The organism is Acetobacter senegalensis (assembly GCF_001499615.1).
GTDB classification, from domain to species: domain Bacteria; phylum Pseudomonadota; class Alphaproteobacteria; order Acetobacterales; family Acetobacteraceae; genus Acetobacter; species Acetobacter senegalensis.
The window spans coordinates 1,810,001-1,867,553 of sequence record NZ_LN606600.1 but is presented as its reverse complement, the minus strand read 5'-3'; the positions used below and the strand labels follow the sequence as shown (position 1 = coordinate 1,867,553).

48 protein-coding genes, 1 tRNA gene, 2 rRNA genes and 1 pseudogene (1 of these 52 only partly in view) are annotated in these 57,553 nt (G+C 55.2%); 25 read left to right on the top strand and 27 right to left on the bottom strand.

What is annotated here, in order from left to right; genetic code table 11:
- The first annotated feature begins 217 nt into the window (after nt 1–217).
- The 4 genes and pseudogenes from ASN_RS08455 to ASN_RS20460 all read left to right on the top strand — a co-directional run.
- Nucleotides 218–643: a Fur family transcriptional regulator gene (locus ASN_RS08455; RefSeq protein ID WP_152834744.1), complete on the top strand. Its 426-nt coding sequence runs from the start codon at nt 218–220 to the stop codon at nt 641–643.
- Nucleotides 640–1,491 carry a GNAT family N-acetyltransferase gene (locus tag ASN_RS08450; protein WP_006557870.1) on the top strand — a complete coding sequence of 284 codons (852 nt, stop codon included), beginning with the start codon at nt 640–642 and terminating at the stop codon, nt 1,489–1,491. The genes ASN_RS08455 and ASN_RS08450 overlap by 4 nt, the downstream gene beginning before the upstream one ends.
- A gap of 65 nt (nt 1,492–1,556) precedes the next feature.
- Nucleotides 1,557–3,197, top strand: coding sequence for an apolipoprotein N-acyltransferase (gene lnt / locus ASN_RS08445; RefSeq protein WP_058987895.1), 1,641 nt, complete (start codon nt 1,557–1,559; stop codon nt 3,195–3,197).
- A 34-nt stretch (nt 3,198–3,231) separates the two neighbouring features.
- Nucleotides 3,232–3,450 (top strand): annotated as a pseudogene (locus tag ASN_RS20460) (helix-turn-helix domain-containing protein); the annotation flags it as partial.
- Nucleotides 3,451–3,832: 382 nt separating this feature from the next.
- Here the strand turns inward: ASN_RS20460 and ASN_RS08435 are convergent.
- Nucleotides 3,833–4,612: a DUF2076 domain-containing protein gene (locus tag ASN_RS08435; RefSeq protein ID WP_058987893.1), complete on the bottom strand. Its 780-nt coding sequence runs from the start codon at nt 4,610–4,612 to the stop codon at nt 3,833–3,835.
- Nucleotides 4,613–4,789: 177 nt separating this feature from the next.
- On the opposite strand from ASN_RS08435, the gene ASN_RS08430 reads away from it, so the two are divergent.
- The 3 genes from ASN_RS08430 (at nt 4,790) to ASN_RS08420 (ending at nt 8,944) form a co-directional block, all read left to right on the top strand.
- Nucleotides 4,790–5,755, top strand: coding sequence for a glycine--tRNA ligase subunit alpha (locus ASN_RS08430; RefSeq protein ID WP_392388294.1), 966 nt, complete (start codon nt 4,790–4,792; stop codon nt 5,753–5,755).
- Nucleotides 5,756–5,759: 4 nt separating this feature from the next.
- Nucleotides 5,760–7,820 (top strand): glycine--tRNA ligase subunit beta, encoded by a 2,061-nt coding sequence (glyS, locus tag ASN_RS08425; protein ID WP_058987892.1) that lies wholly within the window; start codon nt 5,760–5,762, stop codon nt 7,818–7,820.
- A 161-nt stretch (nt 7,821–7,981) separates the two neighbouring features.
- Nucleotides 7,982–8,944 (top strand): DMT family transporter, encoded by a 963-nt coding sequence (locus tag ASN_RS08420; RefSeq protein ID WP_058987891.1) that lies wholly within the window; start codon nt 7,982–7,984, stop codon nt 8,942–8,944.
- Nucleotides 8,945–9,123: 179 nt separating this feature from the next.
- On the opposite strand, the gene ASN_RS18685 is transcribed toward ASN_RS08420, so the two are convergent.
- The 9 genes from ASN_RS18685 to ASN_RS08380 form a co-directional block, all read right to left on the bottom strand.
- A complete protein-coding gene (locus ASN_RS18685) occupies nt 9,124–9,288 on the bottom strand; it encodes a DUF1328 domain-containing protein (protein WP_006557861.1) in 165 nt (54 codons plus the stop codon).
- A gap of 133 nt (nt 9,289–9,421) precedes the next feature.
- Nucleotides 9,422–10,174: a hypothetical protein gene (locus tag ASN_RS08415; RefSeq protein ID WP_058989240.1), complete on the bottom strand. Its 753-nt coding sequence runs from the start codon at nt 10,172–10,174 to the stop codon at nt 9,422–9,424.
- Between the two features lie 118 nt (nt 10,175–10,292).
- Nucleotides 10,293–11,870 carry a bifunctional phosphoribosylaminoimidazolecarboxamide formyltransferase/IMP cyclohydrolase gene (gene purH, locus ASN_RS08410; protein ID WP_058987890.1) on the bottom strand — a complete coding sequence of 526 codons (1,578 nt, stop codon included), beginning with the start codon at nt 11,868–11,870 and terminating at the stop codon, nt 10,293–10,295.
- A gap of 94 nt (nt 11,871–11,964) precedes the next feature.
- Complete coding sequence (gene trmB / locus ASN_RS08405) at nt 11,965–12,678, bottom strand: tRNA (guanine(46)-N(7))-methyltransferase TrmB (RefSeq protein ID WP_058987889.1); 714 nt, start codon at nt 12,676–12,678, stop codon at nt 11,965–11,967.
- A gap of 22 nt (nt 12,679–12,700) precedes the next feature.
- On the bottom strand, nt 12,701–13,888 hold the full coding sequence (gene metK / locus ASN_RS08400; protein ID WP_039903637.1) for a methionine adenosyltransferase: 1,188 nt from the start codon (nt 13,886–13,888) through the stop codon (nt 12,701–12,703).
- A 305-nt stretch (nt 13,889–14,193) separates the two neighbouring features.
- Nucleotides 14,194–14,988: a 4-hydroxy-tetrahydrodipicolinate reductase gene (gene dapB, locus ASN_RS08395; protein WP_006557856.1), complete on the bottom strand. Its 795-nt coding sequence runs from the start codon at nt 14,986–14,988 to the stop codon at nt 14,194–14,196.
- 26 nt (nt 14,989–15,014) lie between these two features.
- Complete coding sequence (gene dnaJ / locus ASN_RS08390; protein WP_006557855.1) at nt 15,015–16,154, bottom strand: molecular chaperone DnaJ; 1,140 nt, start codon at nt 16,152–16,154, stop codon at nt 15,015–15,017.
- A gap of 151 nt (nt 16,155–16,305) precedes the next feature.
- Nucleotides 16,306–18,219 (bottom strand): molecular chaperone DnaK, encoded by a 1,914-nt coding sequence (gene dnaK, locus ASN_RS08385; protein ID WP_006557854.1) that lies wholly within the window; start codon nt 18,217–18,219, stop codon nt 16,306–16,308.
- Nucleotides 18,220–18,415: 196 nt separating this feature from the next.
- Nucleotides 18,416–19,018 (bottom strand): nucleotide exchange factor GrpE, encoded by a 603-nt coding sequence (locus tag ASN_RS08380; RefSeq protein WP_006557853.1) that lies wholly within the window; start codon nt 19,016–19,018, stop codon nt 18,416–18,418.
- A 190-nt stretch (nt 19,019–19,208) separates the two neighbouring features.
- On the opposite strand from ASN_RS08380, the gene ASN_RS08375 reads away from it, so the two are divergent.
- Together ASN_RS08375 and ASN_RS08370 are read left to right on the top strand one after the other, a co-directional pair.
- Complete coding sequence (locus ASN_RS08375) at nt 19,209–19,922, top strand: response regulator transcription factor (protein WP_006557852.1); 714 nt, start codon at nt 19,209–19,211, stop codon at nt 19,920–19,922.
- 27 nt (nt 19,923–19,949) lie between these two features.
- Nucleotides 19,950–21,725: an ATP-binding protein gene (locus tag ASN_RS08370; protein ID WP_006557851.1), complete on the top strand. Its 1,776-nt coding sequence runs from the start codon at nt 19,950–19,952 to the stop codon at nt 21,723–21,725.
- A 133-nt stretch (nt 21,726–21,858) separates the two neighbouring features.
- Here the strand turns inward: ASN_RS08370 and ASN_RS19620 are convergent, their stop codons facing one another.
- Nucleotides 21,859–22,233, bottom strand: coding sequence for a RidA family protein (locus tag ASN_RS19620; protein WP_157765154.1), 375 nt, complete (start codon nt 22,231–22,233; stop codon nt 21,859–21,861).
- A 302-nt stretch (nt 22,234–22,535) separates the two neighbouring features.
- On the opposite strand from ASN_RS19620, the gene rapZ reads away from it, so the two are divergent.
- Entirely contained in the window at nt 22,536–23,516 is a 981-nt protein-coding gene (rapZ, locus tag ASN_RS08360) for an RNase adapter RapZ (RefSeq protein ID WP_006557848.1), read from the top strand.
- Nucleotides 23,517–23,706: 190 nt separating this feature from the next.
- A complete protein-coding gene (locus tag ASN_RS08355; protein WP_058987887.1) occupies nt 23,707–25,014 on the top strand; it encodes a mechanosensitive ion channel family protein in 1,308 nt (435 codons plus the stop codon).
- 107 nt (nt 25,015–25,121) lie between these two features.
- Here the strand turns inward: ASN_RS08355 and ASN_RS08350 are convergent, their stop codons facing one another.
- Nucleotides 25,122–26,147 (bottom strand): sulfate ABC transporter substrate-binding protein, encoded by a 1,026-nt coding sequence (locus ASN_RS08350; RefSeq protein WP_006557846.1) that lies wholly within the window; start codon nt 26,145–26,147, stop codon nt 25,122–25,124.
- 417 nt (nt 26,148–26,564) lie between these two features.
- Between ASN_RS08350 and ASN_RS08345 the strand changes: the two genes are divergently transcribed.
- Both ASN_RS08345 and ASN_RS08340 read left to right on the top strand, forming a co-directional pair.
- The gene (locus tag ASN_RS08345) at nt 26,565–28,226 is read left to right on the top strand and encodes an alginate export family protein (protein ID WP_081473526.1); all 1,662 of its coding nucleotides are present in this window, start codon (nt 26,565–26,567) and stop codon (nt 28,224–28,226) included.
- 1,301 nt (nt 28,227–29,527) lie between these two features.
- Nucleotides 29,528–31,801 carry a TonB-dependent receptor gene (locus tag ASN_RS08340; protein WP_407922306.1) on the top strand — a complete coding sequence of 758 codons (2,274 nt, stop codon included), beginning with the start codon at nt 29,528–29,530 and terminating at the stop codon, nt 31,799–31,801.
- A 60-nt stretch (nt 31,802–31,861) separates the two neighbouring features.
- Here ASN_RS08340 and ASN_RS08335 read toward each other — a convergent pair whose 3' ends face one another.
- Complete coding sequence (locus tag ASN_RS08335) at nt 31,862–32,395, bottom strand: hypothetical protein (protein WP_157765153.1); 534 nt, start codon at nt 32,393–32,395, stop codon at nt 31,862–31,864.
- Nucleotides 32,396–32,700: 305 nt separating this feature from the next.
- On the opposite strand from ASN_RS08335, the gene ASN_RS08330 reads away from it, so the two are divergent.
- The gene (locus ASN_RS08330; RefSeq protein WP_058987884.1) at nt 32,701–33,006 is read left to right on the top strand and encodes a SelT/SelW/SelH family protein; all 306 of its coding nucleotides are present in this window, start codon (nt 32,701–32,703) and stop codon (nt 33,004–33,006) included.
- Between the two features lie 254 nt (nt 33,007–33,260).
- Here the strand turns inward: ASN_RS08330 and ASN_RS08325 are convergent, their stop codons facing one another.
- From ASN_RS08325 to ASN_RS08305, 5 genes are read right to left on the bottom strand one after another with little or no spacing between them, the layout of a single operon-like run.
- Nucleotides 33,261–33,575, bottom strand: coding sequence for an antibiotic biosynthesis monooxygenase family protein (locus ASN_RS08325; RefSeq protein WP_058987883.1), 315 nt, complete (start codon nt 33,573–33,575; stop codon nt 33,261–33,263).
- Nucleotides 33,576–33,587: 12 nt separating this feature from the next.
- Nucleotides 33,588–34,406, bottom strand: coding sequence for a heme ABC transporter ATP-binding protein (locus ASN_RS08320; protein ID WP_058987882.1), 819 nt, complete (start codon nt 34,404–34,406; stop codon nt 33,588–33,590).
- Entirely contained in the window at nt 34,403–35,413 is a 1,011-nt protein-coding gene (locus tag ASN_RS08315) for a FecCD family ABC transporter permease (RefSeq protein WP_058987881.1), read from the bottom strand. Before ASN_RS08315 ends, ASN_RS08320 begins: the two co-directional genes overlap by 4 nt.
- Before the next feature lie 12 nt (nt 35,414–35,425).
- Nucleotides 35,426–36,379 carry a heme/hemin ABC transporter substrate-binding protein gene (locus ASN_RS08310; RefSeq protein ID WP_231948445.1) on the bottom strand — a complete coding sequence of 318 codons (954 nt, stop codon included), beginning with the start codon at nt 36,377–36,379 and terminating at the stop codon, nt 35,426–35,428.
- A 46-nt stretch (nt 36,380–36,425) separates the two neighbouring features.
- Nucleotides 36,426–37,010 carry a biliverdin-producing heme oxygenase gene (locus tag ASN_RS08305; RefSeq protein ID WP_058987879.1) on the bottom strand — a complete coding sequence of 195 codons (585 nt, stop codon included), beginning with the start codon at nt 37,008–37,010 and terminating at the stop codon, nt 36,426–36,428.
- Between the two features lie 191 nt (nt 37,011–37,201).
- Between ASN_RS08305 and ASN_RS08300 the strand changes: the two genes are divergently transcribed.
- Together ASN_RS08300 and ASN_RS08295 are read left to right on the top strand one after the other, a co-directional pair.
- Nucleotides 37,202–39,508, top strand: coding sequence for a TonB-dependent hemoglobin/transferrin/lactoferrin family receptor (locus tag ASN_RS08300; protein WP_231948443.1), 2,307 nt, complete (start codon nt 37,202–37,204; stop codon nt 39,506–39,508).
- Between the two features lie 794 nt (nt 39,509–40,302).
- Nucleotides 40,303–42,339 carry an FUSC family protein gene (locus tag ASN_RS08295; protein WP_058987878.1) on the top strand — a complete coding sequence of 679 codons (2,037 nt, stop codon included), beginning with the start codon at nt 40,303–40,305 and terminating at the stop codon, nt 42,337–42,339.
- A 254-nt stretch (nt 42,340–42,593) separates the two neighbouring features.
- Here ASN_RS08295 and ASN_RS08290 read toward each other — a convergent pair whose 3' ends face one another.
- Complete coding sequence (locus ASN_RS08290) at nt 42,594–42,797, bottom strand: hypothetical protein (RefSeq protein WP_006558805.1); 204 nt, start codon at nt 42,795–42,797, stop codon at nt 42,594–42,596.
- A gap of 507 nt (nt 42,798–43,304) precedes the next feature.
- Between ASN_RS08290 and ASN_RS08285 the strand changes: the two genes are divergently transcribed.
- Nucleotides 43,305–43,985 carry an RBBP9/YdeN family alpha/beta hydrolase gene (locus tag ASN_RS08285; protein ID WP_231948442.1) on the top strand — a complete coding sequence of 227 codons (681 nt, stop codon included), beginning with the start codon at nt 43,305–43,307 and terminating at the stop codon, nt 43,983–43,985.
- A 71-nt stretch (nt 43,986–44,056) separates the two neighbouring features.
- Nucleotides 44,057–44,836 carry a tetratricopeptide repeat protein gene (locus ASN_RS08280; protein WP_058987877.1) on the top strand — a complete coding sequence of 260 codons (780 nt, stop codon included), beginning with the start codon at nt 44,057–44,059 and terminating at the stop codon, nt 44,834–44,836.
- Between the two features lie 178 nt (nt 44,837–45,014).
- Here ASN_RS08280 and ASN_RS08275 read toward each other — a convergent pair whose 3' ends face one another.
- Nucleotides 45,015–45,701, bottom strand: coding sequence for a Fe2+-dependent dioxygenase (locus ASN_RS08275; RefSeq protein ID WP_058989236.1), 687 nt, complete (start codon nt 45,699–45,701; stop codon nt 45,015–45,017).
- Nucleotides 45,702–46,010: 309 nt separating this feature from the next.
- Here ASN_RS08275 and bfr point away from each other — a divergent pair, with 309 nt between their 5' ends.
- Nucleotides 46,011–46,499: a bacterioferritin gene (gene bfr / locus ASN_RS08270; RefSeq protein WP_061470637.1), complete on the top strand. Its 489-nt coding sequence runs from the start codon at nt 46,011–46,013 to the stop codon at nt 46,497–46,499.
- Nucleotides 46,500–46,554: 55 nt separating this feature from the next.
- Here the strand turns inward: bfr and ASN_RS08265 are convergent, their stop codons facing one another.
- The gene (locus tag ASN_RS08265) at nt 46,555–46,914 is read right to left on the bottom strand and encodes an ArsC family reductase (protein WP_058987876.1); all 360 of its coding nucleotides are present in this window, start codon (nt 46,912–46,914) and stop codon (nt 46,555–46,557) included.
- Between the two features lie 209 nt (nt 46,915–47,123).
- On the opposite strand from ASN_RS08265, the gene ASN_RS18680 reads away from it, so the two are divergent.
- The 6 genes from ASN_RS18680 to ASN_RS08240 all read left to right on the top strand — a co-directional run bounded on the left by ASN_RS18680 (nt 47,124) and on the right by ASN_RS08240 (nt 52,857).
- Complete coding sequence (locus tag ASN_RS18680) at nt 47,124–47,435, top strand: YtcA family lipoprotein (protein WP_081473570.1); 312 nt, start codon at nt 47,124–47,126, stop codon at nt 47,433–47,435.
- A gap of 3 nt (nt 47,436–47,438) precedes the next feature.
- Nucleotides 47,439–48,488, top strand: coding sequence for a multidrug transporter subunit MdtN (gene mdtN / locus ASN_RS08255; protein WP_058987874.1), 1,050 nt, complete (start codon nt 47,439–47,441; stop codon nt 48,486–48,488).
- Nucleotides 48,469–50,145 carry an FUSC family protein gene (locus ASN_RS08250; protein ID WP_082666625.1) on the top strand — a complete coding sequence of 559 codons (1,677 nt, stop codon included), beginning with the start codon at nt 48,469–48,471 and terminating at the stop codon, nt 50,143–50,145. The genes mdtN and ASN_RS08250 overlap by 20 nt, the downstream gene beginning before the upstream one ends.
- Nucleotides 50,115–50,246 (top strand): hypothetical protein, encoded by a 132-nt coding sequence (locus ASN_RS20425; RefSeq protein WP_269148871.1) that lies wholly within the window; start codon nt 50,115–50,117, stop codon nt 50,244–50,246. The genes ASN_RS08250 and ASN_RS20425 overlap by 31 nt, the downstream gene beginning before the upstream one ends.
- The gene (locus ASN_RS08245) at nt 50,243–51,862 is read left to right on the top strand and encodes a TolC family protein (RefSeq protein ID WP_058987873.1); all 1,620 of its coding nucleotides are present in this window, start codon (nt 50,243–50,245) and stop codon (nt 51,860–51,862) included. Before ASN_RS20425 ends, ASN_RS08245 begins: the two co-directional genes overlap by 4 nt.
- A 392-nt stretch (nt 51,863–52,254) precedes the next feature.
- A complete protein-coding gene (locus ASN_RS08240) occupies nt 52,255–52,857 on the top strand; it encodes a glutathione S-transferase family protein (RefSeq protein ID WP_058987872.1) in 603 nt (200 codons plus the stop codon).
- On the opposite strand, the gene ASN_RS08235 is transcribed toward ASN_RS08240, so the two are convergent.
- The 6 genes from ASN_RS08235 to ASN_RS08210 all read right to left on the bottom strand — a co-directional run.
- Nucleotides 52,858–53,439, bottom strand: a complete 582-nt coding sequence (locus ASN_RS08235) for a DNA-3-methyladenine glycosylase I (RefSeq protein WP_058987871.1) — start codon at nt 53,437–53,439, stop codon at nt 52,858–52,860.
- Nucleotides 53,440–53,497: 58 nt separating this feature from the next.
- Entirely contained in the window at nt 53,498–53,698 is a 201-nt protein-coding gene (locus ASN_RS08230) for a hypothetical protein (protein ID WP_058987870.1), read from the bottom strand.
- A 215-nt stretch (nt 53,699–53,913) separates the two neighbouring features.
- Entirely contained in the window at nt 53,914–54,987 is a 1,074-nt protein-coding gene (locus ASN_RS08225; RefSeq protein ID WP_058989235.1) for a PepSY-associated TM helix domain-containing protein, read from the bottom strand.
- 468 nt (nt 54,988–55,455) lie between these two features.
- Nucleotides 55,456–55,532, bottom strand: a tRNA-Met gene (locus ASN_RS08220).
- Between the two features lie 29 nt (nt 55,533–55,561).
- Nucleotides 55,562–55,677: ribosomal RNA gene (gene rrf / locus ASN_RS08215) — 5S ribosomal RNA — on the bottom strand.
- 111 nt (nt 55,678–55,788) lie between these two features.
- A 23S ribosomal RNA gene (locus tag ASN_RS08210) occupies nt 55,789–57,553 on the bottom strand (it continues 976 nt past the right edge of the window).

Sequence of the window (57,553 nt, the reverse complement as noted above, 5' to 3'; positions counted from 1 at the left end):
TGAAACTCCTCAGGCCCACAGCAGGGGCGGGAAACTTTCTTCCTGACCGCAGCATAGAAAACCTGTAGGTCTGTGTAAAATTGGACAAACCCCTTCCATTTCGGCTACCTGATACAAGAATGAATGCAGGTGGTAATAAGCAGGATTTGCGCCCTTGAAGTCTCAGTCGGCAGAAGAATCGCGAATCGCGCAGCTCTGTGTGGAACATGGCCTGAAAATGACTGGGCAGCGTCGCGTTATTGCGCGCGTTCTGTCAGACGCAGATGATCATCCAGATGTGGAAGAACTCTATCGCCGGGCCTCGGCGCTGGATTCCCGTATCTCCGTTGCCACCGTCTATCGTACGGTCCGGCTACTGGAAGAAAAAGGGATTCTGGAGCGCCGGGATTTTGGCGGAGGTCGCGCCCGTTATGAAGCAACGGAAGGCGGTCGCCACCATTATCACCTTATTGACGTTGATAACGGCAAGGTGATCGAGTTTGAAGACCCTGAGCATGAGGAACTGATGCGCCGGGTTGCGGAACGGCTTGGATTCGATTTTGTATCCATGCGGCTTGAGCTGTTTGGCAAAAAGCGCCCACAGCCCGTCAAGGAAACCAAAGCTCCGGCCCGCGCCCGCAAGAAGAAGGAAGCAGGCTCATGAGTGCGGCCCAGCAGCCTCCGGCCGGTTCCCTCTCCACCCTTGATCTGGAACGCAATGGCTTTCCGGAACTGCGAGGGGGAAATCTGAGTGTGCGCATTGCCGCCACGGAAGCGGAACGCGATGCCGCGCAGGCCCTTCGCTACCGTGTGTTTTATGAGGAAATGGGGGCCCATCCCAGCCCGGAAACCCTCCGCCTGAAGCGCGATATTGATGAGTTTGACGAGGTTGCAGACCATCTGCTGGTGATTGATAACGCCATTGCCTCGGATGCCCGCGGCGTGGTGGGCACGTACCGCCTTGTGCAGAGCGATGCCGCCGCCAAAATCGGCCATTTCTACTCTTCCAGCGAATATGACATTTCCGCCCTGACGGAATTTCCGGGGCGTCTGCTGGAAGTTGGTCGGTCCTGCGTGGATAAAAACTACCGCGGTCGGGCCGCCATGCAGTTGTTATGGCGGGGTATTGCCTCCTACATCTTCCTGCACCGGATTGATGTGTTGTTTGGCTGCGCAAGCCTGCCTGGCACCAACCCGGATGATCTGGCGGATGAACTGACCTATCTTTATCATAATCATCTTGCGCCCCCGGCCTTGCGCGTAAAGGCCCTGCCGGAACGCAAGGTGGAGATGCTGCGGGTTGATCCGCACGCTCTTGATTACCGGAAATGTCTGGCGCGCCTGCCTCCTCTTATCAAAGGCTATCTCCGCCTTGGGGGCTATGTGGGGGATGGCGCGGTGATTGACCCACAGTTCAACACAACCGATGTTGCTGTTCTGGTGAAAAGTGAACTGATGGCTGATAAATACTATCGCCATTACGAACGCCGCCTGCGTGATGCACTGGACTGAGAGAGCCCCGCCTCTCTCTTGTCTCCATTTTTTGAGTTCTCTGCCAGCATGGGCCTGATCCTGTTGTGAAACGCCCTGCTTTTTTCCGCGCCTCTTCTTCTGAAAAGCGCCGTTCTGCTCTACGCCGGGCGGCACTCATGCTTGGCATCGGGGCTTTGACGGCCCTTGCCCTGCCCCCCGTCCATTTTCTGCCCATCCTGCTTTTTACCTTCCCCATGCTGGGGCGGGTAATCAATCGCGCCACCACGTGGAAAGAAGCCGCATGGGCTGGTGGGCTGTTCGGGTTCGGGCTCTACACCGCCAGCCTTTATTGGCTGGTCAATGCCGTCATGATCCGTGCGGAAGAATTCTGGTGGTTTGTGCCGTTTCCGTCCCTTGGCTGCGCCCTCATCCTCGCCCCCATGACAGCAGCCCCAGCGGCACTGAGCCTACTGGCGCGCCCCGGCCCTCGGCGCATGGTCTTTTTTGCAGGTGCATGGACCCTGTTCGATATGGGCCGCGTGTTTCTGTTCAGCGGATTTCCGTGGAATCCGCTTGGCAGCGCTCTGGCCATACCCGGACGCGTGGGAGATGTGCTGATCCAGCCTGCCGCGTGGATTGGTGTTGATGGCCTCACGCTCCTTCTGGTGCTTGGAGCCTTGTTCTGTGGCGAAGCCTTGCAGGATGCGTGGCGCGCCCGGCAGGGGAAACAGTGCGTGCTGTTGCCTACCCCCACATCCCGCTGGCGCGTTCTGGCACTTGCCGCCTTGATTGTGGGGGGAGGACTCAGCGCAAGCCTGTTCCGACTCCATGCCGTCCACCCATCCGGAGAGAATGGACCCATTGCCGTGATTGTGCAGGGCAATGTGCCGGAAACGGAAAAAGTGGGCCACCAGAACCCACGCGATATTTTTCTGCGCTACCTCAGGCTGACAGCCAGCGGCGTATTACAGGCCCAGAAGCTGAAGCAGACGACACCCGCCCTTGCCTCCAGCCCAATCGTCTTTCTCTGGCCGGAAACATCATTTCCCGGTTATGATCTGTTGCAGGATAGTCCCCGCGCCCGTCAGCTTATCATGGCATGGGGGGCTGGCGCAGAAGCCGGAATTATTGGCGCGCTGAGGCTGGATACAGACAACCGCTACCGTAACTCCGTAATGGCCCTTGCGCCGGATGGCGGCATTGAAGCTGTTTATGACAAAGCACGGCTGGTTCCTTTTGGGGAATATCAGCCTCCGTTCATCCCGCTTCAGATTGTACCGCAGGGCGGAATGGCGGCTGGCCCCGGCCCGCAAACATGGCATCTGCCCAACGTGCCGGGTGTTGGGCCATTGATTTGTTATGAGGTCATTTTCTCAGGTGCGGTCGTGGATGAGAAAGACCGCCCCCGTTGGCTGGCCAATGTGACCAATGATGGGTGGTTTGGAAACAGCGCGGGGCCACGCCAACACCTTTCCTCGGTCAGACTACGGGCTGTAGAAGAAGGTTTACCCGTGGCGCGCGCTGCAAATACAGGTATATCTATTGCCTATGATGGATATGGGCACGAACTGAAACGTATAAATTGGGGAAAAGCTGACATTTTAATTGTGGCTTTACCGCCCGCCTTAAAAAAGACGTTTTTTGCTCAATTTGGCAGAATTCTGCCGCTTATTTTGTGCCTTATCTGTATGTTCTCTGCTTTGATTACTTACCAAAAAGACACAAAAAGCACATTGAAGCGTTAATTATTCCTTTATAATGTCTTAGTATAGGATTTATATGTCGGTCTCTTCATCCGTGAGAGGCACCGTGACACACACTCCATCTCCAGAGGAACCGGTCAGTTCGTCCAGTTCTCCACGCGCTACATCCATGGATACGCATATTGGCAAACGTATCCGCCTCCGTCGCATGCTTCTGGGCTTGTCTCAGGAAAAGCTGGGCGAAGCCGTTGGCATTACATTTCAGCAAATCCAGAAATATGAGCACGGTACCAATCGCGTTGGGGCCTCTCGCCTTTATCAAATTGCCGCCGCACTGGATGTGCCTGTCAGTTTCTTCTTTGATGATCAGGAAAAACCGTCCTTCCCCCAGCGGGCAGAAACGCATTCCTCCCATTATTTCGGGCTGGCGGAAAGAAAAACGCTATTTGAAGGAGCAGCCCCCAGCCGTCCTCTTCCCGGTTTTGCCCAGGACGACATGCCCTTGCTTGCCCGCAAGGAAACACTTGAACTGATCCGCGCTTACTACAGCATTCCAGACGCCACGGTACGCAAACACATGCTGGACCTCATCCGCTCCATGGGGCCGCCAAGGACAAGAAAGAAACAGATCCGTCCTGACACAAAAAAGGGCGGAAGATCCGCCCCTTTCCGGTTGGTCAGAAGTTATCGTCGCCCCAGCCGCCGCCAAAATCTCCGCCGTCGCCGCCCGCATCCTGGCCGCCCCAGTCCGCATTGTTTCCGGCATCAAAATTCGGATCAGCCGTGGTGCCCTGCCCGGCAAACGGATCAGCGGCGTCTCCATAATTATTGATAATGGTTTCGTTCTGCGGCGCGCCCGCACCCCAACCACCATCGCCCATTCCGGCCCCTGCACCGTGATGATCACTGAACAGGCTGGTTAGCGCATTGGCCGCCAGCATCCCGCCGGCAACGCCCGTGGCCGTTGTCAGCGCGGACCCAAGGAACCCGCTGCCCCCGCGCTGGAACATGCCTGGCTGCATGCCATACGGCATCTGTTGATACTGCGGCGGCGGCACGGCACCCGGATTCCCCCCCCAACCGGGAGGAGCCTGCTGCGGCTGGGCCTGCTGAGGACGCTGGCCTCCACCAAAAAGCCCCCCCAGAAAACCACTTGAAGCAGGTTTCTGCTGCTGGGCCTGCTGCAGTTGCTGTTGTGCCTGCTGAAGCTGGAACTGAAGCTGCTGGATACGGTTCTGCGCCTCTACCAGCGCGGCTTCCTGCACAACCGCCATCTGCGTGATCCGATAGCGGGCTTCCGGATATTTCTGGAATTCCTGTGCAATGAAGTTATCTGCTTCCGGGTCGATCGGCGGCAGGTTGGGCCGGGTGCTGGGCACGCTGCCAAAGCCACCCTGTGGCGCACCGCTCACCCGTGCGACAAATTTCGAGATAAGGTCGCGTTCTTCGTTGTTCATCACATACCTTCCTGCCTGACTGCGGGCTGTTTCCATACGAACATAACATTACGCATGCTGCCACGTCACTCTGTTCAAGATGTGGCGCGCGGGCAGGAGCGTTGCAAGAGGGCTGCGGCACGAGTTCACCAGGTTCTCTTCCTGTATGCCGCGCACATCTGTATGGTGTGGCGCATCATGCGCCCGGCTGGTTTACGGCTGGGCGTTTATCTGACTGTACCACGTCATCAAGCCACACTACGGAGTTTCATCCTGACCATGGACCCGGCGTCTCCCAGCCCTACTGAGCGGCCTCTTTCCTTTCAGGATCTGATCCTGACCCTCCATCAGTTCTGGTCCAGGCAGGGATGCGCCATTCTCCAGCCTTATGATCAGGAAATTGGAGCGGGAACGCTCTCCCCGCACACCACATTACGCGCCTTGGGTAGCACACCGTGGAAGGCCGCATATGTACAGCCGTGCCGCCGTCCGTCTGATGGCCGCTATGGGCAGAACCCCAATCGGCTCCAGCATTATTATCAGTATCAGGTTCTACTCAAACCCACGCCGGAAGAGAGCCAGAAACTGCTGCTGGACAGCTACCGCGCCATCGGGATCGACCCTGACAAGCATGATATCCGCTTTGTGGAAGATGATTGGGAAAACCCGACCATCGGCGCATGGGGGCTGGGTTGGGAAGTATGGTGTGATGGGATGGAAGTCACCCAGTTCACGTATTTCCAACAGGTTGGCGGTATTCCCGTTGTGCTCCCTTCCACGGAACTCACCTACGGGTTGGAACGCCTGGCCATGTATGTGCAGGGTGTGGAAAATGTATACGACCTTGATTACAACGGTGCGGGCCTGACTTATGGCGATGTCTTTCTGCGCGCGGAGCAGGATTACTCACGCCACAATTTTGAACTGGCCGATACAGATCTTCTGTTCCGCCATTTTGCTGATGCCGAAAAAGAAAGTGCTGCACTGGCCGAAGCCGGTGTAGCCCAGCCTGCCTATGACCAGTGCCTGAAGGCCAGCCACCTGTTCAACCTGCTGGATGCGCGCGGCGTGATCAGCGTGAGCGAACGTGCGTCCTATATCGGGCGTGTGCGTACACTGGCGAAACTCTGCTGCGAGACCTGGCTGGCTGGCGAGGACAAATAAGATCATGCCTGAACTGCTGATAGAACTGTTTTCTGAAGAAATTCCTGCCCGCATGCAGCAGCAGGCTGGCGAAACGCTGGTTCGGCTGCTGACTGAAGCCCTGGCCCCCCTCAAGCCTGAAGGCCTGAAAGCCTATACCGGGCCACGCCGCATTGCCGCATCCTGCACGCTGGATGCCATGGTGCCGGGCCGCACCCTCTCCGAACGCGGCCCGCGTGAAGGCGCGCCGGACAAGGCGCTGGACGGCTTCACCCGCAAGCATGGTGTCTCCCGCGAGGCCCTGACCCTGCAAAATGGCTTCTGGGTGCTGGAACGCGAGGAACCTGCCCTGAGTGCGCAGGACCATCTGGTTGCAACCTTGCCTGATCTGTTACGGCGTTTTCCATGGCCGAAATCCATGCGATGGGGAGCAGGCAGCAGCTTTACGTGGGTGCGTCCGCTGCGCCGTATCCTGTGCCTGCTGGATGGAAACGTGATTCCTTTCACCTTGGCGCACGGCGATGATAACGGCCACAACCTACAGGCAGGAGACCAGACAGAAGGCCATCGTTTTCTGGCTCCGGGGGCCGTAGCCGTTAGTGGAACAGCCAACTGGCAGGAAACACTGCGTAGCCGGTTTGTCATGGTCAACGCTGCTGAAAGACGCACGGTTATCAGCAAAGGGCTGGCCGAACTGGCCGGAAGCGAAGGCCTTTCCGTTGTGCCTGATGCCGGACTGGTGGATGAAGTGGCCGGACTGGTGGAATGGCCGGTGCCCTTCCTGGGCCGGATTGATGAACAGTTCATGGATCTGCCTGCGGAAGTGATGCAGGTTTCCATGCGCGTGAACCAGCGTTATTTCGCTCTGCGCAACAGTGATGGCACAGCCGCCCCCCGCTTTGCCTTTGTGGCCAATATTGTGCCAACGGATGGCGGCGCGCTTGTTGTGGCAGGAAACGAACGTGTGCTTCGTGCCCGCTTTGCCGATGCCCGCCATTTCTGGGATCTGGACCGCAAGCAGACCCTTCACTCTCGTCTGGTCGCGCTCGATAACATCACGTTCCATGCCAAACTGGGCACGCAGGGGGAACGCACACAACGCATGGTGCGGCTGGCCGGGCTGATAGCGCCCATGGTCGGTGCCTCCAAAGAAGACTGTGAACGTGCAGCGCTGCTGAGCAAAACGGATCTGACAACCGGCATGGTTGGCGAGTTTCCCGAACTGCAAGGCGTGATGGGTGGCTATTACGCCCGTCATGATGGTGAAACACAGGCTGTTTCAACCGCCATCAGTGAACAGTACATGCCGCGCGGCCCCGGAGACACCGTGCCCACAGCGCCGGTTTCCGTTGTACTGGGTCTGGCCGATCGGTTTGATATGCTGACGGCATTTTTCGCGGCTGGTGAAAAACCGTCCGGCTCTGGCGACCCGTTTGGCCTGCGCCGTGCGGCATTGGGCATTATCCGCCTGATCCGTGAAAACACCCTGCGGCTGGATCTGGTTAAGCTCTTTACGCTGGCAGCAGAAGCGCTGCCCGAAGCCTTGCAGAACGCACCTGACCTGGGCTTGTTGCCTCAGTTCATTGCTGAACGGCTGCGCGTGCAACTGCGGTCAGAAGGCGCACGGTATGATTGTCTGGCCGCCATCTCGGTCGGCAATACGGACACAGATATCGTGCGGCTGCTCGCCCGTGCCCAGGCATTGCAGGACATGCTGGAAACGGAGGATGGCAAGAATCTGCTGGCGGCCACCCGTCGCGCCGCCAACATTCTGCGCATTGAAGACAAAAAGGATGGCCCGCACGAAAAAACGCCGGATGCCAGCCTGTACACCCAAACCGAAGAGCGCGATCTGGCCAGCGCACTGGATCACGTCGAACCGGCTGTGGAAAAGGCGTTTGCAGAAGAACGCTTTACCGATGCGATGAAGGAGGCCGCAACACTCCGCGCGCCACTGGACAAGTTCTTTGAGGCCGTGACGGTCAACGCGCCTGAGCCTGAACTACGCCTTAACCGACTGCATCTTCTGGCCCGAGTGGTCCGCATGATGCGCCTGATTGCCGATTTTACCCAGATTGAAGGGTAGTCTTCTTCCCCCGTTGGCACCTGCTGCCAACGGGGGTTTTTCTTGTGACGCCTAACAACAAAGAAAAAGTCACTCGGCTCTCCTGCTCTCCCTGCCCTCAGCCCGCTTTTTCTTTCCTTCTGCCTGATTGACGCTATCTGATTGAGGAAAGTTCTCTTTTCATGACCTCATCCAGAACATTGCTGGCCGGATTGGCCAATGGCGTAATGGCAGGTGCCCTGTGGGGCATTGTTTTTCTTGTCCCTCGGCTCCTGCAGGATTTCAGTCCGCTCCAGATGGCAGCGGGACGCTATATCCTGTACGGTATCCTTTCCTGTGTGATGCTCGCCCCTCGCTGGAAAATGGTCAGCCAGCAGGTCAATCAGGAAGAATGGCGCGCGTTGTTCTGGCTCAGCCTGCTGGGCAATCTTATTTACTACGTGTTTCTGGCCGCCGCCGTCCCGCTGATTGGCGGCCCGGCCACGTCCCTGATTATCGGGTTTTTGCCCATTACTGTGCTACTTTGCGCCTCACGCGATCAGGACAGCATGCCACTCAGGCATGTTGGGGCACCTGTTCTGCTCAGCGTTTTGGGCATTGTGTTGATTGTCTGCGGATCATGGCTTCACACGTCAGCGTCCAGTTCTTCCCCTATGCCTTCCTCGATGTGGGACTATGTGCTGGGTATTCTCTGTGCGGTGGGAGCTCTGGCCGCCTGGACGGCGTATTCTGTCATGAACAGCCGATGGCTTCGGCGGCGGCCCCACATCAGTGGGCATGACTGGTCATTATTGACGGGCGTTATCACTGGGGCACAGGCAATGGCACTCGGCCTTCCTGCTTTTTTCTACCCTGGGTCTGCAGGGTATCCACCCCACGCAGGCATGGACTGGCTCCGCTTCTGGACCATATGCGGTGGTGTGGCGATTTTCTCATCCATCATTGGTAACGGATTCTGGAACAGGGCAGCCCGCCTTCTCCCGCTCTCCCTGAGTGGGCAGATGATCGTGTTCGAAACCCTGTTCGCCCTGCTCTATAGTTTTCTGTGGGAACACCGTTGGCCCACCGGCACCGAAACCTTCGCCATGATCTTTTTGGTTACCGGGGTATTGTGGTGCATGGCCGCACATAGAAAACAGGCCTGAACCTGCCGGAGCTTTATGCCCCCGCAGCCCATCCTGCATCAAAAGCGGTAACCATTGGGTGAAGCAGCCGCATCTGCCCGCTTTCTGCACGTCCTGTATTCGGTCTCAGGCCATAAAAAAAGTGTGGGGCAAAGAGCCACCACACTTTTGTCTCGTCCTATCCGTTCGTGAAAATGCCGTTATGGAGAGCGACCAAAGAAGAAGCTGATCACCAGCAGAACCACAAAGACAAACACCAGAATTTTGGCAATTCCAGCAAAGCTGGACGCCGCGCCGCCAAACCCGAAAACGGAAGCGATCAGCGCCAAAATCAGAAAAACAAGAACCCATCTCAAAATCGCCATCGCGTCTCTCCTCAAGAAAACCGTTGCCCCTGTTCAGAGAAAGCTTCGGCATGCTTATGCTTCTAAGGTTACAACGCGCTAACGGCCTGAAAGTTCTTCAAAAAAGAAACGATAGCAAACTGAAGAGACGGTCTCAGTGCTCTTCTGACCCAGGAATGATATCATACCCTGCACTCCCTGGTGCCGGGCCGGGGGGCGGACCATTGCCAACAGCAATGCCTGTCAACTGGTTGGCAGAAGGCCCGATCTCACGCGCATCAATTGCCGTGCCGAGTTCCCCGCTGCTGCCGGTGCCTACCGCATAAAGGGGCTGACCCGGCTTGAGCCACGCTGCAACACGGCTCGCTTCACGTGCAGAAAGATAGACAACGGAGTGATCTTTCAACACCGCCCCCGTTACCTGCCCATCCAGATTATAGAGGGAGAGCCAGACCTCGCCATGCAGAACAATATCCGGCCCTGCAATCATCTCGGTCGATTGCTGCGGCATGGAGATGAAATTATCCTGCATGCCACGGCCACGCGGGCTGGTAATGCCAAAAGCCCGAATAAGCGGAAGAGTACGCGCCTTCAGCCCGCGGATGGAAACCGTATCGCCCGGTTTTACCAATCCAGCCAGTGTATGCCCCTGCTCCGGCGAGACGAGAACCTGCGTTCCATCTTCCAGCACCAGCCCTGTCACACTGCCATGAGGAGAGGGCAGAAACTGCACCACCTTGCCACTGAACTGCGGCAGACCGGACAGATCATACACACCAACAGCCTGTTGCTCCGTAACGGTCTGATGCGCGGCATATTGTGAGGAAGAGGCATGGTGTGCGGCCGGTGCGGCCACCGCAATGGAAGAAGCCAGCAGCGATGCTGGAAAAGAAAGCAAAAGGCGCATGGGGTCAACCAATGAAACCATCTCCGCCCGGCATCTGAGCGACACCAGACAGAGATATGTGAAACTTTACGCCATTGTTCGACAGGAAAGCCGTTCCGGCAAGAGCCGGAAAAGCGTGTCAGTGGCGGAAATGACGCATACCAGTGAAGACCATGGCAATTCCGGCGGCATCCGCCGCAGCAATCACCTCATCATCCCGAATGGAACCACCAGGCTGAATAACAGCCGTGGCCCCTGCCGCAACAATGGTTTCAAGGCCATCAGCAAACGGGAAAAAGGCATCAGACGCCGCAACTGAACCTTGGGTCAGCGGCGCATCCAAGCCAGCGGCCTTGGCGGCCTCCCCGCTTTTGGACGCCGCAATGCGGGCGGAATCCACGCGGCTCATCTGCCCTGCGCCAATGCCCACAGTTGCGTTGTTTTTGGCGTAGACAATGGCGTTGGACTTCACGTGCTTGGCCACACGGAAGGCAAATTCCAGATCTGCCATTTCCTGTGCGGACGGCGCGCGTTTGGTCACCACACGCAGGGAATCTGGTGTAATGCGGCCGTTATCGCGCGTCTGGGCCAGGAACCCACCCGCCACGGAACGCACAACCACCCCTGCTGCTGCCGGATCAGGCAGAGCGCCCGTTAGCAGCAGACGCAGGTTTTTCTTGCGGGCCAGAACCTCTTTAGCGGCCTCTTCGGCATCCGGGGCAACAATCACTTCGGTAAAGATACCGGCAATCTGTTCCGCCGTTGCGGCATCCAGTGTGCGGTTCAGCGCTACAATTCCCCCAAAGGCGGAAACTGGATCACAGCGCAGGGCACTCTGCCACGCTTCCGTCAGGGAAGAGCCGATAGCCACCCCACACGGGTTGGCATGCTTCACAATGACAACGGCAGGTTTGTCAAATTCCGCCACGGCTTCAAACGCGGCATCCGTATCATTGATGTTGTTGTAGGAAAGCGCCTTGCCCTGCACCTGCACGGCGGTCGCCACGCCGGGGCGCGTACTGCCATCACGGTAGAAAGCAGCCTGCTGGTGTGGGTTTTCACCATAACGCAGCACTTCTGCACGCTGGCCAGCCAGTGTGAAGCGTTCGGGCAGAACCTCATTCGCCTGCTTGGCAAACCACGCAGCAATAGCGGCATCATAGGCCGCAGTCCGCGCATAGGCAGCGCCCGCATAAGCGCGCCGTTGATCCAGCGTGCTGCCACCCTTGTTAAGGGCGTCAATCAGGTCGGCGTACTGGGCCGTATCCGTCAGCACCACAACATGATCATGGTTCTTGGCTGCCGCACGGATCAGGGCCGGGCCGCCAATATCAATATTTTCGATGCAGTCTTCAGCCCCTGCGCCAGAGGCAACCGTCTTTTCAAACGGGTAAAGATTGACCGCCACCAGATCAATCGGGGCAATGCCGTGTTCTTCCATCTGCGCCACATGGGCAGGCAGATCACGCCGGCCAAGAATGCCGCCATGGATCTGGGGCACCAGCGTTTTGACGCGCCCATCCAGAATTTCCGGAAAACCCGTGTGGTCAGAAACTTCCGTAACCGGAAGGCCAGCCTCCCGCAGGGCCTTGGCGGAACCCCCTGTGGAGAGAATTTCCGCCCCGTGCGCCACAAGAGCGCGCCCAAGGTCAAGAAGTCCCGTTTTATCGGAAACAGAAATCAGAGCGCGGCGCACAGGCTGCGGGGACTGGCTCATAAGCGGAGACCTTTCGCACGGCTAAAAGCTGTAAAGCGGCTGCTTACCCAACCTGCCGTGCCAGAGCAACCGTATGCTGAGGCAGGTCAGGCACTCAGCGGCGGGTAAATGTCCAGTAAAGCGGTTGCCGGCCTACGGCGATGGCTTTTGCCTCATACCGCGTAGGGAACCAGCCTTCCGGCCGTTCAGTGGCAGGTGGGGGCGCTTCAAAATAAGGCTGCGCCGCCATCACCTCTTCCACCCATGCCTGATAGGTTGGGTCATCACTGGCAACCCGCCACACAGCACCGGGTTTGAGCACGCGGGCAACCAGTTCAACATTCTGGGGGTGCACAAAACGGCGTTTGGCGTGCCGTGCCTTGGGCCATGGGTCCGGAAACATCAGGAACAGCCGGTCCAGCGAAGCTTCCGGCATGGCCTTCAGCAGTATGCGGGCATCATCATCCCACAAACGCAGCATGTCCGGAATGGGCGCGGTTGCTTCCTGCCCAACCGGCACAAGGCGGGTCAGGAGCGAGCAAAGCCCGTTATCAAAAACTTCTGAGGCAATATAGCCAATATCAGGATGTTCGGTGTGTTGGGCGTAGGAGTGTTCTCCTCCCCCAAAGCCGACTTCAAACCAGATCTGCCGGGGCGGCTTGCCAAAACCGGCAGCCGGTGTGGCTGCCTTATCAAGCGGGAAGCGGAGCCGGGGCAACGCTTCCTCCAGCAGACGTTCCTGACGCGGGCGAAGCGGATGGCCGCGCTGCCGTCCATAGAGTCGCTCAGGGGGCGGCTTTACATCAGGCGCGCGGGCATCGTCCGTCATAGGTAGCGTCAGGCTTTTCTTCTTAGCGGTTCAGTGCGCTGCGCAGGGCGTCAACCAGATCCGTGCGTTCCCACGTGAAGTTATCACGCGCATCATCCGGCTTGCGGCCAAAATGACCATAAGCAGATGTTTCAGCATAAATCGGACGGTTCAGGCGCAGATGCTTCCGGATACCGCGCGGAGACAGATCCATCACATCACGCAGAATCTTGCCCAGACGGGCTTCATCCACATCCTTGCCGGTTTCATCCAGATCCACATAAACGGACAGCGGATGAGACACGCCAATAGCGTAGGAAAGCTGAATGGTGCAACGATCAGCCAAGCCAGCAGCCACAACGTTCTTGGCCAGATAGCGGCAGGCATACGCGGCAGAGCGGTCAACCTTCGTGGGGTCCTTGCCGGAGAATGCGCCGCCGCCGTGCGGGGCTGCCCCACCGTAGGTATCCACAATGATCTTACGACCGGTCAGACCACAGTCACCGTCCGGGCCGCCAATCACGAAAACACCGGTCGGGTTAACGTAGAATTCGTTATCTTCCGGCATCCAGCCTTCCGGCAGAATACCACGCACCACACCGCCCAGACGATCGCGCAGTTCTTTCTGATCAATACCCGCATCATGCTGGGTGGAGATCACCACGGACGTTGCCTTGACGGGGCGACCATTGGAATAATGAAGCGTAACCTGGCTTTTTGCATCCGGCTGCAGGCCCGCAACGCGTGCATCGCCAGCGCGGCGCAGATCACGGATTTCGTGCAGAATGCGGTGCGCATAATACAGCGGAGCCGGCATCAGGGTGTCGGTTTCGTTGGACGCATAACCGAACATAATGCCCTGGTCGCCTGCGCCTTCGTCCTTCTCACCGGCACTGTCAACGCCGACAGCAATGTCAGCGGACTGTGCATGCAGGTAATTGGCAGCATCAGCCGTACGCCAGGAGAAACCTTCCTGATCGTAACCAATGTCCTTTACCGCATCACGCGCGGCCTGAATCAGGCCTTCTGAGGTAACGGAAGCCGGGCCACGCACTTCACCGGCCAGAATGATCCGATTGGTGGTAACCAAGGTTTCACAGGCCACGCGAGCTTCAGGGTCTGCTGCAAGATAGGCATCGAGAACAGTATCGCTGATCCGGTCCGCAACCTTATCGGGATGACCTTCGGAAACAGATTCCGAAGTGAACAGGAAATCGCCGTCTTTACGCATGATGGTGCCGTCTGCCCCACGCACTGTGAAATAGGAATTGTGATATCACCCTTGAGGAAAGGGGACGAAACCGTGTGGCGGAATAGTGACCAATGGTCAAGTGTATTGCCGCCATGCGTAGAAAATGTCCGTAGCTCCCGTGCGGGTGGATTAGCGGATAACCGCCAGTTTCATGAGCATTTACAACTGCAAAGCCATTTTTTCCGTTATGAAAAAAACGGCTAACTATTTTTATTTACAGCAAAACTTCGTAAATCATACACCCCGGCAACGGGCCGGGGCGCGTTTCAAAAAGGCCGCCTTTTTTAAAGAGGCGGAAGCCCCAGAACATCTTCCATACCAAAATATCCCGGCGCATGGCCTTCCACCCAGAGAGCCGCCCTTACCGCTCCGGTCGCAAAAATACGCCGGTCAAACGCCCGATGCGAGAGTGTGATCTGCTCATCCGCCGAGGTAAACAGAACATCATGCTCCCCGACAATCTGCCCACCGCGCAGAGCAGCAAACCCGATAGCGCCGGTTTTGCGCGGACCGGTATGCCCGTCTCGCCCGCTTTCCTTCACATCAACCAGAGCCACACCACGCCCTTGGGCCACAGCTTCCCCAATTGCCAGAGCCGTGCCTGATGGAGCGTCCACTTTCTGCCGATGGTGCATTTCCAGCACTTCAACATCATAGGACTCAGCCGGTAATGCACGGCCCATCATCTGCGCCAGACGCTGCACCAACGTCACGCCTGGCGAAAAATTGGCCGCATGCACAATAGCGATGGTCTGCGCGGCCTTGTAGACGGCAGCACTCTGTTCAGCAGAAAGACCCGTGGTGCCCAGTACCCACGCCGTACCATGCTGGGCCAAAGCCTGAGCATGAGGCACGACTGTCTCTGCATGAGTGAAATCAATCACCACATCGCTGATTGCTGCCAGAGATGCCATGTCCGAAAAAACAGGGACATTTTCCGGCAAGCCGACAACACCACCCGGCTTGCGGGCCGTACCCCCTGCCAGAATGGCCCCGGCTGCTTGCACTTCTTCTACCAGCAACTGGCCCACACGCCCTGAAATACCGGCAATCCCGACCCGAAGGGATTTTTCTGTCATGCAGGCTGTTCCTTTAGTGTCAAAATTCAGCTTTTGTTTTCAAAAAAATCACGCACGCGGGCAAAAAAGCCGGAGTGTTCCGGGCTGCCCTTCACGTTTTCACCGGCTTCTTTCTCAAACTCCTCCAGCAATTCGCGCTGGCGCTTGTTCAGATGCTGCGGTGTTTCAACAGTGACCTGAATATACATATCCCCCCGCGCACTGGAACGCAGGACAGAGAATCCTTTGCCACGTAGGCGGAAATGTTCGCCCGTCTGGGTGCCTGCGGGAATTTTTACCTTTGCCCGGCCGCCATCAATAACGGGAACTTCAATTTCCGTGCCCAGAGCAGCCTGGCCCATGCGCAACGGTACACGGCAATAAACATTCGCACCATCACGCTGGAAGATGGAATGTTCCGAGACAGACACATGCACATACAGATCACCAGGCGGCACGCCCTGCCCGGCTTCGCCCTCGCCAGAGATGCGGATACGGGTGCCATCCTCCACGCCAGCGGGAATCTGCACGCCAATTGTGCGCTCTTTTTCCACCGTGCCTGCACCATGGCAGGCCTTGCAGGGGTCTTTCACACTTTTGCCGGTGCCGTGGCAGGTGGGGCACGGCCGTTCCACTACAAAGAAGCCCTGCTGGGCGCGAACTTTTCCCGCACCATGGCAGCTTGGGCAAACCGTCACACCTGCCGCACCATCGTTGGACCCAGTGCCATGGCAGGACTCACAGGCCACACGGGTAATGACCCGCACATCTTTTTTCACGCCGGAAAACGCTTCTTCCAGCGTGATCTCAACATGGGTCTGGATATCACTGCCGGTACGGGCACGGCCACCGCGACGGCCACCCATCATGTCCCCGAACATCTGTTCGAAGATATCGCCCAGACCACCGCCACCAAAACCGCTGAAATCAAACCCGCCGGGGCCACCGCCACCGCCGCCTTCAAAGGCAGCATGGCCAAACCGGTCATACGCAGCGCGTTTCTGCTCGTCTTTCAGAACATCATAGGCTTGGTTGACGTCCTTGAACTTGGCCTCGGCCTCTTCATCACCAGGATTCCGATCCGGGTGATATTTCATGGCCATCTTACGATAGGCTTTCTTGATTTCGTCAGCCGATGCTGTGCGGGAGACCTCAAGAAGTTCGTAGTAATCAACCTGGGTGGCCATGAAAATCCTCTTACGGAGTTCTGCCTCTTACTGAGCGCAGCATGTGTCAGATATGACAAAGGCGTCCGCCTTCCAGGAAGCACGGACGCCAGAGAAAAAACGGTCATGGCAGGGGAAAGTCACCCCCGCCACCCGTGGTAGTCGCGCCCGATCAGGCTTTTTTGTCGTTTACGTCCTCAAAGTCCGCATCGACAATTTTTTCCTCATTCGGGTTGGCGCCAGCCGCACCGGCACCGCCCGGAGCAGCACCTTCGCCAGCCTGACCAGCCTTATACACAGCCTCACCAATCTTCATGGCAGCCTGTGTCAGACGATCGCTTGCGCTCTTGATGGCTTCGGCATCGCTGCCTTCCAGAGCCGTCTTGACCGCAGCAATAGCGCCTTCAGCTTCTGTCTTATCAGCAGCAGGAACCTTGTCACCCGCTTCAGACAGAGACTTTTCAACCTGATGCACAAGGCTTTCAGCGTTGTTACGCACTTCAACCTGTTCACGCTTGGCCTTGTCTGCTGCCGCATTGGCTTCAGCATCCTTGACCATCTGTTCGATATCGCCTTCAGACAGACCACCAGATGCCTGGATCTTGATCTGCTGTTCCTTGCCGGTTGCCTTATCCTTGGCGGACACGGACACGATACCGTTGGCGTCGATGTCGAACGTCACTTCAATCTGCGGCACACCACGCGGAGCCGGGGCAATACCCGTCAGGTCAAAGTTGCCAAGCAGCTTGTTATCAGCCGCCATTTCACGTTCGCCCTGATAGACCTTGATGGTCACCGCGTTCTGGTTGTCTTCCGCGGTGGAGAAGGTCTGGCTCTTCTTGGTCGGGATGGTGGTGTTGCGGTCGATCAGGCGGGTAAACACGCCACCCAGGGTTTCAATACCCAGAGACAGCGGGGTTACGTCCAGCAGCAGAACGTCTTTAACATCACCTTTCAGCACCGCACCCTGAATGGCTGCACCAATGGCCACCACTTCGTCCGGGTTCACGTTACGGGCCGGATCCTTGCCGAAGAAGCTTTTAACAGCCTCAATCACCTTCGGCATACGGGTCATGCCGCCAACCAGAATGACTTCATCTACTTCAGAAGCAGAGACGCCAGCGTCTTTCAGAGCAGCCTTACAGGGTTCAAGCGTGCGCTGGATCAGATCATCAACAAGGCTTTCCAGCTTGGCGCGGGTCAGCTTCAGCACCAGATGCTTCGGCCCAGAAGCGTCTGCGGTGATGAACGGCAGGTTGATTTCCGTTTCCTTGGAGGAAGACAGTTCGATCTTCGCTTTTTCAGCAGCTTCTTTCAGACGCTGCAGAGCCAGCTTGTCAGCGCGCAGGTCAATGCCCTGTTCGCGTTTGAACTCATCCGCCAGATACCCGATGATGCGGTTATCAAAGTCTTCACCACCCAGGAACGTATCCCCGTTGGTGGATTTCACTTCGATCACGCCGTCAGAAATTTCCAGAACGGAAACGTCGAACGTGCCGCCACCAAGGTCATAAACCGCAACCGTGCCGCCGCTCTTCTTTTCCAGCCCGTAAGCAAGAGCCGCTGCTGTGGGTTCGTTGATGATACGCAGCACTTCAAGACCGGCGATACGGCCGGCGTCTTTCGTTGCCTGACGCTGGGCATCGTTAAAGTAAGCAGGAACGGTAATAACGGCCTGCGTCACTTTTTCACCAAGGTAAGCCTCGGCGGTTTCCTTCATTTTGCCGAGCACGAACGCGGAAATCTGGGAAGGGGCATATTTCGTGCCGCGCGCTTCCACCCATGCATCACCATTGTCACCCTTGACGATGGTGTAAGGCACCATTTCCTTGTCTTTCTGAACGGTCGGATCATCAAATCGACGACCAATCAGACGCTTCACGGCATAGAATGTGTTTGCCGGGTTTGTGACAGCCTGACGTTTCGCAGCCTGTCCAACCAGCATTTCACCACCTTCGGTGAAAGCAACCATGGACGGCGTTGTGCGTGCGCCTTCGCTGTTTTCAATAACCTTGTTTTCGTTCCCTTCGCGCACGGCCACGCAGGAGTTGGTCGTACCAAGGTCAATACCAATAACTTTGCTCATTCATACTCTCCTTCAGCGACCTAGCCTGGCCCGAAGCACCGGACTGGGTCCTTAGTCTCTCACCTGATTTTCCTTTGCCGGAAAACAGGTTGCGAGTGTTAAGCCTGATGTATGGTGCGGCCTGCGCTCTTTCAAGTAGAAGCAAGCCGTTGGCAAACAAAATTTTTACCACCCATACCCTTGCCAGAAACCCGGCTTATTCCGGTGCTTTGGCCACTACTACCATGGCAGGCTTGAGAAGACGCCCGTGCAGCGTCCATGTCGGCGTCCATGCCTGCATTACAGTGCCCGGTGCATGCTCTGCACTCGGCTGTTCCGCCATGGCCTGATGCAGATTGGCGTCAAACGTCTTGCCTTGCGCGTCTTCACACTTGATGCCGTGACGCTCAAGAATGGAGATGAAGGACCGTTCAGTGCTTTCAATGCCTTCACGCATCTTGGTCAGAACACTGTCTTCCCCTTCCTGATGCGCAGGCAGACTGGCCAGCGCACGGCGCAGGTTTTCAGCCGCTTCCACCACATCCCGCGCAAATTTCTGCACGGCATATTGCCGGGCGTCTTCCACATCCCGCTTGGCACGGGTGCGCAGGTTCTGGTTATCGGCCTCGGCCCGCAGCCATTTCTCCTTGAACTCGGCAGCTTCCTGCTCAAGCTCCTGAAGACGGCCCTCGGCAGCAGAGGACGGCTCGGCATGGGTCTCCGCTTCAGGTGCAACCGCTTCCTGAGGCTGGGAGATCTGGTCGGTTTCAGCCGGCTCTGCCGGCGTGCCGACCCGGTTGGGATCTGTATCGTGGGTCATGCACCAAGAAGTAAGCAACCCGTCCGGAACCGACAAGACCTGCACGGCACCGCGATGATGATTTTACAACGCATGCAAGCCGTGCTCAAAAAACGCGGCAACATGAAAGACTCTGCCCCCATGGCGCAAACAGGGCGAACCCCGTATGCTCATGGGCTGGCGTTGAAGGCGATGAAGGAACACGCACACAATGGTAGAGCGTACCAAGCAGACGATTGCGCTGGTTGATGACGACCGCAACATCCTGACCTCGGTACAAATGACGCTCGAAGCCGAAGGCTTTCACGTCCGCACCTATACTGATGGCGAATCGGCCCTGCAGGGCATGACGGCTTATCCTGTTGATCTGGCCGTGCTGGATATCAAGATGCCCCGCATGGATGGCATGGAACTGTTGCAGCGCCTGCGGGCCCGGTCCAATCTGCCGGTCATCTTCCTCTCCTCCAAGGATGAGGAAGTGGATCAGCTTATGGGGCTGCGCCTTGGCGCTGATGACTACATCACCAAGCCCTTTTCCCAACGCCTGCTGCTGGAACGCATCCGCGCCCTGCTGCGCCGGAACGAAGTAAGCCGTGCGGAAGCCAACGGCACGCCAGTTGGCGGTGCACTGGTTCGCGGCCCGCTCTCTCTGGATGAACTGCGCCACAAATGCACGTGGAACGGGCAGGATGTCCCGCTGACGGTTACGGAGTTCCTGCTGGTAAAAACGCTGGCCCAGCGCCCCGGGCTGGTGAAGTCGCGCGATCAGTTGATTGATGCCGCCTATGGGGACACGGTTTATGTGGATGACCGCACAATCGACAGTCACATCAAGCGTGTCCGCAAGAAATTCCGGCAGGTTGATGACAATTTCAACCAGATTGAGACTCTCTACGGCATTGGCTACCGATACCGGGAAGACTGAGGCCCGCTGGTGACACAACGGACACGCATGTCTGTTTCTTCCTCGCTCTCCAGACTGAAAAGTCTGAAGCTGCCGGGGCAGGGCAACAAGCAGGGTGGCATTGAGGCCACCGCCGCGTATGAGGCCTCCAAAACACGGCTGGTCTCTCCGCTCATGCGGCGCATCATGCTGGTCAATATTCTGCCGCTCGCGCTGCTGGCAGTCACCATGCTGTTTCTCAATCAGTTCCGAAACAGCCTGCTGACCACGGAAGTTGCAGGATTGCGGGAGCAGGCGCGCATCTATGCCGGAGCCCTTGGGGAAAGTGCTGTGCGCAATACGCGCGCGCGCAGCACTGGATCGGATGGTGAATTTTCACTGGAATCCTCACAGGCCCGCCGCCTGTTGCTGCGCCTGACCGAGCCCAGCCCCAGCGCACATGCCCGTCTTTTTGGCCCGGATGGGCAGTTGGTGGCGGATAATCTGGCTGATCAGCCGGATCATCCCCCCCACTCCTTTCCGTTCCGTCATGGCTATCGCCCTCCGCCGCCAGGTGGCGTGAATGACCCAAGCGGGCCGCCCCCCTTTGGCCCCAGCTTTTTTGAACGCCTGCTGACATGGGTGTGGCGCAGTAACGAAACCAATATTGTCAGGCTCGACACAAACGAGGCCGACATCCCAGCAGACCCGGCCCGTCCGCCAGAAGCCAACGGTCCCAATTTTCGCCCGCCGCCAGAAGCCCCACCTTACATCCGCCGCACGGCCAATGGCCGCCTGATCATCACCGTGGCGGAGCCCGTTATTCGTGATGGCCATACGGTCGGGATTATCCAGCTTACCCGCGCCGCATCTCAGGTTGATCGTTCGGTTTTTGCCGTACGTTCCTCCATTTTATCCCTGTTCCTCACGGTTCTGGTTATTACCATCCTGCTCTCATGGTATCTGTCCCTTACAATCGCCCGCCCCCTGTTGCGGTTGGCAGCGTCCGCCCAGATCATGCGCGAATCTTCGGGGCGCACAGGGACCGTGCCAGCCCGCCTGCTGGCGCGGCGCGATGAAATTGGCGATGTGGCCCGCGCCCTGCAGGCCAGTGCGCAGGCGCTGTGGAAACGGATGGACGCCATTGAGCGGTTTGCCGCGGATGTCAGTCACGAGATCAAAAACCCGCTTTCTTCCATCCGCTCCGCCATTGAAACCCTGCTCCGTATTGAAGACCTAAATCAGCAGCGTCGCCTTCTGACCATCATCAACGAGGACGTCCGCCGTCTGGATCGTTTGATCACCGATATCTCTGACGCCAGCCGCCTGGATGCTGAAATGTCCCGTGCGCAGGCTGAGCCGGTTTCCATCAAACCGCTTCTCTCTGTTCTGGCTGAAATCCATCAGGCCACCCGCAAGGAAGGTCAGCCGATCATCACCACAAAAGTGGAAGGCGATTCCCCCGAGCATCCCCTCCGCGCTCTGGCGGTGGAAGACCGGTTGGTGCAGGTGCTCCGCAACCTGATTGGCAACGCCATTTCCTTTTCTCCACCCAACGGCCACATTCTGCTGGAAGCAGCACCTGCCGGGAACATGATCTCGATTTCCGTTTCGGATGAAGGACCGGGCATTCCACAGGCCAAACTCGATTCCATTTTTGACCGCTTTTATTCGGAGCGTCCCAAGAACGAGAATTTTGGCCAGCATTCCGGGCTGGGTCTTTCTATCAGCCGCCAGATTGTGGAAGCCCTGCACGGCACAATCGCTGTTGAAAACCGGCATGACGCACAAGGCAATGTCGCAGGGGCCCGCTTTACAGTGCGCTTGCCCAAAGTCACCACCTGACAGCTCATCCTACGGGCAAAACCGCACGCAAAGCAGGGGTTGAGAGCAGCCAGACCTCTGTCAGCTATTTTTTGAAGGGAGAGCGCGTTGGCTGTTATGGCCTGTCACCAACGCGAAAACGCATCTGCGTTTTTTAGACGGGTTCCGCTTCAACGCAGAGTTCGACTTCTATTTTCACGCCAGCAGGGGTCATGCTTTTGACCCACATAAAGGTCAGGGATGGCGAAAAATTGGAGAAAACCTGCCTTAACAAGGGAAAGCAGGAAGGGAAATCGGCTGCCCCTTCAATGATATACACCACCCGCGTGACATCTTTCAGGGACAGATCATCACGCGCCAGAATGGCCGTTCCCGTCTCCAACGCCGCCGCACATTGCTCCGCTATGGTCTGCGTTTGCGGAGAAGAGGACCGAAGCCCCCTGATCCGTATCCCTGCCGGTGTGTGCTCTACCCGTGGCATAGCGGCAGAAGGAGAACCAAAAGGAGTGTGGTGTAACGCGTCAGTCATGAGCATCCATCATACCGTCAGGCCTGTAAAAATCGCAAATTGCTCTTTCGTAACAATACATACATCATAATGGTGTAAAGCATGGCATGCACGCGGTGCAGGCAGGCATTGCCACACCAAAGCTGTGCAGACATATTGCGTAACATGGGGTGACCCGAGCATAATGCCGCTACCGTAATTTGGGTCAGTGCTTTATTCAGGACCGGATGCCTGCTTTGCCCACCGCAGGCGCTGGCTCCCCGCTTGCCATGCAGGCCTGAAAACTTTTTGCCCGCCTCAGGCCACAGAAAGGAACAGATGTAATGTGCGCGGATGATACACTTGTTCCACGCCGTATCCTGCTGGTTTCAGGGCTATCTGGTGCTGGCAAGTCCTCAATCCTGCGCATTCTGGAAGATCTGGACCACGAGGTTATTGATAATCCCCCCCTGGGAATGCTCGATGACATTGTGGCGCGCGCGGAACGCCCCGTGGCCATTGGTGTGGATTCCCGCACCCGAGGGTTTGATGCCTCCGCCGTGCTGGAGGCACTAGCGCGGCTACGCGTGAACCCCAACCTGCGGGTTGAACTGATCTACGCCACGGCGGAAGAAAGCGTGCTGCTGCGGCGCTATACGGCAACCCGGCGCCGTCACCCCCTTGCCCTGCACGGCAGCATCAAGGAAGGGATTGAGGAAGAAACAACACTGACCGCGCCCCTCCGCGCTGCGGCGGATCTGGTCATTGATACCTCGGACATGCCGCCACCAGAACTACGGCAGTTTGTAGAAAGCCGTTTCAGCCCGTGGCAGGGAGGATCAGCCGAAGGGCTGACCGTAGCCCTGATGTCCTTCGCCTTTCCTGCAGGTTTACCGCGTGAGGCCGATATTGTGTTTGATGCGCGCTTCCTGCGCAATCCTCACTACGACCCTGCCCTAGCCCCCAAAACCGGGCTGGATGCTGATGTGGCGGCTTATGTGGCGGAAGATTCGGATTATCTTCCGTTTCTGGATCAGATTCACACCATGCTGCAACTGGTGCTGCCGCGCTTTGTGCAGGAAGGGAAGAAATACGCCACCATCGCCATTGGCTGTTCTGGCGGACGCCATCGCTCCGTGACTTTGGTGGAAGCTCTTGCCAAGCGCCTCGCGGCACCGGATGGCATGGGCACCTATCAGGGGTCCGGCCAGTGGCCCATCATGATCATGCACCGCGAACTGGCCCGACAGGGGCTGGGTGCGTGGCGATGGGCCAGAAAGCCAACCGGCAGCCTTGCGGATGAAGCCCTTCCTCCTGTCAGTTAGAGAAATTCCCTGCCTCTTTTGTCCCTCTGAAGGGACTTTTACTGCCGCTGCAAGGCAGCTCAGCCTGAACCTCTTTGTTGCTCAGGCGTCTTTCATCTAGCCCCCTCTCTCTTTTTTAACGCTGGCATTTCAGGAGCAGCGTAGCACCCGCATTTTTTATTCGTTTACGGCAAGGTTCCCACTTCTCTTTATGTCCATCACATCCACCACCCTCCAGCATGAACCCATGGCGGAGACCATTCAGACCAAACTGACTCCTCTTGTCTCTTCCTTCCGCACATGGCTGAGCTGGCTTCCTCCTTCGCTGGTCTCCCTTCTGGTCCTTGCCCTCATCGGTCTTTGCGCAGCGCTTCTCAGCCGTTTGGTCACAGACCGCATTCTGATGCGTATTCCCGGTGCCAAACGCGGGGCCTTTGTTCGGTCCTTCACACGCACCATGCGGCGCCCTGTCCGGCTGACCGTTGTCATTCTGGCCATGAGCGTGGCCCTTCCCGCCTGCGGCCTGCGCGGAGATCTGCTGGATACGGTCGCGCATCTCCTGCTGATGAGTTTTGTAGCCGTCATGGGTCTGGGTACCCTGCTGACAACACGCGTGATTTCAGACGCCTATCTGGTGCGCTTTGCCGAAGCCGATCAGGATGATGATATTCTGGCCCGCAAACATGCCACGCAGGTACGTCTGCTCCGCCGGGTGGCGGAAATTCTGATCTGCGTACTCACGGTCAGCGCGGAGTTGATTACGTTTGAGCCGGTCAGGGAATATGGGCTCAGCCTGTTTGCTTCGGCAGGTGCCGCATCCCTGATTGCGGGCCTTGCGGCGCGCCCCATTCTGGTCAACCTGTTTGCCGGTGTTCAGATTGCCATGACGCAACCCATCCGTATGGGGGATCTGATTGCGTTTCAGGGAGACTGGACATGGGTGGAGGAAATCACGTCCACCTATGTGGTGCTGCGTTCATGGGACTGGCGCAGGCGTATTGTGCCTATTGCCTATTTTCTCGACACACCTTTTGAGAACTGGACCTACAACTCGGCAGAGCTGATTGGTGCAGTCTATCTGCATGTGGACTATCGCGCCCCCATGGATCGTATCCGCGCCAAGCTGGAAGAAATTGTACGGGGCTGCCCACAATGGACAGGAAAAGATTTCAGCGCGCAGGTTGCTGACTGCACAGACCAGACCATGATTATCCGCGTTACCGCCAGCGCACGCACGGCCATCAGAAGCTGGGATCTCCGCTGTGAGATTCGGGAAAAAATCATTCGCTGGATGTGTGACGATTGCCCGGAAGCCTTGCCCCGCAACCGCTTTGCCATGACACCAACGGAACAGGGTGCGCTACAAGCGCCATTCCCTACGATGGATCATCCCGCCACGAACAACAGGCCTGCCGGTGTGCCCAAGGGCCCGTTTGGACCATTTGACACGCCCCCGGCCCCATCGAAAGCAGCCTCTCAGCCACCCATCCCACCCCAAACAGCATTCCGTCCTCTCTAACTAAAGAGAACATTCTGTTCAGGGCGGTCAGCCAGAGGTTTTTATGTCAGAAAAGGAAGCGGCCCCTCTGGGCCGCGCCTGCCATCAGAACGTCTTTTCCGCCTGTGTCAGCCCTGATAAATCTGATCAAAGATGCCGTTATCGCCAAAGTGCTTTTTCTGAACTGTGGCCCACCCGCCCAGACTGGCAATGTCAAATGTTTCCACTTTTGGAAAACGGCTCGCGCTCTCAGCCGCAACAGTGGGGTCCACCGGGCGGAAATAATGTTTCGCGCCAATCCGTTGCCCTTCGGGAGAAAACAGAAACTCAACATAGGCCTGTGCTGCGGCCTGAGTGCCATGCTGGGCCACGTTTTTATCCACCACAGCCACTGGCGGCTCGGCCAGAATGGTCATTTTTGGCACGACAATATCAAACTGGTCCGGGCCGATATCCTTGGCAGCGAGAAGAGCCTCATCTTCCCACGCAAGCAGAACATCCCCCAATCCGCGCTGCACAAAGCTGTTTGTCGCCCCCCGCGCGCCTGTATCCAACACGGGCACATGCTTGAAAAGCGCCTTCAGATAAGCACGTGCAGTTTCTTCCGACCCGCCAGGTTGACGCAGTGCCCATCCCCACGCAGCCAGATAGTTCCACCGCGCCCCACCGGATGTTTTTGGGTTAGGCGTGACAACCTTCACATCATCCCGGATCAGATCCGGCCAGTCATGAATGTTTTTGGGATTTCCCTTTCTGACCAGAAAAACAATCGTGCTGGTAAACGGCGTGGAATTATGTGGCAGGCGTTTCTGCCAGTCCTGCGCAAGCAGGCCATGCTGGGCAAGGATATCAATATCATAGGCTAAACCAAGCGTAACAATATCTGCCGGAGCGCCTTCCAGAACGGAGCGCGCCTGCGCCCCGGAACCACCATTGGAGGTTCTAACAAAAACAGAACTATCTGCATGTGCTTTGGTGTATGCTGCTGCAAAGGCCTTGTTGATGTCCGCATACAATTCACGCGTAGGATCGTAAGATACATTCAGCAACCGGAGCGTATCCGCCTTTGCGGGCCGGAAAGCAAAACCGGCGGTTACACCACCAACCAAAGCTGCGGCACCCAGAAACGCGCGCCGTGACAGGATATCTGACACTGTAATTGTCTCTCCATCTTCCTTGCGCGTGTCTTTTCGGTAGCCTTGGCAAACCTTGGAACGTCAGCGCCTAATTCACGGTATCATTTGTATATTATTCGTCAAGTAAAAACATAACTCATAGTATTTTTTGATAACCCTTATCCTTCATCCTCATACGCCTTTTGAACCGCCACCTTTCCGCCAATTTGGCGCGTTTTTTGGCTGAATTCAATACAATCATCATAAATCGTTGTTATTTGTATATTGCGTTCATATTCGTGATATGCATATTCTTTTTTGTTACGATTAGATTTCGTTCAATTTGTGTCTACGCCTTTTCTGGAAAATCCCATGGTCGGTTTTCAACCTTCTGCAGTTCAGCGCCTTCTCTCTCTCGCCTCCTCTTCGGCGCTCTGCCTCATGGCGTCTCCAGCCATGGCAGCGCCCCCTGCTTCTGCCGGTCTTTCCACCCCTGCACCGACCCCAGCATCAGTACAAACGGCACCTTCTGCGGCAAAGGCCGCTGCTCCGCTTCCATCCCATTCAGGGGAACAGATCACCGTTCACACCGCACCGTTACCCCACATTGTCCTGTATCCTCACGCAACCCCAACCGGACAGCCTATCCGCACAACCGGGGCGCAAGGACGCTCTTCCGGACGGCAATATGACTGGGGCGTCTTCAACCGGGGTAATGGTGAAGCAGCAGGATTCGGCCCTGTGGGACAATACGGCGTTGCCCCTTGGGCAGAAGACTGGAGCCGCCTGCGTGACAAAAGCAAACGGACCGATCCTTTTGATATTCTGAAATATATCGCCCTGAACAACAGCGGCTCAATCTGGCTCAGTTTTTCTGGCGAGACCCGGTTACGCAACTGGTTTGAAAGCCGTCCCAATCTGGGCACACAGAAAAATAATGATTCCGGCCGCTTCGGCGTGAGAAATCTGTATGGGGCGGATCTGCACCTTGGGTCCCACGTGCGCCTGTTTGGTCAGCTTATCAATGCGGATGCAGGCGGATGGAATGGATACGGGTACGGCACCACTTACAGAAAACGCCTTGATGTCCAGCAGGCCTTCATTGAAACCCGCTGGACCATGCTTGGCGCAAAAAGTGGCTTCATGTTTGGCCGCCAGCAGTTTCTGGATGCCCCGTCTTACATGCTCTACAATCGGGAAACGCCGAACGTCCCGCTCTCGTGGAACGGGTTTCGCGCCTATATGGTCTGGCCGCGCCTGCGCATTGATGGGTGGGATTTTGTCCAGACCAATGACAGCTATACAAAAATGTTTCGGGATACCGAAAACTATAATACCCGCCTTTATGGTTTCAACATGACATGGTCCGCACCGGATGGACATTTCATGGGAGACCGGACCTATTCCTTTCTGGATGCCTTTTATATTGGCTATAAACTGTCCGGCTCCAGCGGTGCCATTGCAACGGCTACCGGTAGCAGCAATGGCTCCAACACCCGCAACAATTTTGGCATCCGCTGGCATGGCATTGCCGGACCTTTTGAATTTTCCCTTGGCGGAATCTGGCAGGGTGGCGTCTTCCGGTATGCCAAAACCAATGAAGCCCGCTCTGTCAGCAGTTATGCCATCAACACCCTTGTCGGATACCGCTTGCCCAAAAATCCGTTCCACACCTTTCTGGGGCTACAGACCGATGTCTATTCCGGGGGAAACAAAAACAAGAATTCCGGCACCATTGGCACTTATATTTCCCCCTTCAATCCGCAGACCAACTATCTGGACACCACAACCTACATGACAGGTTCCAACCTGATCAGTTTTGCGCCTTTAGTGCGGGCTACATTTGTAAAATCTCTCAGCCTGCAAGTTAAATATCCTCTTTTCTGGCGTTACAGCACGCAGGACCCCATTTACCGGTCCTCAGGATTTTATACGTTCGCTCATAATTTTGATGGAAAATTCATCGGCATGGCCCCTCAGGCCTCGCTGACATGGCAGATCACGCCCCATCTTTCCTGGACGCAATATGTGTCCCGTTTCATGACGTCGCACAGCCTCAACCGTGCAGGCGGATCAAGCGCGACCTATTACCAGTCAAATTTCGTCTTCCGGTTTTAACGTGTTCATAGCAGGCACCCCTGATTGCACGACATCCTGTCAGCAAAAAATCAGGGAGATGCCTGCTTGAGCCCTATTCGTAAATTACAAAACCCACTGAAAAATAATGAGCTTTGCGTAGAGTTTACCGCATACTTGAACAGAGAACCTGCAAAACAACATTAGGCGAGACGATGGCCATTGCAGCGCGACCCTCGTACTCTTTCACCGGCACCTGAAACCGGTTGCCCATAAGAATGGCGCTCTCTCAACCCTTCCGGCCTGTCCTAAATGACGCATTAAAGCCAGTACATCCCCAAGGATAGCCGTTGCCAAGCGGCGTTCATCTCTTCTTTCTCTTCACACTATGATCCGCCATCAGCGCTCCGCTTTCCGAAACTGGACGCCGTGTGCACTATCGCCCATCGTTACTAAGCGGTCCCTCACTTTTCCTTCCCGCGACCAGTCACAATACAGTCCGCAAGTCGGGAAGCAGGGCACTCAAGTCCCCTCCACTTATCATTGGTGTGCTGGCACACCACAAACCAATGACAAATGCTTGTTCGGTATTGCAAGCCCAACAACACCATGCCGGATCACATAGCCAGGTTCGTTGAATAACGCCCGCGAGTCATGATGGTGCAAGCCGCTGTTCAATCAGAAGACAATATGAATATCAAAGACCGTTTTGAGCAATATACTCAGATAAACATGGCTTCATTCAGAAAAATTTATATCTAATTGTACAAATAATGGAATATTAACAGAAATAAATATAAATATTGAAAGGAATATTTTAATTATATGAATAGTATTATTAAAACCCCGAACATATCTCCAATCCATTTTTATGGAATACAATATCATCCAGCATTGCCCCACAACCTTTCCCTATGCATCGACCTCTGCATGAAATGCGCCCGACCGACGTCCGCCTCCAATACCTGACCATTTGCACAGGTGCTCCGGGGCAGGAGCCACAGAAACGTCCCGGCTCAGCGGAAAGACTGTTACCAATTTGACACGACCATGCATGAAACACATCTCTGCCCTGATTTCTGTGTGTTCCTTGATGTTGTTTTATCGTAATGATGCGGCCTTGTCATTCTGTGACTTCACGCCCCCATTTTTCCAGCTGATGTGGACAGTACCCAATGCCCTCCTTCATGCGCCGCCTTCTTACAACCTCAGCATTGATCAGCTTTGCCATTCCTGCGGCAAGCGCACTCGCCGCTCCAGCAAGCGTGCAGAGTGATGGAAGCGAAAAACCTGTCCGCCAGGTCAAACCGGCAGTAGCGGCTGCGTCTTCTTCTCAGCCATCGATGATGGGATCGACAGCGCCGACGGATCAGGCACCTGAGAACCTTGATGTCAAAGGGGCGCGGCATCGGTCAGTGGGCGGCGGTCTGATGATCAAGGAAGACGCGGCCAAATCACGCTCCACCGTCACATCCGAATTCATCCAGAAACAGGCCCCCGGCCTGAACCCCATGCAGCTCATTGAAATGCTGCCGGGCGTGAACACCACCTCCACCGACCCGATGGGACTTTCCGGCGGCCATGTCAGCATGCGCGGCCTGACCGAAAGCCAGATCGGCTTCACGCTGGAAGGCTTCCCCATCAACGATATCGGCAACTATGCCGTTTATCCGCAGGAAATCGTCGATCCGGAAAACCTGCGCACCATCAATGTGGAACAGGGCTCCGCCGATCTCGACAGCCCGCACATCAGCGCCACGGGTGGTGCGGTGAACATGTATCTGCTGGACCCCAAGGAGCGTCTGGGCGGCAAGATTGTCGGCTCCTACGGCAACTATAACGCCCGCCGTATTTTCGGCCGTCTTGATACGGGTTATGTCGGCCACACCAATGTGCGCGGCTATGTATCTTTCTCTGATGCTGTCGAGCAGTCCTGGCGCGGTCCGGGCGGCCAGAACAAGCTGCACGGTGAGACAAAATGGGTCAGCGAATGGGGCAAAGGCAACAAGATCTCCTTCTCTCTGGTGGGCAACCAGTCAACGGGCGTGCTGTTCCCCACCACCTATATGGATACGTGGCAGCAGAAGGGCATTCACAATGCCTACGCCTCAAAATGGGATCCTAAAAACCCCAGCTCCAACTATTATCAGTTGCACCGCAACCCCTTCACCAACATCTACGCCAGTGCGCCCTCCACCTTCACCCTGACCGACAACCTGACCCTGACCGAAACCCCCTATTTCTGGTATGGTAACGGCAATGGCGGCGGCGCCTACAGTGAAAGCCTGACAAAGCAGCAGTACGGGTCCCAGGCCATGACGGGCTCCATTGGTCCCTACAATGCGTCCAACACCAGTTCTCTGCTGCTGTATAATCCGTCAAACACGCAGACCTACCGCCCCGGCGCGGTCACCAAGCTGTCCCTGCATACGGGTATCAACCGTCTGTCCATCGGGTACTGGTTTGAATATTCCAAGCAGATCCAGACAGGTCCCTACAGCCTGATCGATTATGCTACCGGCAAACCTGAAGATCTTCTGGGTGGCGGCCCCAACCTGGTGCTCGCCAACGGGCAGACGGCACAGTATCGTGACACGCTGACCCAGACGCGCATTCACACCATGTTCATTGCGGACAGTCTTTCGCTTCTGCACAACCGTCTGACGCTGGAAGCGGGCCTGAAATATACGGTCGTCAACCGGCAGGGCCACAACTTCCTGCCAGACACCTCAACGGGGCCCTATATCAATGGCTCCTGGCAGCAGCCCCTGCCCGCCGCCTCCATCCGCTTCAAGATCAATGACGAAAACCAGCTGTTTGCGTCTTCAACCACAAACTTCCGTATTCCCATGAATACGTCACTCTATGATTCCGGCGCCTATTATGCGGGCAGCGGCTATTCCACCCATGCCAACGCCAACATGAAGCCCGAAATCTCCATTTCTGAAGAATTCGGCTGGCGTTATCAGGGACCGCTGGTGATGAGCTCCATCACCTATTTCCACTACAACTTCACCAACCGCCTGTATCAGCAGACCGTCACCATGGCCAATGGCGACTATTACAGCCAGAGCATCAATGGCGGGAACTCCCATGCTGATGGTGTGGATGTTGAAGTGGGCACCCGTCCCATCCTCTACCACCTGCGTCCGTATTTTTCGGCGGAATACATCAACGCCCGCACAGACAGCAACGTGGCCGCCGGCAGCGGAAGCGACTATGTATTCAGCAAGGGCAAGTTTGCGCCGCAGACCCCCAAATACTCACTGGCCTTCAATCTTGATTACGATGACGGGCACTTCTTTGCGGGATACGGCCTGAAATACATCGCCAAGCAGTATTCCACCTTCAACAATGACCAGCATATTCCGGGCTATCTGACCATGAACGTCAATGCCGGTTACCGCTTCAAGGACTGGGGGATCATGAAATCTCCCACCCTGCGCCTGAACCTGCGCAACATCACGGACCGCCACTATCTTGGCTATGTGAACGGCACCGCCGCCAACGCTCTGGCCACCACCGGCGTGTATGGCACCAAGATCAAGGGAGGCAGCAGCACCTACTCCATCGCAGCCCCCTTCATGGTCATGGGCAGCGCAAGCGTCGATTTCTAAAACGACGTCAACACACAAAAATGCCGGGGAAAAACCCCGGCATTTTTTTTGGCCTATCTTTCAGGAAGCCGACACTATCATGACTTTTACATTCTGTTGTGCATTTCCACTCAACTGCAACACATAGTCTCCAGGTTCCAAAATAAAATCGACCATTTTAACAATGCCTGAGCAGGCGGGGCCATGCTGATGCGCAACTGAATCCAGAGATTTGCCGTCAGACACAACATCAATCCATGCCTTTCCGCCAAGCATGACACGATACGTCTCTTTCTTGGAAATATGGAACCTCACCATTCCAGCAAAATCGAAATGATGTTTTAACGCTCCTGACTGCAAAACGAACTGTCGTTCTGATGCCGGTAGCAACGGCACCTGAGCCGCCTGTCCCAGCGTAAGCGAAAATGCAGAAGAGGTCTTTTGGACCCCGGCAGCCTTCCCCTCGACAGGGTGAGCCCAACCTGCAAGCTCGGGGGGCACTTTATAAGATGCGGCATCACATGTTTCAGATGCGGCAAAAGCGGATGCTTCCGGCACAACCAAACCCATAGCACACAGAAAAAAGACTATATTTTTATGGCTCATGATGACCACCGACTTCCATCACTATTCAGACGGACACAGTAAAGGATCATGAGTTTTTTGTCACAACCAGCACTCTACGACCCATCTCAAAAGCGTGGCTAATAGGCTCTGATGTGCCAGAAGCCATCGTCTTTTTGTATCATCATGACGTCACGTTAGAGCTTCAGGTTCTTTTCACGATCTGACAAACGTCCCTGTCTTTGCCCTGCGTGTTATTCAACTTCCAGAATTTTCTCATCCTGTGTTCCTCCTCATGCTATGAGTCCATTCTGCGTTTACCAGCACCTTCTGGCTGCAAACTGAGTGGTATACCCATGACATCCGTCTCTTCCTCTCCTCCGCGCGTTTCCATTCGCTACTGCACACAATGCAACTGGCTGTTACGGGCTGGCTGGATGGCACAGGAGCTTTTGTCCACATTTGGGCAGGAGTTGGGAGAAGTCGCTCTGATCCCCGATACCGGGGGCCGGTTCGAGATACGCGTGGGCGATCACGTTATCTGGGAACGCAAACAGGATGGAGGGTTTCCTGACGTCAAGGAACTGAAACAACGCGTACGCAACGTGATCGCACCGGAACGTGACCTCGGCCACATTGATCGCCATTCTCATCCGAAGTGATACAAGGGAATGCAATCCCTATCATTGGGGCTCTTTTAGAAACAAAATTTTCCTGTCAGATAAAAATCTTTGATCACTTTATCTTGTGACTGGCTCGTCTTTTCTCGCCTGAATGCACTGACCCTTCATGCCAATAAAGCCACGCATATGTTTCAAACAGCTTCTTTCTGTTTGAATATTTTCAAAACTGACTGATAGCAAAAAGAAGCCTGCTGCATGTTCCAAAAATCACACAGCAGGCAAAACGCAGTTGTTCAGTTCGTAATATTCTGAAGAACCTGGAAGCCTTCAAAAACAGGCGGCCCCACTGTCAGGGGTTTACCTTCCCCCGCATTGGCATGAGCTGCCCGAAACTGTTCGGATTTTGTCCATCCGATAAAGGCCTCGTAAGATTCCCAGACAGTATGAGACGCATACAGGACATACTCCTCATACCGTGGCCCCTGAAGAAACTGAAAACTTTGAAAACCATGCACAGTTTTCAGAAGAACTTCACGATCGAGCCAGCGTTTTTTGAAAGCCTCTTCATGATCTGGATGAACCTTGAAGCGATTCATGGCGATATACATATGGTTTCCTTTTCATATTCGTGAAGATGACTGTTCCATCAGATCGTGGGGTATAATAAACGGACGACCTGTACCAACGTGAGTCACATAATTGCGTGACTGCACGCCAAACACTTCTGCCAGAAGGCGTGTGTTCAGAACTTCAACGGGCTTACCCTGCGCATGCAAGCCCCCCTGGGAAAGCACTGCAACATTATCTGCGCAGGCAGCCGCCCAATTGAGATCATGCAACACCAGTACAATACCCCCACCCTGCCTGGCATAAGCCAGCACGCATTCCATGATCAGTTTTTGGTGAGCCAGATCCTGCGCAGCCAGAGGTTCATCCAGCAACAGAACACCTGCGCCCCGGCTTTCCATTCCGCCCTCCAACTGCGCCAGCACTCGAGCTAAATGCGCCCTTTGCCGTTCTCCACCAGAAAGCGTTGTAACATCCCGTGTCGCAAAACCAGTCAACCCTACGCGATCAAGCACTGACGCTATAATCTGATTCTGCTTTTTTCTGAGGAGATGTTTACCGGTATAGGTTAGCCCCATACCCACCAGATCATGCACAGAAAAGCGCGCTGTGGTGATACATTCCTGCGCCAGAAGCGCACGGTGCCGTGCAAGCTCTATCGCACTGAACTCAGCCATATTGCGGTTGTCCAGCCATACTGTGCCACATGTCGGTTGTACGGAGCCGCTCATCACGCGCAACAGCGTACTTTTGCCTGCACCGTTAGGGCCGATAATCGCCAGAACTTCTCCTGCCCGCACTGAAAGATAGAGTGATTTCAAAAGGGTTTTATTCTGTCGGACAACATGACAGTCTTCAAGACGCAGCTTCATGATACACTGCTCCCTTTATGGGTGCGCACCAGCAGCCAGACAAAAACCGGCGCACCCAATATGGCTGTGATAATCCCGACCGGAACCTCCGCTGGTGCGGCCACAATACGCGCAAGGGAATCTGACAGAACCAGAAGCATGGCCCCCATAATCACACTCCCTGGCAACACCCACCTGTAATCCGGCCCGGTTACCAACCGTACAAGATGAGGCACCACCACACCAATAAATCCTATTGAACCGACCAACGAGACAGACGCCCCGACTGAGGCCGCACATGCCAACATGGCAAACTGCTTGGTTCGCTCTACCGGAAAGCCCATTAAACTGGCATCGGCCTCACCAAGCAGCATGGCATTCAGGGGCTGCGCCAGCCCTGCCGTGCACAGCAGGGAAATGCCAAAAAATGGAAGAACAAGCAGAACACGGAACCAGTTGACACCCACCAGACTCCCCATGGTCCAGAACGTGATGTCTCGTAGGGCCTGATCATTTGCACGAAAAACAAGGATGCCTGTCAGCGCACCACAAAACGCAGAAAAAGCGACACCCGCCAACAAAATAGTACTGATGGATGTTTCTCCCTGCCGTCTGGCAAAAAGATATAATAGCGCCGTTGCGCCAAACCCACCGATCATGCCGCCCAGAGGCAGGCTCCACGCCCCATAGGCGGGCGGAAAAAGATCCGGAATACCACATACAATCAAAAAAGATGTGATCAGACCAGCACCAGATGAAACGCCAATAAGGCTGGGATCTGCCAAAGGATTACGGAATAAGCCCTGCATGATGGCCCCCGCGCCGCCCAGAGCCGCCCCGGCCAAGGCACCCATTACAACACGCGGAGCCCGGATAGAGAGCACAACCTCCCGGTTGAGAGCCTGATGCGCGCTGGAGGATACAAGCACCCATAAGTTAATATGAGTTGCGCCAATATTAAGAGAAAATAAAATGGAAAGAATCAGACATATAAAAACAATAACAAGAAACAGGATTTTTTTATTCATTCTGAAAAAGCTTTAGGCAGGCTTACGAAATACGTTGATTTTCTGGGCCAGCTCCAGCGCAACATGCGGTGTGTCAGGACCAAATCCCAGCATGTGACCACCTTCCATGGGCACAAACCCTTTGCTCTGGCCTGCCGGGGTCTGCATGAAGGCCGCCGTCCCCATTAATTCAGACTGTATCCGTGCTGCACTCTGCTCCATCAGCAACACAACCTGAGGAGCCATGGGAATAAGTGCTTCATCATTCAGCATTTTATAACCATGCATGGTGCCTGCGGCATTTACGGACCCAGTCAGCTTTATCATGCTGTCAGCCGCAGTTCCGGCCCCGGCCACCATGGGGCGTCCATTTTGCATGCTCATAACAAAAATGGCTTTAAGGGGTGGTGTAGGCAAGGTTGCACGCCATTGCGCCAAAGCATCAAAACCCTGGGTTATACGCTGGCACAGGGTTTCCCCCTGCTTTTGACAGGCCACCACATTTGCCAGAAAACGTGTTCTGCTCAGAATTGTTTCTGGAGTAGGGGTTGAATCCACCATAATCACGGGCACGGATGACGCCATAAGCTGTTCAAGCGCGGTTGGTGGCCCGGCATCATTCAGGCTCAATATAAGGTCCGGCTGAACGGATAGGACCCCTTCGGCTGAAATGCTTCTCATATAGCCAAGGGATTTCTTGTTTTTTAAAGCGTCCACCGGCCATGTGCTGGTGGTATCCACCGCCACAATACGGTCCTGCACACCCAAGGCATAAAGTGTTTCCGTAATCGCACCGCCAATACAGGCAATACGCCGTGCTGTGCCCAGAGCAACATGTCTGCCCCGGTAGTCTGTTACTTCTTTTGGTGGCTGTGCATCAGATGATTGTGCGCTGGCTGCCGCTCCGCCAAAAGCAGCAGCCAGCCCCGCCCCCATCCCCACCATCATCATGCGGCGAGAGACAGAGTAGCACGTGACCTTTCTCATTTTAGAGAAAGATGTTCTTTTATAAGGCACGTTCAAAACCATAAACTCACGCCGCCTGCAGGTAGGGTTCGCATCTATCCAGATACTGCGTCACCCGTTCAAACGCAGCTTCCGCATGGCTTATGCAGATCGAGGTATCCAATGGGGCGTGATCAACGGCGGCCTTGAAACTCTGCCACCCATACGCCCGGCCCTGCGCATCCGGCGCAAGGTGTCGGGCGCCAAAACTTTCGGTAAGCCCCATATCCTGTGCACGCTTTGCCAGAATATTCGCCCCCAGCTTTGACCCTTCCGCAACATAGAGCCACCCGATAGCGGCTGAGACACTTCCAGCCACGCGCGGGTTTCTTCTCACCATTGGGTAAGGCACACACAGATCCTGCATATCCCGCTCTACAAGCTCAAGGCGGTTTCTGCTGTCCATATCTGGCACCAGTGCAGCAACATCCGCTCTGGCATAAAGATCTGACACATCCCGATGGAAAAGGTATTGCACGACCAGAAAGACCGTATAGCGCTCATGGCTTGAGAACAGGTCAAGACCCGTCATGCGGTGATCAAGCCGCTCATGCGCTGCGTGGGTGTACTGCCTCAGCACGCTGGTCAGGCCAGTTTGTGAATGCAACGTCATGTGCGGCCCCCTACGGTCTTTTTATTATGAAGGTGTGGCGCCGGACCTGTGAACATATGCCCCCCATACCCGCACTGTGTCCGGCGCCTACCCGATTCTATATCGCAAATGATAATCATATGCAACTAGATTGACAGAGATTTCTCGCGCCTCGTATTAAACGCGAATAATTCTTATTCTCGGAGTCTCTCATGACCAATCGCGCACCAGGAGCATTCTGGCCTCCTCTTCTGATGGCTTCGACTTTCCTTTCCATCTCCGCCGTGGACGCTCATGCGGCTGAGATTTCTCCTCCTCCTGCGCGTCAGGCAGAGGAAAAACAGACCGCACCGGCACAAACCCCCGTCAAGGCAACCGCACAGAAAAGCACCGTAACGCTGCGGCCGGTGCGGGTGCATGGCAAAGCCGACATTATCGACTCAATGAAAATTGATCCCGATGCCGATTACAGCGCCGTTGGCAAACCCCGTGTACTAACAACGACCACAACCATGAAAACGTTCCAGCAACGTATGGTAGATAATTTGTCAGACTATGCACGCCGCGTAGACGCTGCCGTCAATTACAATGCCAGCAATTTCAGTATCAACATGCGCGGGCTGGATCAGAACCGACTGCTGACCACCATTGATGGTGTCAGAACCGTATGGGCCAATGATGGCGCACGCGGCGTGGAAGGCGGTGTTGCCGCGTTTGACTTCAACTCACTTGGGGCGATGGATATTGTCAAAAGTGCTGATTCCAGTTTCTTCGGCACAGGCTCCCTGGGGGGTGTTGTCGCCCTCCGCACACTGGACCCGGAAGATATTCTTAAAAATGGCAAGAATTTTGGCGGCCTGTCCAAACTGACATATGATGGCTCCAGCGAGAGCGCCTACCTGAATCAGGCGCTGGCGGGCCGGTACAAGAACACCGTGTTTCTGGTTCAGGGCGGATACCAGAATGGTAGTGAAATCTGGAACATGGGCAAAACAAGTGGCACAGGCATCACCCGGTCCAAAAAGAACCCGCAATCTTATGATCAAGGAAACTTCCTAGGCAAGATCCGCCATTATTTTGAAGGCGGCCACCGCGTGGGGCTGACCGGCGAGTGGTTTGATCGTAATTCTGATGAAAATACCCTCACCAGTGTCGGTTCCACTTACAGCCGCTATCGCACACGGGAAGAGAACAAACGATCCCGCGTGTCCGCCAATTATGATTATAAGGCCACCAGCCCCACTGCTCTGTTCAGCGAAGGCCATTTTCTGGCCTATTGGCAGCAGATGAACATGATTACGAACACGACCTCCAACCGGCTGAGCGCCCCGGTAGGGGAATATGATCGTGACTCAAACCTTTCTGTACAATCATATGGCGTAACCGGTTCAGCGACCGCCAATCTGTTCACTGGTCCGATCCATCACGCCATCACGTTTGGCGGGGAGGCTTATATGACGGACACCAGCCAATATGCGGCAGGGAAAGACAATTGCACTGCCTCTATTTATTCCTGTAGTTTTCTCCACGTTAACCAGTCTGATATGCCCCGCGTTCATGGGAATGATCTTGGCGCCATTGTGCAGGACCGCATGGGCATTGGCCGGAATGAATGGTTCCATCTTACCCCCGGCTTCCGCTTTGACTGGTATGAACGCAACCCTCAGGCAACAGCCTCCTACACATCCAATGCTGCCTATATGGGTGAACCCAATCGCTCCAGCGGCTCTCATTTCTCGCCAAAAGTTCTGGCAGAAGCGCGTGTCTTGCGGAACCTGACACTTTACGGGCAGTATTCGGAGGCCTTTCGTGCGCCCTCCGCAACAGAGCTGTATCTGACCTACGGCGGAAACGGCAGTTACGTGAATATTGGCAACCCCAACCTCAAACCTGAAACCAGCCGGGGATGGGAAGTGGGCGCACGCTACGGAAATTCTGAAAGAGGCGCGACCATTTCCTTCTATGACAATTATTATCACAACTTTATTGATAACATCACCACCACCGCCGCTGCGGCTGGTATTGGGGGCTATTACCCCATGGGTGTTTTTGAATACGTCAACCGCCAGCATGTGCGGATTTACGGCGTGGAAGCCAGCGCGAACTGGACGTTTGACACCCATTGGCAGGCCTGGACATCCCTCTCCTATGCCGATGGTCGGGACACCGATGAAAAAGTGCACCTGAACTCTGTTGCGCCGTTCCGTGGAATTATCGGGTTTGGCTACAAACAGACCAATTGGGGGGCCAGCCTGTCCAGCACCTTTGCTGCTGCGCGTGACAAAGTGCAGGACCCTACATCCAACAAGAACAAAACGCCCGGCTATGTCATTTTTGATCTGACCGGGTGGTATTCCCCCTCTTTTGCAAAAAATCTGCGCCTGCAGGCAGGCATGTATAACGTTTTTAACAAAACCTATTATAATGCATTGGATATTCCTGACAGCTCTTCCCTGCCCAAAACATACTACACGCAGCCAGGCAGAACCTTCAAAGTCACCGCCCTTATCAATTTCTGAACGCAGAGCCGTTACACCAAGGGGTGCATGAATAAGCCATCCTGCCCCCTTTTTTGCTGAAAGCCTGTTTGAACAGTCCGCGATTGGGAGCCAATGAGAGGTCTTTAAAGCTGAAAGGTAGCTCGCACGACGCGAAGCCATCCTCACGAACATCCAACACACTCCGCACGCCAGAGCTCGCGCATGACCTGAGTGACCTTTCAAACAGCCTTTCTGGCCCACTCCGATCAAGCGCAGACGCTCACCCCAAAGCAAAATAACCTTGAGAACAAGCAGGGGCTGAGAGTCTTTTCAGGTGGCATACTCTCAAGGTGTGCCGCTCTACCTTTACAGGAAAGCTCCATCCTGCCGATGGGGCTCCCTCTACCACACATGCCGTTCTCTTAAGCGTGGTATCAACAAAAGCCGTAACCCCACCCTTGCCTGCAACTCCTCAAATATCCGCAGCACACAGCTCTTTTAGCCCGAGCCCTCCTTGTTACAACAAAACTCGTTGCATTGTCCGGGCAGGCATGACAGAACGGCCAGCCCATTCACTTTATCGTTCCTTTGATGAGCCCCCACAGCTTATGTCATTCACGGCCTGCTTCTTGCAGCACCATTATTCTGCCTCAGGTTGTGCGCAGGATTTGAATGCACACCCCCTGTTAGCTGTGCAATGCTCTCCAGAACGGATCACCGTTCTGTTCATTCAATACACATAAACTGACCTGCTTTTTATATCCTCTTCACATTCCATTCTTCACTCCAGACGACACTGCCCCCTTTTGCCCCAGAATTGACTGCCCCCGCCGATGAAAAAAAATCTGTCTTTTGCTCTGTCCCGTAAACACCCTGTACTGCATGCAATTTCCGGCAGTATCATGCCATCTGCATTGGCGCATTGGCTTGGTGTACGCGCCATTGCCATTGCACCGGAACAGATTGCCATACGGGAAGGGTTACGAGCAGGCGTGGCCGTTGGCACCGTGATGATTCTGGCACTGCATCTGGGTATGCCGCTCATGGCGTGGTCTGCTTTTGCCGCGTTCTGGACGTGCCTGGTTGATCCCGGTGGGCTTCTACGCCCACGCCTTAAAACCATGCTTACCTTCGCGGCGGCGGGTACGGTCATAACCGGGGTGATCTCGGCTGCTGCAGGATATGGCACTCTCCCTGCCTTTATTGGCGTTGGTCTGTGTTCCTTCCTGTGTGGGCTGGCCCGCATGAAGGGAGCCATCGCTACGCAGATCAGTGTCCTCGCCGCCATTGTCGGGGTTGTGGCTGTCTGTTACCCGCAAACCCCTATTGGGGCTTTGCATCTTTCCGGTTTGTTCATTCTGGGGGCTGCATGGGCAACCTGTATCTGCATGCTGGCATGGCCGGTAGACCCCTATGCACCGCAGCGTCAGGCCTGCGCCGCCATTTTTCGGGAACAGGCACGGATGACCCGCCGCCTGCTTGAATTTGCACAGCCCGCCGAGCCGGAAAGCCTGATGCACCAGAATGCCATCAGCGCTTACCGCCGGGATATTCGCAGCCGTATTGAACAGACACGCGCCAAAATAGAAGTGCTCTCCGCCAGCACACTAACCAGCCGCACCCGCAAAACCCTTTTGCCAGCAGTAGAAGCCGCCGACCGTATTTTTATTGCGGTTATGGCATTTGAACACGCCATGCTCTCTGGCTCACCCGCCCCTACACCTCTGGCGCGCCGCACCATCCGCCTGCTGGCGACCACCTTGCAACGCGTTGGCAGGGAAATTCTTTCCACCAAACCACGCCCGGAAGCCCTGCAAAGACAAATCCGTTTTCTGAAACTGGTGGGAGAACGGGAGGACGATCTTTTTGCCAAAGGAGCACGTTTATGTGCCAACGCCCTTTCTGATCTTCAGGCAGCATGGCAGACGCCAACTGCGGCCCCTCAGCAAGCCCGTCCTGTCGCGGCAAGCGCACCCGTACGCCCTGCGCCGCCAAACCGCCTGTTTCTGCGCCATGCCGCACGCCTTTCCGTTGCGGTTATGGTGGCCTACGCTATCTCTCTGAAACTGGATCTGTCTTACGCTTACTGGGCCATGATGGCGGTCGTGGTGGTGACACAGCCGCAGGTTAACACCACTCTGCCGCGTACCATTGAACGCGTGGCGGGCAGCATTGCCGGGGGGCTTCTAGCCGCCATTATGGGCGTATTGCTCCCCATGTGGGGCATTCTGTTGCTGGTGTTTCCGCTGGCAGCCGCCACAATTGCCCTGCGCAGCGTGAACTACACCCTTTGCGTGATGTTCATGACGCAGCTTTTTGTTCTGGTGACTGATCTTGTCAGCCCTGCTTTGGGTTGGGATGTGGCCCTGGCCCGTTCCATCAATAACATTATTGGCAGTCTGGTTGGCTTGGCCGCCTGCCTGCTCCTGTGGCCAGAACGGCGTAGCCCGCCCCTGGCAACGCTGATTACGGCCGCTTTTAAAGCCAACATGCAGTATGCGGCTCTGGCCACCAATCCCCAGCCGGTGGACTGGAGCACCATTGAACACGCCCGCAGAAAAGCAGGAACCACCAGCACCCAAGCGGAAATTCAGTATCAGCAGGCGCGCGTGGAAGGTCTACGTCGGGCAGAATACCTGAACAGGAGTGGAGAAATTCTGTTTCTGCTCCGCAAAATGGCCGGAGCCGCCAGCGTATGGTGGCTGGAACAAACCACTCCGCCGTCCGCCACTGCCCTTCAAAGGGCAGACCTTTACGCCCGATTGGACAAGGAGCTTTCCACATCATCACAAGAAGGAACGCCTGAGAACAACATGACGCTGGACGCTATTCTTGAACAGCTTCGGTGTCTGGATCTGGAAATATTCTAAAAAATGCGCCAGTGATCAGAATAAATAACTGGTGCGGGAGCTTTTGAAAACAGCCCCGTGGCTGTGACGACAAGCGGTCTCGCTGAAGGGAAAACCGCCGCGTTCAAACACCATAAGCGCCGAACCGAGAACAGGTGTTTCAACCAGCCGCTAAAGCGTTGCTCCTGCCCCGGCAGGAATGCGACCCATAAAAAAACTGCGGCCCAGCAAGACCGCAGCTTCTCCTTCACATAAGCAATCTGACATCTCGGATATCAGGCCGCCAGATGCTCAATGCGGCTTTTGCGAAACTGCGAGGCCACAAGCTGCGCCATAACGGCAAGATCGGGCTTTACCGCATTATGCAGGGCGCGCACGCTTTCATGCGCTGCGTAGAAACGCCGCCCGCCAAGCCCTTTGACCTGAATGGCCGTGCCCAGAAAAATTCCGTCTATTTCAATAATCTTTGAGTCCAACATAATGACTTACCCTCGAACACAAGGCTTATAAAAAGCCGTATCCGCCGGCAGTCTCACTACCGGCAATTTTTAGAACGCATGCTCAGATGCGCCACAACACCACATTCGGTATTGGCAACATCGATTGGCACGCATCTTGATCTCCACCATGAAAGCGCTCCTTTCATTAGCGTCCGGCCCTGCTGCCGGAACCACGCCACAATGAGCGGTTAAAGCGGGGCTGTCAATATTTAAAAACGATTCCATTTCGTGTTTAAATTTCACGCAAGCCAGATGCGCCGTTGAATTATTTTATCGTTTGTTTTCAATGCGATAATCTTTCCAACTCAAGAAAAACGAGACTAAATTTCTCGTCCGCGTGGGGTGGATTTCTACCAAAATCCTCTTCCAATGCAATTTTTAACTTATATTTTTCGTTTTTATAATGTATCACCAAAAAATATCGTGTCTTATGGTGATCCAAACCCAGCCCCCGGGTCTGACCATAGGGAAGAGGAGTTCTGTCTGATGCCAACATCTCTGCGTCATTCCACTGTTCATTCCCAGACTCCAGATTTTCTGGCGACAACCCCACGGCTCTCGCCCGCGCTGATACGCGCCCTTTCTCCTTTTGATCTGCTGATAGTACCCGGCCTGTTTGGGTCCGATGACGACCACTGGCAGTCCATCTGGGAAGATGTGTTCCGGGGGCATGGCCTTTCCATAAAACGTGTAGAGCAGGATGACTGGTCCCACCCCACACGCACAGACTGGCAAACCAGACTGGAACAGACTCTTCAGGCAAGCCGTCGTCCCGTATTGTTGATTGGGCACAGTCTTGGGGCCATCCTGAGCGTTCATCATGGGGCTACCCACCCCACATCCGCCGTGGCTGGCGCTCTTCTGGTTGCTCCGGCAGATGGAGAAGAAAGCACAGGGCCGGATGCCGCCCGCCTTGCGTCCTTCCTGCCGTTGCCAGATAAGCGCCTGCCGTTTCCAAGCACCGTCATTTTCAGCCAGAATGATCCGTGGCTGGCCCCGGCACGTGCGCATCATCTGGCAAAAAAGTGGGGCGCTTCCCTGCTTGATGCCGGATATGTCGGCCATATTGGAAACAACTCGGGCGTGGACCACTGGCCGTTAGGGCTGAACGCGCTTCATTCTCTGGCGCTGACATGCCACGCGGGGCAGATGCCCGCCCACGCCTGATTGCTGAGACCATCACCATTCGTTAATAATAATCCTTCTCATATAAAGCACATGAGACGGGATAAGGCGCAGTGGCGAAAAACGTGGTCCGAAAACTGTTTGGAAAGCGTGAAAAGGCTCAGCCCCTTCCGCCGCCCCCGTTGCCAGATGCCATTGAGGCCATTCGGCAAAAAGCCTTACGCGGCTATCATCTGGAACAGGTGCTGTGGGGCCAAACCCTGCTGGACAGCATTTATGTGCCCCGAGATCCGCACCAGGCGCTGATATGGTTCACCATGGCCGCCAACGCAGGGTATGGCCCCGCCCACAACATGCTGGGTCGCTGCGCCCATTTTGGCTGGGGATGTGAAAAAAACCTGCAAAAAGCAGCCCAACATTATGAAGCCGCTGCTGCATTAGGGGATGAATGGGGCCGGTATAATCTGGGCATTCTGACCATGCGCGGCATAGGCATGCCGCAGAACCTGAAGCGTGCGCTTCATCTCTTTCAGACAGCGGCGCAGAATGGTCACGCCAAATCCATGAATATTCTGGCCCGTTTTCTGGAAGAAGGCTGGGAAATTCCACAGGACCGGCAAGCAGCACTGGCATGGTACAAGCGCTCGGCGGAAGGTGGGGATTATCGCGGCCAGCACAATTACGCCACGGCGCTGGCGGAAGTAGGCAAAACGGAAGAAGCCCTGCACTGGTGGGCACAGGCACTGCCGGATGCCACCTCCGATATTCTCCTGGCCATGAACCGCTCCCTGACCCGGCTGGGGCCAGAAAAAGCGCCTGAACTCTACGCAGCCTTGCAGGAACGGCTTCAATCCCTCCCGCAACCGGAAGACCAAGCAACCAAGCCTGTCTGATCCGTTAGCGAAGGTTAAAAACCTGACGTGAAGGACGAAGCGAAGAATTTCCGAGTCTGAAAAAGTAAATATGTAAAACGAGGCACAGAAGGCGATATGCTGGCACCAGCAAGAGCATTCAGCCTAAAAGACCCACCACGCCAGCCTGACAGGTTTTTCAAGCGGTCTTTAGGGTGAATCAGAGATCACACCACTGGCGCATCAGGTTGTGATAGCAATTGACCAGTTGCAGCACCGCAGGATCATGATCAGAGAGCCGGGTCCGTAGATCCATGACGGCCTGATCCAGATCATACAGCACGCGCCGGCGGCTCTCCTCCCGCACCATGGACTGGGTCCAGAAAAATGAGGCCCACCGGCTGCCACGTGTTACCGGAGCAACGCTATGCAACACAGTGGTATCGTAAACAATCATATCCCCTGCGGGCAGCTTGATTTCCTGCACCCCGGCTTCATCATAAATGCAGAGTTCTCCCCCATCATAATCTTCCGGGTGGCTGAGAAAGAGTGTGCAGGACACATCTGTCCGCACGCGCATGCCGCCGGAATCTGGGATAGGCCGCACGGCGTTATCCACATGCGCGCCGAACTCCATGCCTGCATCATATCGGTTGAAAAGGGGCGGCACGACGCGAAACGGCACCACCGCACTATTAAAGACACGATTCCGCCCAAGTGCGCGCAACACCAGTTCTGCCAGTTCACGATGCTGCGGATGGTTCAGTGGCAGTTGCAGGTTATGTTTGGCCTTGGCCGATTGCTGCCCAGCGGTTGCTTTTCCGTCCTGCCAGTCCGCCTTTTCCAGAACGGAGCGACAACGCGCCAGTTCTTCAGGGGTAAGAACATCGGGAATATGCAGCATCATGATGTTTTGGTCCGACAATAAAAAACCGGGTTTCCCCGCCTGACATCCAACAGACGCCACCCGGTTTTTGTAAGCCGCCGCCTCACAAAGCTCAAGATGATCAAGTGTTTACGAGATCAGATGCAAACGCATTGCAAGAACCGTTGACAGCGCAGTTAATAATCACTCGAAAAACGGGCGCAACGCGATGTTGATAGTAAGAATTAGTTCCCATAAAATATTGATATATAACCACTTTTTTATTTGCATCCTGTTTTGCACTCAGCTAGACAGCAAACTGTATTTCCTCCCACACCAGCAAAGAGACAGATCATGGTTAAAGACCCAAAAGTTATTGAACACCTGAACACGCAGCTGACAAACGAGCTGACGGCCATCAACCAGTACTTCCTGCATGCCCGCACCCTGCGCCACTGGGGCGTAACCCTTCTGGGCAAAAAGGAATATGAAGAATCCATTGAAGAAATGCGTCATGCTGACTGGCTGATCGAACGCATTCTGTATCTGGGTGGCCTGCCCAACGTGCAGCGTCTGAACACCATCCTGATTGGTCAGGATGTAAAAGAAATTCTGGAATGCGATCTGAAGCTGGAAGAAAAGGCCATGGCCGACCTGCGGGAAGGCATTGCCTATTGTGAAAGCGTGCGTGACTTCGTCTCCCGTGACCTTCTGCTGAAGATCCTTGAAAATGAAGAAGAACACGAAGACTTCCTTGATCGCCAGTTCGACCTCATCAAGCAGATTGGCGTTGAGCGTTACATTCAGCTCAACTCTGCTGCTGCTCCTGATCAGGAATAAGCCGTCTTCTGCAGCCTCCCTATCCGTGGGAGGCTGCATGTCCGGCCAGTTGTCCTCATGCCTTTGAGAAGAAATTCTCGTAGGCGTCTGGCTTGAAACCCACTTCCAGAGCATCCCCTGCCGCAAGCACGGGGCGTTTGATCATGGATGGCTGAGCCACCATTAGGGCCACGGCCCGCTCCTCCGTCAGATTGGTTGTGTCGGCTTCCGGCAGCTTTCTGAACGTTGTGCCTGCCTTGTTCAGCAGCTTTTCCCATCCAACCTGTTTGATCCATTTCCGCAGATGAACCGCGTCAATTCCCTGACTTTTATAATCATGGAAGACGTACGCAATACCGTGCTCATCCAGCCACGCACGGGCCTTGCGCATGGTGTCACAGCTTTTGATGCCATATAGGGTCACAGACTGCGTCATTCTTGTTCCTTCTCTCCCATACAAAGCAGAACCACCCCTCAGGCGGCTTTTCCGCATGCCGTAACACGGCCTTGCATCATAACCGCGCAGCCAGCCGGATAAAGAGGCCCCCTCTCAGCCAAGCCCGGCAGAACATCCTGCACGTCTTATCTGACGAAAGAAGTGGAACACCGCCGTTACTCAGCGGAACCGAAGCCGCACAACAGGTGATGTTGACAGGCCAGACTCATTCAGACCAATTTGGCAGGATGTTGCGCCCCTCCGCCCGCCATATCGGCTTCTGCGCCACGCCTTTGCTAAGTGGCTGTGCCGCGCAGAGCGCGCCCACCTTTTCCATTTTCGGCGCTTATTTTCCAGATTGGATGCTCTGCGGCATGATTGGCGTAGCGGTGGCTGTTGGGCTGCGTGTGCTGTTTCTGATCAGCGGAATCGATTCTGTCCTGAGCCTGCGCCTTTTTACTTATGTCTCTTTGGGCATTATTGCCGCCTTGCTGGTCTGGCTGATAGCGTTCGGGCCATAGCCCATGAAAAAAGTCTCTCTTTCTCCAACCCGGCCTGTTGGTATTGTCATTGCTGGCATCTGTCTTGCCGGCGCTCTTGCTTTGGCTGTTTATGTGGCTCGGCAGGATAGCGCCTATCCCTCTTCCGACAGTGCGGAACTGGATGCCGAACTGGTTCACATGGCCTCCACCGTCGGGGGGCGGCTGGTTGATTTGCGGGTGCATGTCAATCAGGCCGTAAAAAAGGGGGATGTGCTCTACAGGCTTGACCCTGAACCCTATGAACTGGCGGTACGGCAGGGGGAAGCCAATCTGGCACTGGCCTCGGCCGAGGTGGAAAACCAGCAACGGCTTGTGGCCGTAAAAACAGCCAACGCCGCCGTGGCCAGAAGCCAGACAGAACGCGCTCAGACCAATCATGATCTGGCAGCCCGCACGGTGGAGCGGCTCAAGCCGCTTGCCGGAAAATCCTACATTCCCTGGCAGGAATATGATCAGGCGCGGGTTGCGCTGAACAACGCGTCCGTCTCCCTTTCTCAAAGCCAGCAGCAGGAACAGGCAGCGCAGATTGCCATTGGAGACCTGAAAAGCTCCATTGCCGCCCAGCAGGCAGCACAGGCTGCATTGGATCAGGCCCGCTACGCCTTACGGCAAACCACAGTCATTGCACCCACAGATGGTTACGTAACCAGCCTGCGGGTCAAAGCGGGGGAGATCCTTGCTCCGTCTCAGGTGCTGTTCACGCTGATTGCCAACGATGCCTGGTACGCCACCGCCAATATCCGCGAAATTGCGCTTAAGGCCGTGCAGCCGGGGGCATGCGCCACCGTGTATTCCATGATCGACAAACACACAGCCTTGCGTGGCCATGTGGAAAGTATTGGCTGGGGCGTGCTCTCTGCCGATTCCGCAGGAATTGGGGCTACCCTGCCTTTGGTGCCCCGCCAGATGGATTGGGTGCATGTGGCGCAGCGTTTCCCGGTCAGAATCAAGCTGGAAGCGGCAGACCCCCGCCTGCTCCGTCTGGGAGCCACGGCCACAGTCGAGATCCGCCATGGCGCTGCCTGTCCCTGACACCCTGCATCTGACACTGGCCCGGTTCTGGCGGCTGGTGTGTGACCCCGCTCCCGGCCGGCTGGGCTACAGCCTGCGCATGACGTGCGCCTGCACCGTTGTCATTCTGATATGCGAGATCTGGCAGGTTCCGGAAAGCGCACTCCCGGCGTTTGTCACCCTGGCGCTCTGGCAGAAAGACCGCGTCACGAATGTGGTGGCGGGAATTGCTGTTAATCTTCTGTTCGCGGTTGTGATTTTTCTAATGTTCGGACTGGTGCATCTCACACTGGACCATCCCTTGAATCTGGTTGCCGCCACAGCCCTGCTCTCCCTCGGTTTCTTTTTCCTTGGGTCAGCCAGCAAGCTGAAACCTGTCGCCTACATGCTGGCGCTGATTGTTGTTTACGCCCTGATCGCCATAGATCAGGCACCGATTGGTGAGTTGGCCACCCGTGCCCTGCTCTATGCTGACCTGTTCATTCTCATTCCGGGTGGGGTGATGGTTGTGTTGGGGGCGCTCATCTGCCCCTCCCCCAAAACCCTGTTGACCCAAGCCATTGCCGCACGGTTGCGCCTGAGCGCCCACCTGCTCCAGTATCCCGATGCCCTTGCGCAGGAACAGGCCACCGCCATGCTGCGGGAGGGAGCAGGCACCATGCTGAAATCCCTCAAAATGGCTAAGCTGGAAAAACTCTGGCGCACGCAGGATCTGCAATGCCTGCATCACGCACTTTACAGCAGCGTTGCCACACTGGCTCTGGCCCATGCCGCAAGCCGTGAAACCACTCCCCTACAGCCTCAACCTTCCCTTATTCAAACCCTTTCTGAGATGGCAGCCATTTTTGAAAAAGGTGATTATCCTACAGATATCACCATGCCCGTTGTGTTCGGCGCCTCTCCGGCTGTGCACTCCCTTGCTTCCCTGCTTTCAACGTTCACAACACCGCCTCAGTCAAACAAACCGCAAGCGGCTGAGAAAGACGAAAGCGGGCCATCCGGTTTTTTCTTCCCTGATGCCTTTACCAACCCAGAACATGTGCGCTTTGCCGTAAAGGGCACCGCTGCCGTCATGCTCTGCTATTTCCTGTTCAAGGTTCTGGCGTGGCCAGGCATCCATACCTGCGTCATCACCTGTTTCATTGTGGCGCTCCCCACAATGGGAGAAATGATCTCCAAACTCACGCTCCGTATTTCAGGCGCACTGGTGGGGGGAGCCATGGGGATTGGCTCTCTTATTGTCCTGATGCCTCATTTGCAAAACAGCGCGGCTTTTCTGGCCATGATGGCCGTTGGCTCGCTTCTGGCCTGCTGGATCAAAACGGGTGATGAACGCATTGCATATGCCGGATTGCAAATAGGGCTGGCTTTTTTCCTCTCTGATCTGAAAGGATACGGCCCCACCACGGATATGACCACGGCCCGAGACCGTATTATCGGGATTCTTCTTGGCAATTTCCTGACCTATGCGGTTTTCACCAGCATCTGGCCCACCAGCGCCTACGATAAAATCAAGGATACGTTGAAGACCGTTTTGCACGCTCTTCATGCTCTCTGTTCCGCCACCACTCCAGCAGAGCAACTTGTGCATGCCGCAGCCGCTCAGGCCGCCCTTGGCACCGCAGAGCGGACCATATGCGGGCGGACATGCCCCATCTGCAATCCTACCACTCCATGACACAGGATGCAGCCGTACTGGCAGAAGACGCCTTGATCCCAGCCCTCCACTCCGATACCGCTCATCAGGTTACTCGGCTTGAGCAGGGACTGCTGAAATGATGCATTTTTCCAGATTCTGTGTCCCGCTCTGTGGAACTATCACCCTCCTTCTTCTGTGTGGCTGCGCCACTGAGGCCCTTGAAACTGCTCCTGAACGGCCAGACACCCCATGGCAGCCCAATGTTTCAGAAAAAGGTGAACTGCTGCCCGGCAAAAACCGGGCAGGCCGTGGGTTGAACCTTCCCGCAGGTTTCACGCTGCCAGCCAATCAGACCATAAGCCCCCGCGCGCCGGACGCCGAGATCAGCAGTTCCCATCCCTATTCTCTGGCAGAACTGCTCGACATTGCGCAGTCGAGCAACCCTACGACCCGTATTGCATGGAACACGGCTCGGGACGCTGCACTGGCCGTGGGCATTACGCGCACCGCTTATCTGCCCCACCTGAGTGCCACGGTTGTCGGCGGTTATACGCACCAGCATAACAATGGTGGCAATCCAAGCCTGAGCAATGCGGGGCAGATTGGCGCTGATGCCAATGCCCTTATCAATCAGGCGGAAGGTTTGACAGATGGCGTCAGGAACCGGAATTCCGGTTCTGGCGAGGTTCAGACCCTAAGTATGGAATGGCTACTGTTTGATTTTGGAAAGCGGGAAGCCATTATCAATGCCGCCAAGCAGGCACAGCTTGCCAACAACATTCTCTTCACAGCCGCGCATCAGAAAGTAATTTATGAAGTCACTCTGGCGTTTTACACGCATGCCGCAGCCGCCGCGCGCGTGGGGCTTGTGCAGCAGGCTGTAAACAACGCCCACGCTGTAGAAGCCGCTGCCGAAATGCGCCTGAAGCAGGGGCAAGGTACCATTGTTGACGTCACACAGGCCCGACAGATGACCGCCCAGGCTGAACTTCAGTTGGTACAAGCCCAGAATGCGGCGGAAAATACCTATCTGGAGCTTATGACCGCCATGGGGATTTCCCCAAACACCCGCCTGCAAACCAGTGATATTTCCAACCGTCCGCTAACAATGGCAGACGCGCGGCTGACAGAAGACATGGTGCGTCAGGCCGTGGCCCAAAGGCCAGATGTGCTGGCGGCCTATGCATCTGCCAAAGCCTCACAAAATCGGATAGCCGCAGCAAAGGCTGAATTTTTGCCAAAGGTTTTTGTCTCCGGCAATGTTGCATACACAACAGGCAGACTGGCTCTTTCTTCCGTGCCCGGCGTTGGATCTGATTCCTCCCCCACCCTGAATCTGTCCACCAACAATTTCAGCAGCCTTATTCTTGGCGGTATTACCGTCCCTGTGTTTGATGGAGGTATGCGGGCTGCGGTTCTGAAGCAGGTAAAAAATCAGGCGGATAGTGCGCAGGCTCTTTTACGCAAAACTGTTGATGAATCGGTTAAACAGATCATTGTGGCTGAAAACGGCGTGCATGCCAGTCTGAGCGCCTACACAGCTGCCACCAAACTCCAGACAGCATCCCAGACCGCATTTGATGCCGCTTTTGCCGCATACCGCAACGGTGTTGGGTCCATCACACAAGCCACCATGGCCCAAAGCGGCCTACTGAGTGCTCAGCTTGGCAAATCAGACGCCTATTACGCTTCCCTGATTGCTGCATCCAGCCTGGCCTTTGCCACAGGCTCCATCCAGACAGCCGCACCTGAGTGATACGTCACATAAGAGAAGCTCACCCTTATTCCGTGCTTTGACAAACATCCGTTCAAAGCCTCGTGTCATTTTACCACGCGCTTTTCAAGGTTCGCCAATCAGCAGCCAAAGATGTCAGACGATATTCCATAACTGTTTAAGAAATATAGGTTTTTTATAACCCCTAAAACGTCTTTCCTTTGGCAAAGTCTGGCATCTAAAGCAAAGAGACGTTGGCCCGATGCGAAAGAAACGGTACAACCTGTGTCGCGTCTTTTCAGAAACAACAGCCGTGCCTCTAACCGATCCGTGTTAGTGTTTCATCCTTCAAACGAAGACCGTTCCGGAAGTGTCACTCGTCAAAATCCCAAAACACAGGAATAATCGCAACACCCCAACGGAGACCCAACCCAATGATCGTTTTATATGGCACGCCACTTTCCGGCCATGTGCATCGCGTCCGCCTGCTGCTTTCCATGCTGAAGCTGACATACCAGTTTGAAACAGTAACAGGCCGCACACCTGAACTGTTACGCATGAACCCGTTGGGGCAGGTTCCTGTTCTAAAAGATGATGATATTATTTTGGCAGATAGCAATGCTATCATGATTTATCTGATCAAGAGATATGGAGTCAACTCTCCGCTTCTGCCACAAGACCCTGTTGACGCCGCGCATGTGCAGCGGTGGCTTTCCATTGCCGCAGGCGAACTTCGCCAAGGCCCGGCTGCGGCCCGCATGGTCAGCCTGTTCAATAAGAAAAATGAACCCGCTGATGCAAAAGAACGGGCTCACTCCTTATTTGCGATCATGAATACGCATTTGGAGAAACAGGCATTTCTTGCCACATCTTACCCCACACTGGCTGATCTTGCGTGTTACGCTTACACGGCCCGTGCGCCAGAAGGTGGAATTTCTTTGGAAAACTATCCCCATATTGAGGCATGGTTGAAAAGAATCGAAGCATTACCCGATTTTGTGCCAATGCCATGGACAAAGGATCTTAGCGCCGCCTGATCACCCTGCTTCACAGTGTTTGTACCGGAAGCACGTTGGGTCGTGGTCATCGACCATGCCGACAGCCTGCATCCAGGCATAAACAATAACAGGCCCCACAAACTTGAAACCCCGCTCTTTCAAGGCCTTTGAAAGAGCGACCGAGTGAGGAGACTGGGTCAGCACCTGGCCGGTGGTGTTTCGTATGGGAGCATCAGGCACCATTCCCCATGTGAAGGAGGCAAAATCCTCACCACGTGCCTGCATGGCCAGATACGCCCGCGCATTGCCAATCGTAGCTTCAATCTTGGCGCGCGCGCGAATAATACCGGCATCCGCCATCAGGCGCTCTACATCGTGGCTATCAAACAGAGCCACCTGTTCAGGGTCAAATTCCGCAAAAGCCTTACGAAAGCCCTCTCGCCGCCGCAAGACTGTCAGCCATGAAAGCCCGGCCTGAAACCCTTCAAGCATAAGCATTTCCCATAGCGCGCGACTATCCTTGACCGGAGCCCCCCATTCTTCATCATGATAGGTCCGTAATAACGGATTTGTCTGAGCCCACTTGCAGCGGGGAAGCGTTTCAGCAACCTGATGTGTCATGCTGTGAGCATACGGCACACAAGCCGCCTTACGCTATCCCTTCCCTTCGCAATCCTTGTCAGCCCTCTTTCAGATTACGTGCCTGCGTCAGGCACGCTGTCCCAAAGAGAGAAGAAGAGACTGTTTTCAAGCCGCCTTCTTTTTTACCGCGCGGGGATGCTGGAGGATCGATATCTTCCCACCCTGACACCAGATCAGAGTGTGTTTCCACATAATTTTTCCAAGCGTGATGCTGGAAAAAATGGAGAAGGCCTGTCATGTCTTCCTCCTACGCATTTTTTATTTTTCTTGAGGGAGGGAGCTTTTTCTAAAAGCTCCTGTGTCCTCTTCTTTAAACACCGTGCAGAGGCATAAGTTTCAGATAATATGGCAAAAACGCCATTTTCTTGCTGTAACCATAGTCCGAAAGACACGATATTTAAAAATACCCTTTAAAAACCCTATCCGTATCAAATTTCGTAAACCTATATTTTATCAGGCTTTTTTCTGTTTTTTAGGCGCTTTCTTGTTTCCACTTCCCCAGAAGGTCGCTATGGCGAATACGCCTAGAATAGCGAGACCAAGACCAGAAAGTGTCATGATTATTCTATAAAAAAGACCACCAATCTTGGCAGCATGAACCGGGAAAATATCATTGAACAGCCGCGCTTGCACAGACATATCCATGGCATCTCGCGCTTCCACCAAACGGCCAGTATCTGCGGCAAACCAGAGCATGGTGCGCCCGTTTGGCAGCCACTCTGCCGGTTGACGCATGCGTAAGGTGATCAGACCACTCTCTTTTCTCGGTAACGCCAGACTTCTGAACTCTGCCTGAGGAAACTGCTGCCGTGCTGTTTCCATCATTGTTACCCAATCCAGATCCTTACCAAGCTTGACGGAAGGGTACGCGGGCGGCTTGAGGCCATGAGCAAGTGCTGCGGTCGTCCCCGGTCCGAATGCTACATTGCTAAGAGGCCGGAACACCATCAAAGCGCCAGTGATAAAAGAGAGAAACAACAAAGGCGCGATGATTACTCCAAGATCACGATGGTGCCGTATGATGGCCGGACGACTCATACGCTTGGGCCATAGCCGGAATTCAAATGTCTGACGGGTCCGCCACCACAAGATGCTGCCCGTTACCACCATGAGAATGCCAATAAAACCGGCTATCCCGACATACGTCTCGCCTTGCGGACGCATGAACAGATAGCGATGCAAACTCACGAGCCATAATTCTGGACGAGACCAGTCGCTTGCCCATGACGCCAGAACATGACCTGCCTGATCTGTATAGGCGCCCCCACCACCGGCATAAGCCAACCGGTCCACTCCCAAAGAAGGAGAGGCAAAGACGACCATCTGCGGATGCTTGCCTTCGGCTTTCATGAAATGCTCAACAAGGTCCCCAACTTGCTGACCACTTTGCACAACCGCATCATGCTTATGCGATACGATTGTCCATGCATCCTTATGAACCAGAAATGCTCCGGAAAGCCCTAAAAGAACAAGCACTATCCCCACCACTGCCCCGACCCAGCGATGAACCAGACTAACCGCCCGCATAAACATCAAATGAACGCCTTGATTATGTTTTTCGCTCTAATCCACTTTTCCAATGATACACACCAAAACACCAATAGTTTTACAGTCTAGATTTTCAATTTTTCACAATTATCGCGTTTTTTTCACATTTCTTACAAATCAGAAACATAAAAACCAATGGAGTTCTTTTAATAAGACATGCCCTCATTTTGAGAGTTCGGCAGCAGAAGCTGGTAATTTTCACTCTTCAAAATGGACAAATTTTGTAGGAACGCCAAGTTTGGCCTATCCCTTACCGCACTGGGCAGGGAGGTCTGGATGATTTACGACAATACGATTTTTGGTGCTGGCACCCAGAATGCCCTTGAGCTTGCTGAGGCCTTGGAGCGAAGCAAAAACTGAGCGCTTCAACGTGCCTCAGCGCGTGCATCTGGAACGCAGAAAGGCCGCCCTAGGGGCGGCTGAGTGTATGATATTGATTATTTCGGCTGGTTGCGGGGGCAGGATTTGAACCTGCGGCCTTCAGGTTATGAGCCTGACGAGCTACCGGGCTGCTCCACCCCGCGTTTGTGGTGATTTTAGGGTGATTTGGAAGACCTGGCGGCGACCGACTTTCCCACGACTTAAGCCGCAGTATCATAGGCGCTGGGGGTTTTCACGGCCGAGTTCGGGATGGGATCGGGTGGATCACTCCCCGCCATGGCCACCAGGTCATCCAAATCACCCTTGAGTTGGGGTGGTGTGGACGGTTGGGTATGATGAAGTATGACGTTTTGCATGGATGATTTCTGTGCACGGGCCGTTCTTTTAAGGGAACGGTAAGAGAGTGAGCCTATTGGGCGATTAGGACCAGTTAGCTACACGCATTACTGCGCTTCCACACCTGGCCTATTGACGTGATGGTCTATCACGGCCCTTGGGGAGACCTAGTTTTGAGGTGGGTTTCCCGCTTAGATGCTTTCAGCGGTTATCCCGTCCACACTTAGCTACCCGGCGGTGCCGCTGGCGCGACAACCGGTGCACCAGAGGTGTGTTCATCCCGGTCCTCTCGTACTAGGGACAAATCCTCTCAAGTCTCCAACATCCACGGCAGATAGGGACCGAACTGTCTCACGACGTTCTAAACCCAGCTCACGTACCACTTTAATCGGCGAACAGCCGAACCCTTGGGACCTGCTCCAGCCCCAGGATGTGATGAGCCGACATCGAGGTGCCAAACCTCCCCGTCGATGTGGACTCTTGGGGGAGATCAGCCTGTTATCCCTAGAGTACCTTTTATCCGTTGAGCGATGGCCCTTCCACGCGGGACCACCGGATCACTATGGCCGACTTTCGTCTCTGCTCGAGCTGTCACTCTCGCAGTCAGGCGGGCTTATGCCATTGCACTCAACAGCCGGTTTCCGACCGGCCTGAGCCCACCATCGCGCGCCTCCGTTACACTTTGGGAGGCGACCGCCCCAGTCAAACTGCCCACCATACAGGGTCCCGGATCAGGCTAACTGACCGCGGTTAGACATCAGAAAAATTCAGGGTGGTATTTCAAGGATGGCTCCACGGGAACTGGCGCCCCCGCTTCAAAGCCTCCCACCTATCCTACACAGAATGTCTCTGATGCCACTGTAAAGCTGCAGTAAAGGTTCATAGGGTCTTTCCGTCTGACCGCGGATACCCCGCATCTTCACGGGGAATTCAATTTCGCTGAGCCGATGCTGGAGACAGCGGGGAAGTCGTTACGCCATTCGTGCAGGTCGGAACTTACCCGACAAGGAATTTCGCTACCTTAGGACCGTTATAGTTACGGCCGCCGTTTACCGGGGCTTCAATTCAGTGCTCTCACACCTCCTCTTAACCTTCCGGCACCGGGCAGGCGTCAGGCCCTATACGTCGTCTTTCGACTTCGCAGAGCCCTGTGTTTTTACTAAACAGTCGCTACCCCCTGGTCTGTGCCACCCGCCAATGGTTGCCCACCAACGGGTCTCGCTTATCCCGAAGTTACACGAGTAATTTGCCTAGTTCCTTCAGCATCGTTCTCTCAAGCGCCTTGGTATTCTCTACCAGTCCACCTGTGTCGGTTTCGGGTACGGTCTATACGCCAGAGCTATTTCCTGGAATGCGCAAAAAGCCAGTCCAATCCATTAAGGACTGACAACATCTTGCATTCGTCACTTCTGACAGGTTCAGGAGTGTTCACCTGATTCCCATCGACTACGGCTTTCGCCCTCGCCTTAGGGGCCGACTAACCCTGCGTGGATTAACCTTGCGCAGGAACCCTTGGACTTTCGGCGACAGTGTTTCTCGCACTGTTTGTCGCTACTCATGTCAGCATTCGCACTTCCGATATCTCCAGAGAGGGTCACCCCGTCTCCTTCACAGACTTACGGAACGCTCCGCTACCGCGCATATCATAGATATGCACCCACAGCTTCGGCACGTGGCTTGAGCCCCGTTACATTTTCGGCGCAGGGTTTCTATTAGACCAGTGAGCTATTACGCTTTCTTTAAAGGATGGCTGCTTCTAAGCCAACCTCCTGGTTGTTTTGGAATCCCCACATCCTTTCCCACTTAGCCACGATTTGGGGGCCTTAGC

What these genes read in the sequence shown, in the direction of transcription:
- ASN_RS19620 (WP_157765154.1), bottom strand. Translation starts at nt 22,233, where the DNA reads ATGACTGACGCGTTACACCACACTCCTTTTGGTTCTCCTTCTGCCGCT.
- ASN_RS08265 (WP_058987876.1), bottom strand. Translation starts at nt 46,914, where the DNA reads ATGACGCAGTCTGTGACCCTATATGGCATCAAAAGCTGTGACACCATG.
- ASN_RS08420 (WP_058987891.1), top strand. Translation starts at nt 7,982, where the DNA reads ATGACCTCATCCAGAACATTGCTGGCCGGATTGGCCAATGGCGTAATG.
- ASN_RS08370 (WP_006557851.1), top strand. Translation starts at nt 19,950, where the DNA reads ATGTCTGTTTCTTCCTCGCTCTCCAGACTGAAAAGTCTGAAGCTGCCG.
- ASN_RS20425 (WP_269148871.1), top strand. Translation starts at nt 50,115, where the DNA reads ATGCCCCATCTGCAATCCTACCACTCCATGACACAGGATGCAGCCGTA.
- metK (WP_039903637.1), bottom strand. Translation starts at nt 13,888, where the DNA reads ATGCGTAAAGACGGCGATTTCCTGTTCACTTCGGAATCTGTTTCCGAA.
- ASN_RS08235 (WP_058987871.1), bottom strand. Translation starts at nt 53,439, where the DNA reads ATGACACATCAGGTTGCTGAAACGCTTCCCCGCTGCAAGTGGGCTCAG.
- ASN_RS08310 (WP_231948445.1), bottom strand. Translation starts at nt 36,379, where the DNA reads ATGAGAAAGGTCACGTGCTACTCTGTCTCTCGCCGCATGATGATGGTG.
- ASN_RS08320 (WP_058987882.1), bottom strand. Translation starts at nt 34,406, where the DNA reads ATGAAGCTGCGTCTTGAAGACTGTCATGTTGTCCGACAGAATAAAACC.
- ASN_RS08300 (WP_231948443.1), top strand. Translation starts at nt 37,202, where the DNA reads ATGACCAATCGCGCACCAGGAGCATTCTGGCCTCCTCTTCTGATGGCT.
- ASN_RS08295 (WP_058987878.1), top strand. Translation starts at nt 40,303, where the DNA reads ATGAAAAAAAATCTGTCTTTTGCTCTGTCCCGTAAACACCCTGTACTG.
- ASN_RS08415 (WP_058989240.1), bottom strand. Translation starts at nt 10,174, where the DNA reads ATGCGCCTTTTGCTTTCTTTTCCAGCATCGCTGCTGGCTTCTTCCATT.
- ASN_RS18680 (WP_081473570.1), top strand. Translation starts at nt 47,124, where the DNA reads ATGTTGACAGGCCAGACTCATTCAGACCAATTTGGCAGGATGTTGCGC.
- ASN_RS08450 (WP_006557870.1), top strand. Translation starts at nt 640, where the DNA reads ATGAGTGCGGCCCAGCAGCCTCCGGCCGGTTCCCTCTCCACCCTTGAT.
- ASN_RS08325 (WP_058987883.1), bottom strand. Translation starts at nt 33,575, where the DNA reads ATGTATATCGCCATGAATCGCTTCAAGGTTCATCCAGATCATGAAGAG.
- dapB (WP_006557856.1), bottom strand. Translation starts at nt 14,988, where the DNA reads ATGACAGAAAAATCCCTTCGGGTCGGGATTGCCGGTATTTCAGGGCGT.
- ASN_RS08345 (WP_081473526.1), top strand. Translation starts at nt 26,565, where the DNA reads ATGGCAGCGCCCCCTGCTTCTGCCGGTCTTTCCACCCCTGCACCGACC.
- dnaK (WP_006557854.1), bottom strand. Translation starts at nt 18,219, where the DNA reads ATGAGCAAAGTTATTGGTATTGACCTTGGTACGACCAACTCCTGCGTG.
- ASN_RS08230 (WP_058987870.1), bottom strand. Translation starts at nt 53,698, where the DNA reads ATGACAGGCCTTCTCCATTTTTTCCAGCATCACGCTTGGAAAAATTAT.
- ASN_RS08290 (WP_006558805.1), bottom strand. Translation starts at nt 42,797, where the DNA reads ATGTTGGACTCAAAGATTATTGAAATAGACGGAATTTTTCTGGGCACG.
- dnaJ (WP_006557855.1), bottom strand. Translation starts at nt 16,154, where the DNA reads ATGGCCACCCAGGTTGATTACTACGAACTTCTTGAGGTCTCCCGCACA.
- ASN_RS08275 (WP_058989236.1), bottom strand. Translation starts at nt 45,701, where the DNA reads ATGATGCTGCATATTCCCGATGTTCTTACCCCTGAAGAACTGGCGCGT.
- mdtN (WP_058987874.1), top strand. Translation starts at nt 47,439, where the DNA reads ATGAAAAAAGTCTCTCTTTCTCCAACCCGGCCTGTTGGTATTGTCATT.
- ASN_RS08430 (WP_392388294.1), top strand. Translation starts at nt 4,790, where the DNA reads ATGCGCCCGGCTGGTTTACGGCTGGGCGTTTATCTGACTGTACCACGT.
- purH (WP_058987890.1), bottom strand. Translation starts at nt 11,870, where the DNA reads ATGAGCCAGTCCCCGCAGCCTGTGCGCCGCGCTCTGATTTCTGTTTCC.
- ASN_RS08330 (WP_058987884.1), top strand. Translation starts at nt 32,701, where the DNA reads ATGACATCCGTCTCTTCCTCTCCTCCGCGCGTTTCCATTCGCTACTGC.
- ASN_RS08305 (WP_058987879.1), bottom strand. Translation starts at nt 37,010, where the DNA reads ATGACGTTGCATTCACAAACTGGCCTGACCAGCGTGCTGAGGCAGTAC.
- ASN_RS08380 (WP_006557853.1), bottom strand. Translation starts at nt 19,018, where the DNA reads ATGACCCACGATACAGATCCCAACCGGGTCGGCACGCCGGCAGAGCCG.
- ASN_RS08435 (WP_058987893.1), bottom strand. Translation starts at nt 4,612, where the DNA reads ATGAACAACGAAGAACGCGACCTTATCTCGAAATTTGTCGCACGGGTG.
- ASN_RS08455 (WP_152834744.1), top strand. Translation starts at nt 218, where the DNA reads ATGACTGGGCAGCGTCGCGTTATTGCGCGCGTTCTGTCAGACGCAGAT.
- rapZ (WP_006557848.1), top strand. Translation starts at nt 22,536, where the DNA reads ATGTGCGCGGATGATACACTTGTTCCACGCCGTATCCTGCTGGTTTCA.
- ASN_RS08375 (WP_006557852.1), top strand. Translation starts at nt 19,209, where the DNA reads ATGGTAGAGCGTACCAAGCAGACGATTGCGCTGGTTGATGACGACCGC.
- ASN_RS08315 (WP_058987881.1), bottom strand. Translation starts at nt 35,413, where the DNA reads ATGAATAAAAAAATCCTGTTTCTTGTTATTGTTTTTATATGTCTGATT.
- ASN_RS08250 (WP_082666625.1), top strand. Translation starts at nt 48,469, where the DNA reads ATGGCGCTGCCTGTCCCTGACACCCTGCATCTGACACTGGCCCGGTTC.
- ASN_RS08340 (WP_407922306.1), top strand. Translation starts at nt 29,528, where the DNA reads ATGATGGGATCGACAGCGCCGACGGATCAGGCACCTGAGAACCTTGAT.
- ASN_RS08240 (WP_058987872.1), top strand. Translation starts at nt 52,255, where the DNA reads ATGATCGTTTTATATGGCACGCCACTTTCCGGCCATGTGCATCGCGTC.
- ASN_RS08245 (WP_058987873.1), top strand. Translation starts at nt 50,243, where the DNA reads ATGATGCATTTTTCCAGATTCTGTGTCCCGCTCTGTGGAACTATCACC.
- ASN_RS08285 (WP_231948442.1), top strand. Translation starts at nt 43,305, where the DNA reads ATGCCAACATCTCTGCGTCATTCCACTGTTCATTCCCAGACTCCAGAT.
- trmB (WP_058987889.1), bottom strand. Translation starts at nt 12,678, where the DNA reads ATGACGGACGATGCCCGCGCGCCTGATGTAAAGCCGCCCCCTGAGCGA.
- ASN_RS18685 (WP_006557861.1), bottom strand. Translation starts at nt 9,288, where the DNA reads ATGGCGATTTTGAGATGGGTTCTTGTTTTTCTGATTTTGGCGCTGATC.
- ASN_RS08225 (WP_058989235.1), bottom strand. Translation starts at nt 54,987, where the DNA reads ATGCGGGCGGTTAGTCTGGTTCATCGCTGGGTCGGGGCAGTGGTGGGG.
- glyS (WP_058987892.1), top strand. Translation starts at nt 5,760, where the DNA reads ATGCCTGAACTGCTGATAGAACTGTTTTCTGAAGAAATTCCTGCCCGC.
- ASN_RS08355 (WP_058987887.1), top strand. Translation starts at nt 23,707, where the DNA reads ATGTCCATCACATCCACCACCCTCCAGCATGAACCCATGGCGGAGACC.